The 57,671-nt window shown below is 61.6% G+C and carries 42 protein-coding genes, 3 tRNA genes, 2 pseudogenes and 1 riboswitch (1 of these 48 cut by a window edge); of the genes and pseudogenes, 21 read left to right on the forward strand and 26 right to left on the reverse strand.

Annotated elements, in window-relative coordinates:
• Positions 1 to 391 (reverse strand): annotated as a pseudogene (locus HMPREF1023_RS07715) (5-formyltetrahydrofolate cyclo-ligase); the annotation flags it as partial.
• A gap of 319 nt (positions 392 to 710) precedes the next feature.
• Here HMPREF1023_RS07715 and HMPREF1023_RS07720 point away from each other — a divergent pair.
• Positions 711 to 1,187 (forward strand): Rrf2 family transcriptional regulator, encoded by a 477-nt coding sequence (locus tag HMPREF1023_RS07720; RefSeq protein ID WP_009305645.1) that lies wholly within the window; start codon positions 711 to 713, stop codon positions 1,185 to 1,187.
• 53 nt (positions 1,188 to 1,240) lie between these two features.
• Here the strand turns inward: HMPREF1023_RS07720 and HMPREF1023_RS07725 are convergent, their stop codons facing one another.
• From HMPREF1023_RS07725 to HMPREF1023_RS07735, 3 genes are all read right to left on the reverse strand, one after another.
• Complete coding sequence (locus HMPREF1023_RS07725) at positions 1,241 to 2,557, reverse strand: Nramp family divalent metal transporter (RefSeq protein ID WP_009305646.1); 1,317 nt, start codon at positions 2,555 to 2,557, stop codon at positions 1,241 to 1,243.
• Between the two features lie 4 nt (positions 2,558 to 2,561).
• Complete coding sequence (locus HMPREF1023_RS07730) at positions 2,562 to 3,941, reverse strand: magnesium transporter MgtE N-terminal domain-containing protein (protein ID WP_114516727.1); 1,380 nt, start codon at positions 3,939 to 3,941, stop codon at positions 2,562 to 2,564.
• Positions 3,942 to 4,176: 235 nt separating this feature from the next.
• Positions 4,177 to 4,253: transfer RNA gene (locus tag HMPREF1023_RS07735), tRNA-Arg, on the reverse strand.
• 642 nt (positions 4,254 to 4,895) lie between these two features.
• Here HMPREF1023_RS07735 and HMPREF1023_RS07740 point away from each other — a divergent pair.
• A complete protein-coding gene (locus HMPREF1023_RS07740; RefSeq protein WP_009608990.1) occupies positions 4,896 to 5,525 on the forward strand; it encodes a protease inhibitor I42 family protein in 630 nt (209 codons plus the stop codon).
• A 52-nt stretch (positions 5,526 to 5,577) separates the two neighbouring features.
• The gene (locus HMPREF1023_RS07745; protein ID WP_009305649.1) at positions 5,578 to 6,006 is read left to right on the forward strand and encodes a protease inhibitor I42 family protein; all 429 of its coding nucleotides are present in this window, start codon (positions 5,578 to 5,580) and stop codon (positions 6,004 to 6,006) included.
• Positions 6,007 to 6,063: 57 nt separating this feature from the next.
• On the opposite strand, the gene HMPREF1023_RS07750 is transcribed toward HMPREF1023_RS07745, so the two are convergent.
• The 5 genes and pseudogenes from HMPREF1023_RS07750 to HMPREF1023_RS16180 all read right to left on the reverse strand — a co-directional run.
• Positions 6,064 to 6,861 carry an ABC transporter permease subunit gene (locus tag HMPREF1023_RS07750; protein ID WP_009305650.1) on the reverse strand — a complete coding sequence of 266 codons (798 nt, stop codon included), beginning with the start codon at positions 6,859 to 6,861 and terminating at the stop codon, positions 6,064 to 6,066.
• Positions 6,854 to 7,771: an ABC transporter ATP-binding protein gene (locus HMPREF1023_RS07755; protein WP_009305651.1), complete on the reverse strand. Its 918-nt coding sequence runs from the start codon at positions 7,769 to 7,771 to the stop codon at positions 6,854 to 6,856. Before HMPREF1023_RS07755 ends, HMPREF1023_RS07750 begins: the two co-directional genes overlap by 8 nt.
• A 52-nt stretch (positions 7,772 to 7,823) precedes the next feature.
• Complete coding sequence (locus tag HMPREF1023_RS07760; RefSeq protein WP_009305652.1) at positions 7,824 to 8,459, reverse strand: TetR/AcrR family transcriptional regulator; 636 nt, start codon at positions 8,457 to 8,459, stop codon at positions 7,824 to 7,826.
• Between the two features lie 150 nt (positions 8,460 to 8,609).
• On the reverse strand, positions 8,610 to 9,668 hold the full coding sequence (locus tag HMPREF1023_RS07765) for an IS3 family transposase (protein WP_232228700.1): 1,059 nt from the start codon (positions 9,666 to 9,668) through the stop codon (positions 8,610 to 8,612).
• A pseudogene (locus HMPREF1023_RS16180) lies at positions 9,617 to 9,979 on the reverse strand (helix-turn-helix domain-containing protein); the annotation flags it as partial. The gene HMPREF1023_RS07765 and the pseudogene HMPREF1023_RS16180, both read right to left, overlap by 52 nt.
• Positions 9,980 to 10,390: 411 nt before the next feature.
• Here HMPREF1023_RS16180 and HMPREF1023_RS07775 point away from each other — a divergent pair.
• Positions 10,391 to 11,404, forward strand: a complete 1,014-nt coding sequence (locus HMPREF1023_RS07775) for a DUF559 domain-containing protein (RefSeq protein ID WP_009305656.1) — start codon at positions 10,391 to 10,393, stop codon at positions 11,402 to 11,404.
• A 392-nt stretch (positions 11,405 to 11,796) separates the two neighbouring features.
• Here the strand turns inward: HMPREF1023_RS07775 and HMPREF1023_RS07780 are convergent, their stop codons facing one another.
• Positions 11,797 to 12,636 (reverse strand): ABC transporter ATP-binding protein, encoded by an 840-nt coding sequence (locus tag HMPREF1023_RS07780; protein WP_009305659.1) that lies wholly within the window; start codon positions 12,634 to 12,636, stop codon positions 11,797 to 11,799.
• Positions 12,637 to 12,742: 106 nt separating this feature from the next.
• Positions 12,743 to 14,329 carry a glycine betaine ABC transporter substrate-binding protein gene (locus HMPREF1023_RS07785; protein ID WP_009305661.1) on the reverse strand — a complete coding sequence of 529 codons (1,587 nt, stop codon included), beginning with the start codon at positions 14,327 to 14,329 and terminating at the stop codon, positions 12,743 to 12,745.
• Positions 14,330 to 14,692: 363 nt separating this feature from the next.
• On the opposite strand from HMPREF1023_RS07785, the gene HMPREF1023_RS07790 reads away from it, so the two are divergent.
• Positions 14,693 to 16,039: a citrate/2-methylcitrate synthase gene (locus HMPREF1023_RS07790; protein WP_009305662.1), complete on the forward strand. Its 1,347-nt coding sequence runs from the start codon at positions 14,693 to 14,695 to the stop codon at positions 16,037 to 16,039.
• Positions 16,040 to 16,723: 684 nt separating this feature from the next.
• Here the strand turns inward: HMPREF1023_RS07790 and HMPREF1023_RS07795 are convergent.
• Positions 16,724 to 16,811: transfer RNA gene (locus HMPREF1023_RS07795), tRNA-Ser, on the reverse strand.
• Positions 16,812 to 16,950: 139 nt separating this feature from the next.
• The gene (locus tag HMPREF1023_RS07800) at positions 16,951 to 18,297 is read right to left on the reverse strand and encodes an FAD-dependent oxidoreductase (RefSeq protein ID WP_231566066.1); all 1,347 of its coding nucleotides are present in this window, start codon (positions 18,295 to 18,297) and stop codon (positions 16,951 to 16,953) included.
• 512 nt (positions 18,298 to 18,809) lie between these two features.
• Between HMPREF1023_RS07800 and HMPREF1023_RS07805 the strand changes: the two genes are divergently transcribed.
• The 6 genes from HMPREF1023_RS07805 (at position 18,810) to HMPREF1023_RS07830 (ending at position 24,536) form a co-directional block, all read left to right on the forward strand.
• Positions 18,810 to 19,724, forward strand: coding sequence for a LysR family transcriptional regulator (locus tag HMPREF1023_RS07805; RefSeq protein ID WP_009607744.1), 915 nt, complete (start codon positions 18,810 to 18,812; stop codon positions 19,722 to 19,724).
• A gap of 8 nt (positions 19,725 to 19,732) precedes the next feature.
• On the forward strand, positions 19,733 to 20,236 hold the full coding sequence (locus HMPREF1023_RS07810; protein ID WP_009305665.1) for a nucleoside deaminase: 504 nt from the start codon (positions 19,733 to 19,735) through the stop codon (positions 20,234 to 20,236).
• The gene (gene ispE / locus HMPREF1023_RS07815) at positions 20,233 to 21,234 is read left to right on the forward strand and encodes a 4-(cytidine 5'-diphospho)-2-C-methyl-D-erythritol kinase (protein ID WP_009305667.1); all 1,002 of its coding nucleotides are present in this window, start codon (positions 20,233 to 20,235) and stop codon (positions 21,232 to 21,234) included. Before HMPREF1023_RS07810 ends, ispE begins: the two co-directional genes overlap by 4 nt.
• Before the next feature lie 125 nt (positions 21,235 to 21,359).
• Positions 21,360 to 21,914, forward strand: coding sequence for a LemA family protein (locus HMPREF1023_RS07820; protein ID WP_009305668.1), 555 nt, complete (start codon positions 21,360 to 21,362; stop codon positions 21,912 to 21,914).
• Between the two features lie 165 nt (positions 21,915 to 22,079).
• A complete protein-coding gene (locus tag HMPREF1023_RS07825) occupies positions 22,080 to 24,062 on the forward strand; it encodes a hybrid sensor histidine kinase/response regulator (RefSeq protein ID WP_015759811.1) in 1,983 nt (660 codons plus the stop codon).
• Between the two features lie 108 nt (positions 24,063 to 24,170).
• Entirely contained in the window at positions 24,171 to 24,536 is a 366-nt protein-coding gene (locus HMPREF1023_RS07830) for a hypothetical protein (RefSeq protein ID WP_009305672.1), read from the forward strand.
• A 31-nt stretch (positions 24,537 to 24,567) separates the two neighbouring features.
• On the opposite strand, the gene HMPREF1023_RS07835 is transcribed toward HMPREF1023_RS07830, so the two are convergent.
• Positions 24,568 to 24,658 (reverse strand) — tRNA-Ser (locus tag HMPREF1023_RS07835).
• 64 nt (positions 24,659 to 24,722) lie between these two features.
• On the opposite strand from HMPREF1023_RS07835, the gene HMPREF1023_RS07840 reads away from it, so the two are divergent.
• The 3 genes from HMPREF1023_RS07840 to HMPREF1023_RS07850 all read left to right on the forward strand — a co-directional run bounded on the left by HMPREF1023_RS07840 (position 24,723) and on the right by HMPREF1023_RS07850 (position 28,325).
• Complete coding sequence (locus tag HMPREF1023_RS07840; RefSeq protein WP_009305673.1) at positions 24,723 to 26,726, forward strand: DUF2207 domain-containing protein; 2,004 nt, start codon at positions 24,723 to 24,725, stop codon at positions 26,724 to 26,726.
• 585 nt (positions 26,727 to 27,311) lie between these two features.
• Positions 27,312 to 27,770, forward strand: a complete 459-nt coding sequence (locus tag HMPREF1023_RS07845; protein WP_009305675.1) for a DMT family transporter — start codon at positions 27,312 to 27,314, stop codon at positions 27,768 to 27,770.
• Between the two features lie 39 nt (positions 27,771 to 27,809).
• On the forward strand, positions 27,810 to 28,325 hold the full coding sequence (locus HMPREF1023_RS07850; protein ID WP_009305677.1) for a shikimate kinase: 516 nt from the start codon (positions 27,810 to 27,812) through the stop codon (positions 28,323 to 28,325).
• 181 nt (positions 28,326 to 28,506) lie between these two features.
• Here the strand turns inward: HMPREF1023_RS07850 and HMPREF1023_RS07855 are convergent, their stop codons facing one another.
• The 7 genes from HMPREF1023_RS07855 to HMPREF1023_RS07885 are packed head-to-tail and all read right to left on the reverse strand — an operon-like array spanning position 28,507 to position 33,499.
• Entirely contained in the window at positions 28,507 to 29,580 is a 1,074-nt protein-coding gene (locus tag HMPREF1023_RS07855; RefSeq protein ID WP_009305678.1) for a type IV pilus twitching motility protein PilT, read from the reverse strand.
• 10 nt (positions 29,581 to 29,590) lie between these two features.
• Entirely contained in the window at positions 29,591 to 30,055 is a 465-nt protein-coding gene (locus HMPREF1023_RS07860) for a hypothetical protein (protein WP_009305679.1), read from the reverse strand.
• Entirely contained in the window at positions 30,052 to 30,516 is a 465-nt protein-coding gene (locus tag HMPREF1023_RS07865) for a hypothetical protein (RefSeq protein WP_009305680.1), read from the reverse strand. Before HMPREF1023_RS07865 ends, HMPREF1023_RS07860 begins: the two co-directional genes overlap by 4 nt.
• Complete coding sequence (locus tag HMPREF1023_RS07870; protein ID WP_009305681.1) at positions 30,516 to 31,028, reverse strand: DUF4860 domain-containing protein; 513 nt, start codon at positions 31,026 to 31,028, stop codon at positions 30,516 to 30,518. The genes HMPREF1023_RS07865 and HMPREF1023_RS07870 overlap by 1 nt, the downstream gene beginning before the upstream one ends.
• 8 nt (positions 31,029 to 31,036) lie before the next feature.
• Positions 31,037 to 31,312, reverse strand: a complete 276-nt coding sequence (locus HMPREF1023_RS07875) for a hypothetical protein (protein ID WP_009607743.1) — start codon at positions 31,310 to 31,312, stop codon at positions 31,037 to 31,039.
• Between the two features lie 55 nt (positions 31,313 to 31,367).
• Positions 31,368 to 32,420 carry a type II secretion system F family protein gene (locus tag HMPREF1023_RS07880; RefSeq protein WP_009305683.1) on the reverse strand — a complete coding sequence of 351 codons (1,053 nt, stop codon included), beginning with the start codon at positions 32,418 to 32,420 and terminating at the stop codon, positions 31,368 to 31,370.
• Between the two features lie 47 nt (positions 32,421 to 32,467).
• Positions 32,468 to 33,499 (reverse strand): transglutaminase domain-containing protein, encoded by a 1,032-nt coding sequence (locus tag HMPREF1023_RS07885; RefSeq protein ID WP_009305684.1) that lies wholly within the window; start codon positions 33,497 to 33,499, stop codon positions 32,468 to 32,470.
• A gap of 438 nt (positions 33,500 to 33,937) precedes the next feature.
• Between HMPREF1023_RS07885 and HMPREF1023_RS07890 the strand changes: the two genes are divergently transcribed.
• Both HMPREF1023_RS07890 and HMPREF1023_RS07895 read left to right on the forward strand, forming a co-directional pair.
• The gene (locus HMPREF1023_RS07890) at positions 33,938 to 39,166 is read left to right on the forward strand and encodes an MBG domain-containing protein (RefSeq protein WP_009305685.1); all 5,229 of its coding nucleotides are present in this window, start codon (positions 33,938 to 33,940) and stop codon (positions 39,164 to 39,166) included.
• Between the two features lie 25 nt (positions 39,167 to 39,191).
• The gene (locus HMPREF1023_RS07895; RefSeq protein WP_232228701.1) at positions 39,192 to 39,752 is read left to right on the forward strand and encodes a hypothetical protein; all 561 of its coding nucleotides are present in this window, start codon (positions 39,192 to 39,194) and stop codon (positions 39,750 to 39,752) included.
• Positions 39,753 to 39,859: 107 nt separating this feature from the next.
• Here the strand turns inward: HMPREF1023_RS07895 and HMPREF1023_RS07900 are convergent, their stop codons facing one another.
• Together HMPREF1023_RS07900 and HMPREF1023_RS07905 are read right to left on the reverse strand one after the other, a co-directional pair.
• Positions 39,860 to 40,465, reverse strand: a complete 606-nt coding sequence (locus HMPREF1023_RS07900; RefSeq protein ID WP_009305687.1) for an AAA family ATPase — start codon at positions 40,463 to 40,465, stop codon at positions 39,860 to 39,862.
• Between the two features lie 142 nt (positions 40,466 to 40,607).
• Positions 40,608 to 42,425, reverse strand: a complete 1,818-nt coding sequence (locus HMPREF1023_RS07905) for a flavocytochrome c (protein ID WP_009305688.1) — start codon at positions 42,423 to 42,425, stop codon at positions 40,608 to 40,610.
• Positions 42,426 to 42,630: 205 nt separating this feature from the next.
• On the opposite strand from HMPREF1023_RS07905, the gene HMPREF1023_RS07910 reads away from it, so the two are divergent.
• On the forward strand, positions 42,631 to 44,112 hold the full coding sequence (locus HMPREF1023_RS07910) for a helix-turn-helix transcriptional regulator (protein ID WP_009305689.1): 1,482 nt from the start codon (positions 42,631 to 42,633) through the stop codon (positions 44,110 to 44,112).
• A gap of 94 nt (positions 44,113 to 44,206) precedes the next feature.
• On the opposite strand, the gene HMPREF1023_RS07915 is transcribed toward HMPREF1023_RS07910, so the two are convergent.
• On the reverse strand, positions 44,207 to 45,727 hold the full coding sequence (locus tag HMPREF1023_RS07915; protein ID WP_009305690.1) for a sodium:alanine symporter family protein: 1,521 nt from the start codon (positions 45,725 to 45,727) through the stop codon (positions 44,207 to 44,209).
• A gap of 113 nt (positions 45,728 to 45,840) precedes the next feature.
• Positions 45,841 to 45,952, reverse strand: a riboswitch (glycine riboswitch).
• Positions 45,953 to 46,197: 245 nt separating this feature from the next.
• Here HMPREF1023_RS07915 and HMPREF1023_RS16140 point away from each other — a divergent pair.
• Entirely contained in the window at positions 46,198 to 49,398 is a 3,201-nt protein-coding gene (locus HMPREF1023_RS16140; protein WP_009305691.1) for a collagen binding domain-containing protein, read from the forward strand.
• Here HMPREF1023_RS16140 and HMPREF1023_RS07925 read toward each other — a convergent pair.
• Positions 49,395 to 49,838 carry a MarR family winged helix-turn-helix transcriptional regulator gene (locus HMPREF1023_RS07925; protein ID WP_009305692.1) on the reverse strand — a complete coding sequence of 148 codons (444 nt, stop codon included), beginning with the start codon at positions 49,836 to 49,838 and terminating at the stop codon, positions 49,395 to 49,397. The genes HMPREF1023_RS16140 and HMPREF1023_RS07925 overlap by 4 nt on opposite strands.
• A 621-nt stretch (positions 49,839 to 50,459) precedes the next feature.
• Positions 50,460 to 51,920 carry a helix-turn-helix transcriptional regulator gene (locus HMPREF1023_RS07930; RefSeq protein WP_009305693.1) on the reverse strand — a complete coding sequence of 487 codons (1,461 nt, stop codon included), beginning with the start codon at positions 51,918 to 51,920 and terminating at the stop codon, positions 50,460 to 50,462.
• 209 nt (positions 51,921 to 52,129) lie between these two features.
• Here HMPREF1023_RS07930 and HMPREF1023_RS07935 point away from each other — a divergent pair, with 209 nt between their 5' ends.
• The 3 genes from HMPREF1023_RS07935 to HMPREF1023_RS07945 all read left to right on the forward strand — a co-directional run.
• Positions 52,130 to 53,872 carry an FAD-dependent oxidoreductase gene (locus tag HMPREF1023_RS07935; protein ID WP_009305694.1) on the forward strand — a complete coding sequence of 581 codons (1,743 nt, stop codon included), beginning with the start codon at positions 52,130 to 52,132 and terminating at the stop codon, positions 53,870 to 53,872.
• A gap of 810 nt (positions 53,873 to 54,682) precedes the next feature.
• Positions 54,683 to 57,598 (forward strand): molybdopterin-dependent oxidoreductase, encoded by a 2,916-nt coding sequence (locus tag HMPREF1023_RS07940; protein ID WP_009305695.1) that lies wholly within the window; start codon positions 54,683 to 54,685, stop codon positions 57,596 to 57,598.
• 1 nt (position 57,599) lies between these two features.
• On the forward strand, positions 57,600 to 57,671 hold the beginning of the coding sequence (locus HMPREF1023_RS07945; RefSeq protein ID WP_009305696.1) for a 4Fe-4S dicluster domain-containing protein. The gene runs 501 nt beyond the window's last position; only the first 72 of its 573 coding nucleotides appear in the window; the start codon lies at positions 57,600 to 57,602; its stop codon lies beyond the right edge, outside the window.

The raw sequence follows: 57,671 nt of genomic DNA on the forward strand, positions 1-57,671 counted from the left end.
TCGGCACCGGCGACCCGCCTGCTTCGTCCGCGCCCGCGCGACCCGCCGCCCGCGACCCGCCCGCTGCAGGCTCCTCGCGCACCATGCAGGGGAAGCACACGTCCCAACCGTGCGCGTACGCCGCCTCGACGAACGGCCGCGTGTCCACCTCACTGCGCATCGACGCGAACACGGCCACAGTGGGAACCGCGCTCCCGCCCGTCGCATCCGCGCGCGACGTCCCCTCGGCCGAAACCTGCGCCGTCCCCGCACCTTCCGCGCCCGCCAGCGCTTCCGCCAGCACCTGCTCCAACCGCGCGCATATCGCCGCGCTCTTGCGCGCACGCACCTCTTCCGGCAGCGCATCGCGACGTGCCAGCACGCGCGAGCGCAGTTGTTTTTTCGTCTCCATAGACCGCAGTATAGCATCGACGTAACGGCGCCGTTGCACGATAATGGCGGAGGTGTGGGGAGTTAGCGCAAACGTAACCGTTTCCATTCGATTTGACCTGCAAACCCATCATTGACCTTGCTATAATCGTTTTGCATTGGGTACACTCGGACCACCTTAGATAGCTCTCCCTCGCAGTCGCAAGGGGTGCACCACCTCAAACGACGCTGCGTATGCGTCGTTTGTTGTTTTCTAAGGAGAAATTGACTACCAAGCATATATAAGTAGGTCGCTCACCAGGCATCATGCATGCCGGGCGACATAGAGTAAGGAGACAGCAGTGCAACTCAAGGCATCCACCGATTACGGTATGCGCGCCATCTTGTACTTGGCTGCGCAAGGTACCACCTGCTCCTCGAAAGATATCGCGGAGGACATGTCCATTCCGCGCGACTACCTCATCCAGCTGGCGCAGCTGTTGCGCAACGCAGGCATCATCGAGGCCCGTCCGGGCAAGCACGGCGGCTATCGCCTGGCGAAGGATCCGGCCGACACGAACGTGCTGGAGATCATGGAAGCGCTCGACGACGATGCGAAGCAGTCCACGCGCGCGAAGCGCGATGCGCGCAAGGGCGGCGCGATGGTGCAGGAGATCAGGCAGGTCTACGATCTCATCGAAGAGAGCATGGACGCCTATCTGTCCAGCTTGACGGTGCAGATGCTGCTCGACTGCGCCCGCAACGGCGACAACAGCCGCACGTTTTTGGCCGAACGACTGCAGGAAGAAAGCCGCCGCCTGCTCGACGCCGTCAAGTAGCGTCGACGCAGCCCGGCGGCTGCGCTCTTTTCGCCGCGCCGCCGCCGAGGCGTCTAGATGCCCAGCACCTGCATCACCAGCAGCACGGCGGTGAGCACGGTGACGATGCCCACGGTGACCCAGATCAGCACGCGCGACACGATGCGCGAACGGTACGCGCCCATAACCCGCTTGTCCGCGGCGATGATGGCCATGAACACCAGCAGCACCGGCAGCACCAGGCCGTTCACGAACTGGGCGGTCAGCATCACGCCCATGAGGTCGATGTTCGGCACCAGCACCACCACGGCCGAGAACGCGATCACGAACGTGAAGATGCTCTTGAACAGCGGCGCCTCTTTCCACTTGAACGAAACGCCCGCCTCCCAGCCGAAGGCCTCGCAGATGACGAACGCCGTGGTCAACGGCAGCACGCAGGCCGCCAAGAACGACGCGGCGATCAGTCCGATGGCGAACAGCGCTTCGGCGTAGTGCCCGGCGAACGGTGCCAGCGCGCGCGCCGCGTCGGCGGCCGATTCGATCTCGATCCCCTGCGGGAACAGCACCGATCCCGTGGTCACGATGATGAACCAGGCCACGAGGCACGCGGCGATGGTGCCGGCGATCACGTCCACCTTCTGCGAGAACAGATCCTTCACCGACACGCCCTTTTCCACCACGTTGCTCTGGTTGAAGAACATCATCCACGGCGCGATGGTGGTGCCGATCATCGCGATGACCAGCGACACGAAGCTCTGGTCGTTCACGATGCGCGGCACGACGGTGCTGGTCAGAGCCTCTTCCCAGTTCGGTTCGGCCATGAACGCCGCCACGATGTAGGTGACGAACACCAGCGACAGGATGAGGAACACCTTCTCCACGCGCTTGTAGCTGCCGCCCACCACCAGAAGCCACACGGCCACGGCGGCCACGGGCACAGCCAGGTACTTCGACACGCCGAACATCTCCATGCCGCTGGCGATGCCGGCGAACTCGGAGAACGTGGTGGCCACGTTGCCGATGAGCAGCGCCAGCATGGCCAGCGCGGTCAGGCGGATGCCGAAGCGCTCGCGGATGAGCGCGGCGAAGCCCTTGCCGGTGACGGCGCCCATGCGCGCGGCCGTCATCTCCACCACGATCAGCAGCACGCACATGATGGGGATGACCCACAGCGTGGCGAAGCCGAACTTCGCGCCCACGGTGGAGTAGGTGGAGATGCCGCCCGCGTCGTTGCCGGCCATGGCCGTGACGATGCCAGGACCCAGCGCTGCCAGCAGCAGCCAGATCTTTTTGGGCTGCTTCTTCTCGGGAGCTTCGACGAGCTCGGTCGACTCGATCGCGTCGACGGCGACGTCGCGCACTTCGAGCTTCTCGTTCTTCTTCATCATCATGGCGCTACCTCCCGGCGTAGCCGATGATCTGCAGCAGCACCAGCGTGTACAGCGCCAGGAACAGGATGGACGCCACGAGGCCGCCCAGCACCTTGAGCAGGGTAGCCTTCGTCTTGTCGCCGCTCACGTCCTCTTCGATGGCGTCCCACGCGTCGTCGACCGTGACGATGCCCAGCAGCACGCCGTGCTCGTCCACCACGGGCATGGCGGGCAGCTCGTACTTGAAGATGTCGGCCGCCACGTCCTCCTCGGTCTCGTCCGGCGTCGCGGAGATCACGTCGTCGAACATCACGTCGCGCACGGGCCGCGCGTCGTCGGTGAGCACGAGGGTGCGCAAGCTCAGCACGCCCACGAACTCGTCGTAGTCGTTCAGCACGTACACGTAATGCACGGTGGGGTGGTCGTCGTCCAGCTCGCGCAGCACCTCGATGGTCTCGCCCACGGTGTTGTCGGCCTTCACGGCCACGAACTGCGTGGTCATCATGCCGCCGGCCGTGCCGTCCTTGTAGCCCAGCAGGCGGCGGATCTCGGTGGCGTCCTCCACGCCCATGAGGCGCAGCAGCGTCTCGGCCTTCTCGTACGACAGGTCGCGCACGATGTCGGCCGCGTCGTCCGGGTCCATGTCGCCCAAGAGGCCGGCGGCGCGGGCGTCGTCGAGGTCTTCGATGAAGTCGGCCTGGTACTCGTCGTCCATCTCGGAGATGGCCTCGGTGGCCTGCGCATCGTCCAGATGCTGGAACACGTTGGCGCGCTGCTGGGGGTCCAGTTGCTCCAGGATGTCGGCCACGTCGGCGGGGTGCAGCTCGTCCAGGCGCTTGTGCGTGACGGACAGCTGCACTTCGGACAGGTCGCGATCGAGCAGGTCCATGTAGTTCCAGGCGATGATCTGCTCGTCGATCTTCTTGCCGAACACCTTCGCCACGGCCACCACGGCGCGCTCCAGCCAGGAGGCCAGCCCGCGCAGGATGCCGCGCACGCCCACTTCGGCGCCCAGCAGGCGCAGCTGCGAGCCCGAAACGGACAGCTTGAGGTCGTTGACGCGCACCACTTTCAGGCCTTGCGTATCCACGATCTGACGGTTCAGCAGGTCGCGCGCCAGCAGAACTTCGTCAGGTTGCAGATAGCTGAAGCGGATGTCGTGCGCCTCGGCGTTGAGGGTGATTCCGTCCTCGTCGAACGTGTCGACGTACTTGCGCCACGAGATCATGAACGGAACCTTGCCGGGCCCCTGGAAGGCCAGGCTGGTGATGCGCGGGAACACTTCGCCGGTGGAGATGGCGAGGTCGGAGATGGTGCCGATCTTCTCGCCCTGGGTGTCCACGACGGGTTTCCCCATCATTTGAGAGAGGTAGAGCATGGTGGTATCCCTTACTGTCATGCCCATGGCCGTACACCTCATGATACCGTGTGCAAAGACGCGCGCGTCGCGCGCAATGCAAAATGTGTGTTAAGCCATGAGCCGCCGCAGTCGTTCCTTCGACTGCCGACGTAAGGGAAGACGAAGGAAGAACTACTTACTGTGAGGCTTCGATTTTCGAACCTTCAAGTACGTTCCTTTCCCTGACCAATAAAAAATCCGCACGTGCTGCTGCCAGTCGTTGCGGAATTAGAAGCTGAAATGGTGCGCCGTGAGGGATTCGAACCCCCGACGTACTGATTCGTAGTCAGTCCCTCTATCCAGCTGAGGTAACGGCGCACGTCGAAACAGCAAAAGTTATTATGCCGGTATTGCCCCATGCTGTCAACGACTTTTTCAGACTTTTTGGGAATAGTGCGCGAAATAGGTGTTTGAACTGCATAAATGGTTAGTTTGTCGAACGAACGCCGCATGTTCGTCGTGCACCGTATAAGGAGCTCGGCGCGCTTTCTGCGGAATCGGCCAGTCTTGAATTCTTCCGGGAACCGTAGGCGAAGCTGTTCCGCGACCAGCTGACTTGTCGGATCGCAGGCAGCGTCGTTTTTCGCAGCGGTTCTGCAAGTTTTTCGACTTCGTGGCAAGTTCGGATCGTTGCGATCAGGGGTTTCTTCCGCCTTAAGGAAAAGCCTGCGGAAAGCTTTCGAGCCTCTGGGTCAAAAGGCCTGGTGGGACGATCGGCCGCGAAAGTCATTCTGCCACAAAGTCGAAAAACTTGCAGAACCGCTGCGATTTGCTGCACAGCCTCTATCGGCAGGTCGTCTCTCCGTGTTCAACGGCATTCAGCCTCGTCGATGTTTCACGTGAAACATTCGCCCGCATTGCGGGGCGATTACAAGCGGGCATGCCCGGCCTCTTCGTGCGTGCGCGTGGCTAGGATGAGGCAGAACGCGTCTTGAATCCAACGAAGAAAGCGAGGCTGTTATGACGAAGACTGCGAAATGGTCGATGATCGGCGTGCTTGCCGCTCTGGTGCTGGCGCTGTTCGCCGTTGCCGGCTGCTCAAGCGACAACGCGGGCAACAACGACAACGGAGGCGACAACGCCAACCCTGCCACCGAGAACAACGACAATGGCAACGGTAACAACGGCGACAACAACAACGGCAACAACAATGCCGACAACAACAATAGCAACAACGGCAATAACAACAACGGCAACCAGATGGGCGACGGCAGCAGCATCGGCGAAGGCACCGTCCTCAAGGTTCCGAACGGCTGGGTCGCCTATTCCCAGAGCGACATGCTCGTGCTGCTGGACTCGAACGCCGACGTCCAGTACCAGTGGACGGCCGAGGTTAACGGCAACACCGTGCTGAAGGACACCGACGCCGACCTGCCGTCCTCCGGCTTCAACGATCAGAACTCCCAGGACGTCGTGGGCGCGGCCGGCATGCACGCGTTCGGGTTCCTGGCCGACGACCAGAACAACGGCGAGTCCACCATCACAATGAAACTGGCGAACACGTCGAATGCCAACGATGTGAAGACCACCATCGTAGTGAAGGCCACGGTGCAGAACGGCACGTTCACGGACGTGAGCGTGCAGGAGTAGCGCGCCCCCCGCTATACTGCGGGAAAGCGAAACCGCTCGGAAGGAGTGCGCGATGAAGGCTCGTCTGAAACTCGTGATAGCAGGAGCGTGCATGGCGGCTTTCATCGCGTTCGCCGTCGGGTGTTCGGCTGCGCCGGGATCCGAGGTCCAGATCGCCGAAGGGTCGGCGGAGTTCAGCCAGGGCGACCTCGTGGTCAAGCTGGACGCGAACCCCACGACGGGGTACGAGTGGACCTTCCAGATCGACGGCTCGGCCGTGCAGCCCGACGGCGACGAGTTCGTCCCCGCGAGCGACGGCGCCCAGCCCAAGACGGGCGAAGGCGGCGTGCACACGTTCAACTTCAAAGCCGACGGCTCGGGCGAGGCAACGCTGACGTTCACGTATGCGCGGTCGTGGGAGGCGTCGGACAGCGACAAGACCGTCGTGCTGCATGCGACGGTTGAAAACGGCGCGTTCACGCAGGTTGAAGAGCAGGCGTAAACATCAAAGGGCGGGAACGGCCGAGCGCCGTTCCCGTCCTTTCTCGTGCGGAATGCTCTAGATGCTGAGGTCGCGCCGATCGAAGGCCGCAACCGCCACGGCGAACAGCGCCACCGCGCCAACGGTCAGCGCGATCGCGCCGCCGACGGCTGACGCGTCGCCCGCGGCCAGGCCGTAGTAGTCGAACAGCGTCAGCGGGTTGACGTTCTTCAGGAACTCGAACTTGTCGCCCACCTGCGATACCATCTGCATGAGGAAGAACAGGATGTTCAGGCCGCCTCCCACCCACAGGGCGGCCGTCGCGTTCGAAAACAGACATGCGGACAGGAAGCACAACCCGGCCATCGCCAGCCATAGGGCCAACAATCCCGCATTCACCTGCATCAGCGCCTGCATATCCAGCTCGCCCGGGAACAGCGCTTCGGCGAAACCTGCTTCGAGCGACGTCACCACTGCCATGAGCGCCACCAGAATGGTCACCATCACGCCCACCATGGTCAGCGCGATGCGCGTGCGGCTGTTCGGCGTAGCCAGCAGATACGCCATGGCGCCGCGATCGAGGTAGCGCACCATCAGCTTGTTCGCCACGATCAGGATGAGCACGAGGATGAAGATGGTCAGCAAGAACCCGTACAGGTAGTTCAGCATGAAGTCGATGAGGGTGGTGGCCTGCACCGACATGCCGAACGCCGCAAACATCTCGGGCATGCTCTGCATCATGGCATCCAGGCTTTCTCCCAGCTCCGGATCGTACATGCTGACGATCACGCCGATGTACATAGCCAGCACCGCCGCGATGATGAGGCTGACGAACAGGTTCGCGCGCAGCTCTTTGGCGAACAACGTCCTATTCATGAGAGCCTCCTTTCTCCACCTGGTTCGTCGTGCCGTACAGGTGCATGAACAGCTCTTCCAGCGTTTGCTCGCGCGCGGCGAGGTCCACGATGTCGTAGGCGGCCAAGTCTTTCACGAACGCGTCGGGGTTGCCGGCCACGGCTGCCTCCACGCTAGCCGCGCCCTGTTTCCGTGCGTCGGGATGCGCCTGCGCGTAGCGGTCGCGCGTGGTCTCGTCGGCGAACGTCACCGCGAACACGCGCTTGCGGCTCTTCCTCACGTCGTTCATGCGCTCGACGGCGGCCAGCCTGCCCGCACGGATGAATGCGACGCGGTCGCACGTGCGCTCCACCTCGTCGAACAGGTGCGATGAAAGCAGGATAGTGGCGCCGCGACGCTTCTCCTCAAGCACGAGGTCGATGAAGCGGCTTTGCATGAGGGGGTCGAGGCCGCTGGTGGGCTCGTCCAGCAAAACGATGTCGGGCGAGGTCATGAACGCGCACACCAGGCCCACCTTCTGCTTCGTGCCCTTCGACATCTTGCGGATGCGCCGCGCGGGGTCCAGCTCGAAGTACTCGACCAGCTGGTTCATGCGCGTGCGGTCGCGCAGCTTCTTCATGCGCGCCATGAATTCCAGGAAGGCCGCGCCGGTCATCTCGTCCATGCAGGCGATCTCGCCCGGCAGGTAGCCCAGGCGCTCCTGGATGCGGCTGCGCTGGCTGAAGCAGTTCAGGCCGTCGATGCTCACGGTGCCCTCATCGGGGCGAATGAAGCCCATGAGGTTGCGCATGGTCACGGTTTTCCCAGCGCCGTTCGGCCCCAGGAAGCCGAACACCTCGCCGCGTTCCACGGAGAACGACACGTCGAACACGCCGCGGCCGTTGCCGTAGTCTTTCTTGAGCCCCTTGAGTTCGATCACGGGGTCGCTCATCGGTATTCCTCCTTAATGAGACAAAGGGAGACAAAGGGATGGGGTTGCTATCTCATCGCCTCCGGTACTCTTCTTTGTACGAATAGGCTTTCAGCATGTCGCACCAGCGGTACATCTCGTCCATCATGGCGTCTAAATCGATGCGTTGATGCAGCGCTTGCTGTTGGTGCAGATAGCCGTCGGCCAGCCAAATCAGCATGTTGAGCACGTACTTCGGATCGATGTCGTCGCGGAACCGGTCAAACCGCACGTTCTTGAAGTACGTCGTGAACATAAAGTCGAGTTGTCGCTGCGTCCAGCTGTCCATCGTATCCTTTATGTCCTTGTGCTCCGGGTAGAAGGCCCGGATGGAGAACTCCAGCAGGTAGGGGAACTTGCTCAGCACCTTGGATTTGGTTTCCGCCGCGTAGACGAGCAGCTCGAAGAAGTCGTCGATCTCCCAATACCCATCGTCCAGCACCAGGTTGGACACCTTTTCCATCAGATGCTCCATGAGGTACAGGTACAGCTCCTTCTTGTTCTTGAAGTAGAAGAACAGAAGGCCCTTCGAGATGCCTGCCCTGCGCGCGATCGTCTCGGTCGAGGCGTTCTTGTAATCGTTCTTGCCGAACGTTTCCACGGCGGCGCTGACGATGGCCTCGCGCCGCTCTTCGGGAAGGCTCTCGAATTTCGAGCGTCGGTCGTCCACTGCCGCCTCCTTTCCTGCCGCCGTTGACCGGCCGGTCAACGGATCGAAGACCATGCTACCCCGTTGACTATTTTTTAGAAGGGGGCGCGAGGAAGAATTTTTGCCAGGTTGAACTGCGTCCCGGTTCTTGGACAAGGAAAATAAAGGTGGCTATGCTGCTAAGGACTGGTTCCGGAATTCCTCCGGGGTCAGTCCTTTCAGTTTAACCTGCCTTCGCCTCGTGTTCCAGTGGACGATGTACGCCTCGAGCCTCTCCTTGAACTCCTCGAAGCTCTCGAAGCTCTGCCCGCGGAAGAACTCGTCCTTGATATGGCCGAAGACCTGCTCGGTCGCGCCGTTGTCGATGCAGTTGCCCTTTCTCGACACGCTCTGGACGATGCCCGCCTCCTCGAGCGTCTTGCAATAACCGTCGTGCTGGTACTGCCATCCCATGTCGGAGTGCATGACCGGGCTCGCGGCCTCCGGCATCTTCGCCAGCAGGCCTTCCAGCATCTCCTTTTGCTGCGCCATGTTCGCAGACCGCGATATGCTCCAGGACACGATCTCCTTGCTGCCGAAGTCGTACGCTGGGGCAAAGTAGGCCCTGCCCCACGGGGCCTTGAACTCGGTGACGTCCGTGCCGAGCTTCTGCCAGGGTTCGTCGGCTGAGAAGTCCCTGTCCAGGACGTTGTCGAACGCCCTGCCGACAACGCCTTTGAACGAGTTGTACCTGTGGTAGTCGCTCTCGCGCCGGATGCCGCAGCTGATGCCCATCTCGTGCATGATCTTCAGTGCGGTCTTGTCGGCTATCGCCACGTCCTCCTCGGCGCGCAGGGCCATGGCGACCTGCCTGTGTCCGCAGCCGTTGGCCGTGCGGGAGAACACCTCCGCCACCTTCTCCCATAGCTCCGGCCTCGTCGGCCTCGGCGGGTGCGAGCGGGCGCGGTAGTAAGTCGATCTCGGGAGCCCGGCGGCTGCCAACAGGTCGGAAAGAGCGTGGCCTTGCCCTGAAAGCATCTCGATCACTTGGGACTTCTCCCAGCTCGAGACTTCTCCGCCTCCAGGGCGCGGACTTTTTTTAAGTAGGCGTTCTCGGCTTCGAGCCTGCGCACGCGCGCCTCGAGCTCTTGCTCGCGCGTCTTGGGCGCGCTTTGAGCCGCAGATCCCTTCGGCCTGCCCTTGGGCTTGGGCCTGAGAGCGTCGGCCCCGCCTTCGCGGTAGAGCCGGCACCAGGAGTCGAGCGGGGTCCTCGACGCGATGCCGAAGGCGGCCATGGCCTCGGGCTTGCCCATCCCCTCGTCCACGACGGCCCGAGCTGCGGCGACCTTCGTCTCCCAAGCGTATCTCGTTTTCCGGCTACCCATGCAGAGCAGCACCTCGCTTCCGACCGACCTGTACGTCAGAAGCCATTTTTCCACGATGCTGGCCGACATGCAAAGCCTCGCGGCGACGATGTCCCTGCCGTACCCCTCGTCGAACAGCTCGACCGCTAGTTCGCGCATCTTCCTGTCATGCTTCGGCGGCATAAAGAAGCCTCCCATCTCTCGAACTTTACTTTCTTGTCCAAGAAATGGGAGGCAGTTCAGGTCGACCCCCCCCTTTTTTTTTCTGTCCTTGCAAGTCGGAATTGTCTTTTTGGCAAATAGTGTGCGAATTCGGAAGCCTGCACGTTCGCGATCGCCCCTGCGCTTTCGGCAAGCGCCCAAGGCGCAGCAAAAACCCCAGCTCGCGAAAACTGCCGGCTCTTTCCCGGTTTTTTCTTTTTCCGAATTCGACCAACTATTGCCACGGCTGCTGCCATGAACTGCCCGATCATGATAGAATCAGCCTCACTACAGAGCCAGTGCAGGCGCTCTCCATCGTTCGAGTAGCCCATTGCTGGAAGCGATGCCCTCGTCTTCCCCTACCACGTCTGCAAGATCCTCTCCGCCCAGGGCAAATAAGGGGGTCTTGTGCAGAAGATCGCACGTGCCTCGCAATCACGCATTGTTTTCGGATACATCACGGCCTTGCAGATGCTGCGCATGGCCCAACCCTGCGAGCTAGCTTCGGTGAGGAGCGGAAAACCAAGCATCCCCGAGCGCGCCCCGCGCACCAAAGAGCTCAGCTCGGCGCTTGAGCGCATAGAAGGGGATCATCCGGGTCTGAGGTTCGAAAGGCCTAGTCACGTGTTGGTGAGCACGCCGAACGGTCGGGCGGGGGAGCTTTGCGTTCCTCATGTGTGCACGAGGGGCTTCTCGCGTTCCTCGTTCTTTCGATTGGGCGATGACGTGTTCTTCAGCAAACCCGAGCTTGCATTCATTCAAATGGCAACGCGGATCCGCAACGAGGTTTCGCTGCTTGAGTTGGGGTGGGAGTTGTGCGGGTCGTATCAGACGAGGCGTACTGGCGTTTCGGTTGGATACGATGTCGAGCCGCTGACAAGCGTTCGGGCTTTGCGCGACTACGTAGCGTGCAACAGCTCGCTCGGCGGTGCGCAGAAGGTCGCGCGCATCCTTCCATTTCTCGTGGACGGGTCCGCATCGTCGCGCGAGACGAAATTCGCGCTTGTCCTGGGATTCAGTCCTTTCCGCGGAGGTTACGGCATGGGCTTTCCCCGCATGAACTACGAGGTGATCGCAAGTCCGGCGGCGCGCGCGATTTCCGGGAAGAAAAGCTTTCGCTGCGATCTCTGCTGGCCAGAAGCGAGGCTCGACGTGGAGTATCAAAGCAAGGAGAATCACGAAGGCGAACTCAGCCGCATCCGGGATTCGAGAAGGGCTAACGCGTTGGCGGCCATGGGCTGGACGGTGCTCGGCGTCACCAATGACGAGCTGAACAGCCTTGCGGCTACCGATGCGGTGGCTGAAGCGATTCGTCGTCACCTCGGCAAGCGCCTGCGAACGAACGTCTCCGACTGGCATGCCCGCAAGCTGCGCCTGAGAAGGCGGCTCGGGCTGCCCGTGGGATACGAGGAGGCGATCTGATCGGGTGGCGAATTGCGATGCCGGCGGTGCGCTTCTGGTCGGGTGCGGCTGTGCAGCGAGCCACCTTGAGCTGAGTGCGGGGGTACGGCGGTGCAGCGAACCCCGGTGCTTTTGGCAAAAAGTGGCCGAATTCGGAAACCACAAAACGGATTGATCGAAGGCTACGAAGCGTGGCGTTTTCAGTACCTTGTCGACCAGGCGTTTTACGACACGGTCGTCCCTGTCTTTCAAGACGGTTGCCTTCGCCTCCCTTGAGACTTCCGAATTCGATGGTATTTTGCCATCGAGGGCCCTTCCGGCGTGCAAGGACCGGCTCGGGATAGTGGTGGGAGGGGCGGCTCCCTCGACTCGGGACGGCTTTCTCGCTGAGGGCGGCTATCTGGGGCGGCGCGCTATCGCGCGTACACGGTGCGCTTGCGCGTAACCAGGCGGTCGACGAACTCGGTGGCGGGGTTGCGCAGGATGTCGCACGGCTCGGCGAACTGCACGGCACGGCCGGCCTCCATCACCAGCACCTTGTCGCCCAGGTCGAGTGCCTCGTCGATGTCGTGCGTCACGAACAGCACGGTGATGCCCGTCTGCCTATGGATGCGCTTGATCTCGTCCTGCAGGCTGCCGCGGGTGATGGCGTCCACGGCGCTGAACGGCTCGTCGGCCAGCAGGATGTCGGGGCTGGCCGCCAACGCGCGGGCGATGCCGACGCGCTGCGCCTGTCCGCCCGACAGCTCGGCGGGATAGCGATCCATGATGTCGTGCGGCAGCCCGATGATGTCCATCCATTTCGCGACGGCCTCCTCGGTGCGACCCTCGTCGCCGCTGTTCAGCAGCGAGGGCACGTACGCGATGTTCTGCTCCACGGTGAGGTGGGGAAACAGCACGCTGCCTTGGATGGCGTAGCCGATGTTTCGGCGCAGCTCGATGGGGTCGACGCCGCTCGTGTCCTTCCCGTGCACCAGCACGCGTCCATCGTCGGGCATCGCCAGCGCGTTCACCATTTTCAACAGCGTGGTCTTGCCGCAGCCCGAGCTGCCGATGATGGTGACGAACGCGCCTTCGTCGATGTCGAGGTTCGCGTCGTCCACGGCGACGGCATCGCCGAATCGCTTGCTGACGTGCTCGAACGCGACGGCGGGTGTGGAGCCTTCTTCTGCTGGCGCCGCACGGGATCCTTCGACTTCGCGCTGCGCGCTCCGCTCAGGATGACAAATCGCGAAACCCTCGGAACGTCCCACCCTGTCATCCCGAGCGCAGGCGACGGAGTCGCCGGAGTTGCGACGCGAAGCTAGTCCTTTAGGGAAGGATTCCGCGCTGTGCGTCTGCGGGAATGCATGCTCCATGCTACATCAGCCCCTTCTCGGCCAGGAACGCGTCGGCCACTGCTTTCGGCTCCTGCCCTTGCGTCTCCACTTCGTTGTTCATGCGCGCCATGTCGGCATCGGTGATGGCCCCTTGCAGCTTCAGCAGCTCGCCGCGCAGCTCGGGGTGCTTTTCCAGCGCGTCCTGTCGCACGACGTTGCCGCAAAGATACGACGGATAGAAGTGCCGGTCGTCCTCCAGCACCACGAGGCGCTCGTCGGCCACCTGCCCGTCGGTGGTGGACACGACGATGGCATCCACCTGGCCCTCGAACAGCGCCTGGTACTTCAAGCTGATGTCCATGTCTCTCGTGGTGCCGAAGTCCATGCCGTAGGCTTGCTGCAATCCGGGGTAGCCGTCCTGCCGGTCGAAGAAGTCGGGCTCGGCACCCAGCGTCAGGCCGCCCGCTGCGCCCGCCAGGTCGGAATACGTGCGCAGGTTGTAGCGCTCGGCCGCGTCGCGGCTCACAGCGAGGCCGTACGTGTTGTTGAACCCGTACATGCCCACCCAGGTGAGGCCTAGCTGCGATTCGTATTCCTGCTGCATCGTGTCGAACATCGACTCGTCGTAGGTGTCGTCGTGCTTGAGGACGGCGTTCCATCCCGTTCCCGTGTACTCGGGGTAGAGGTCGAAGTCGCCCTTCTCCATGCCGGGCTCGATGTTCGACGTGCCGCCGCCCACGCCCTGCGTGAGCTCCACCTTGAGGTCGGTATCGTGCTCGATCAGCGTGTTCAGCATCTCGCCGAGGATGTACTGCTCGGTCATGGGCTTCGTGGCGATGTTCACCACGTTCTCTCCGCCGCCGCGGTTCGCGAACGCGAACGCCCCGCCCGCTATCAGCACCACGGCCGCGCCCGCCGCGACGGCCGGGGCCAGCTTGCGACGCGAAGTCCGACGCGCACCCGAACGCTTCTGCCGCCGTGCGCTCGAAGGCTCCAGGTGGCGTCGCGTGGACTTCTCGGCTAAGCCCAGCAGCAGGTCCACCGCGATGGCTAGCAGCGCGATCAGCACGCTGCCTGCCAAGGTCAAGGCCATGGTGTTCGTGGTGATGCCGCGGAAGATGGCCACGCCCAAGCCGCCTGCGCCGATGAACGTGGCGATGCCGGCCAGCGCGATGGTCATGGTGGCCATGTTGCGGATGCCGCTCATGATGACGGGGGCGGCCAGCGGCAGCTCGATGCGGTACAGCAGCTGGCGGTCGGTGGAGCCCATGCCGCGTGCCGCTTCGATGATGGCGGGATCGATGGTGGTGAGGCCGGTGTAGGTGTTGCGTACCATCGGCAGCAGCGCGTACACGGTGAGCGCCACGATGGCGGTAGGGTCGCCGATGCCCGTTATGGGGATAAGGAAGCCGAAAAGCGCAATGGATGGGATGGTGTACACGAAGTTGACCAGCGCAAGCACGGGCTTCGCCCCTCGCCTCCATGTGGCGATGGCGATTCCCAGCGACAGTCCGATGAGCGCCGCCAGCGCAATGGATATGAGCGAGATGCCGATATGCTGCAGAAGGAGCTCGAAAAACCAATCGCGTTTTTCAACGAGCAAGGCCAGGGTTTCGGTCAGAATCAAGAGGAATCCTCGCTTTCGCACGTGGTGACGGACGCTACGTCGAGGGTTGAGATGCGGACTGCATGGTTAAATCCTACAGACTTCGTCAACATTGTAATCAAGTGTCGGTGCTTGGGCGCGGCAAGGCGGTCGTGTTACCTAATCGCCACGAGACGGTGGATTCCCGGGTACTGCCTGTGGTTTTCGCCGGGTGACTGGCATGCATTGATTGCGCAGTGGGTCGCTGCGCTTTATCATAATAAAGAGAGACGTATTTTCCCATTCGCCATATCCACCAGAGACCGCGTGTTTCAAGGGCGGTCATCGCGTGCAGCATGGTATTTCGGAAGAGGGGCCGCGCTCGCGCGGCAGGAAGGATGCGCCATGGCAACTGAAAGCCAGATCGCTCTGTACGAGAACTTCAAGGCGATCAACACCATCGAAACCGCGAGCTACGACCAGTTCGACGTGAAGCGCGGCCTGCGCAACGCCGACGGCACGGGCGTCATCGCGGGTCTTACGAACATCGCCAACGTTCACGGCTACGTGGTCTCAGACGGCGAGAAGGTAGCCGACGAGGGTATGCTGCGCTATCGCGGCTACGACGTGTACGACCTGCTGGACACCAGCGTGGCCGATCGCCGCTTCAACTTCGAGGAGGTGGCGTACCTGCTGCTCATGGGCGAGCTGCCCACACAGGAGCAGCTCGACCGCTTCATCGCCGCGCTCGATGCCGAACGCGAACTGCCCGACGGCTTCACCGCCTCCATGATCATGCGCGACACCCCGCCCGACATCATGAACATGCTGCAGCGCACCATCCTGCTGCTGTACGCCTACGACGCGGACGCCGAGGATCGCTCGGCTCATCACGAGATCCACACCGCCATCTCGCTGATCTCGCGTCTGCCGCGCATCATGGTGCTGACCTACTACGCGAAGCAGGCTCGATACAACAACGGCTCCATGATCATGCATCGCTTCATTCCCGGTCAGTCCACGGCCGAGACCATCCTGTCCATGCTGCGTCCCGATCGCCAGTTCACGGCTGAGGAAGCGCGCATGCTGGACATCATGCTGTGCCTGCATGCCGAGCATGGCGGCGGCAACAACTCCACGTTTGCCACGCGCGTGCTGACCTCGTCCGACACCGATCCGTACTCCACGTACGCCGGCGCTATCGGTTCGCTCAAGGGGTCGAAGCATGGTGGCGCGAACCATCAGGTGCTAGCTATGCAGCAGGAGATCAAGCAGAACGTGGCCGACTGGTCCGACGAGGGCCAGGTGGCCGACTACCTGGCGAAGATCGTCAACAAGGAGGCTTTCGACAAGACGGGTCTCGTGTACGGCATGGGGCATGCGGTGTACACGAAGTCCGACCCGCGCGCCATCATCTGCAAGCAGTTCGCCGAGAAGCTGGCCGTGGGCACGGAGTTCGAGGCCGAGTATCGTCTGCTGGAAAGCATCGAGCGCCTGGCGCCCGAGGTGATTCTGCGCGAGAAGGGCACCAGCAAGGACATGTGTGCGAACATCGACATGTATTCGGGCTTCGTGTACTCGATGATGGGCATTCCCGAGGATCTGTTCACGCCGCTGTTCGCGTGCGCGCGCATGTCCGGCTGGGCTGCGCACCGCTTCGAGGAGATCGTCTCCGGCAAGCGCATCATCCGTCCTGCGTACAAGTCCATTCGCAGCGGCAAGCGCGATTACGTTCCCATGAGCGAACGCTAGGGGCGGGGCGGCCGTCGACTCGGGTCGCCTGTTCGCGCGGCGCTTGTGCGGCCGCGCGCCGGATCGTTCGACATTGCGCCGCGAACGGATGTTTCACGTGAAACATCCGCGACCGAACGCACTCCAATGAACAACGTGCTCCTTTCCCAACGGGCGAGGAGCGCGTTTCTTTTTGCGAAGGATTCGCCCGCTTCGCTGCAGTGCCCGAGTTCTTCGCTGTCTCCTGAGATCGCTCCGCCACGAAGGCGCCCAAGCCCCTCGCTGCGTTTCGTCCGCTCCGCCACGAAAGGGCCTGGTCCCTTACCGTGCTCCGTCCGGTTCGCCGGCGCTCGCGGCTCATGGACGTTTTTTGCGCAGCCTTCTGCAGCAAAATCGAGTTTTTGGCAGTCTTTTCCTGGTTTCAGCGCGGTTTGAGGACGCTCGGCGCCAAACTTGTTGGTAAAACGCCAGGTCGCGTGTTTCCCTCTATGGACGGAGAAGGGCTCGGTCTGCCAAACCGGCGATTTTGCTGCGCATGAGCTGCCCAATCATGCGCAGCCGAAGCCGGCTCCATGCGCGCGAAGCGGCCGCCTCTCGAATGTTTCACGTGAAACATTCGCTCGTGAGCAGGGAGTTCAAGCCGGAAGGCAGGACCGAACAAAGAAAAGCGCCCGGAACCAGCTGGTTCCGGGCGCGCTGCGTTTCTGGCGGAGGCGGTAGGATTTGAACCCACGAAGCCTTGCGGCTTAACAGTTTTCAAGACTGCCGCCTTCAACCACTCGGCCACGCCTCCGCATGGGGTTTGCGCGTGTGCGCAGCGTTTAGGATATCATGCAGTCAATCGCAATGCGACAAGAAATTGACCGCGCGTCGCACGAAGCCGCATCGCTCGTCCGTGTCGGCTGCTCGTAAGCGTCCTTTGCGCTTTCGGCTCATTCCACGATGGTTGCGCTCTCGGGGCTTTCAGTTGCGGCGGCGGCTCCGGCTATCTTGCCGAAGACGAGTGCCTGAATGAGGCCGTTGCCGCTCATGTAGGCTGCACCTCCGCGTGAGGAGAATCCTTCGGTGCAGCCGCCAGCTGCATATAATCCCTTGATCAGGCTCTTGTCTGCGCGCAGCACGTGACCTGCTAGATCGGTTGCCATGCCGCCCTGCGTATGGCGAATCTCGCCTGTAACCTTCACTGCGTAATACGGGCCATCGAAGCTTTCCGGCAGATGGGATCGGTTGAATTTATCCTCGCCCTTTTCGATGGCGGCCTGATACTCTGTGATCGTCTTTTCCAGCGTCGCGGCGTCCGTCCCGATGGCGGCGGCCAGCTCGGCACTGGATGCACCTTTCATTACGATGCCCTCCGCTTCCCACTCAGCGTATTTCGCGCTCTTCGCTACCTGCGCGTCGGTGAAGCATAGGTAGGCGATGTTGTCGGATTGCGCTATGACATGAGGGGACAGTTCGGAATAGCCGGTGTATTCGTTGGCGAAGCGGTTGCCTTCTTGGTTCACCATGATGCCGCCGTTGTTCGCAATGCCTTGTTCAAGCGTTTTGCCGTTGTCTACTCCGTGAAACGCATGGCCTTGGTAAGCGCCCATGTTCTGGAGGTTCGCGCCCAGCTCTTGCGCCCAGAGGATGCCTTCGCCGGTAGCTCCTGGCGCCACCATTTTGAAAGCATCAACGGCCTCGGGGCAGTATTGCGCCAGCATGTCGGGGTTGTTGGCGAACCCGCTCGATGCAAGGACGGTGTTCTTTGCCAGGATGGCCAGCTCGTCCTTGCCCATTTTGCCGTAAGCGCCTACGACGTCGTCGCTATCGTCCGCGAGCACCAGTCCCTGCATTTCGCATGACAGCATCTGCGTGATTGCGTCGTTGGCGCTCATGCTTGCGACGAGCGCATCGGTCAGTCCCTTGCCGGCATCGGCGGTGGTATGCATGCGGTGCGCAGTCTGACCGTAATACAGCGCTTGGTCGATGGTCCACACCGCGCCGTGCTTCTCGGTCCACTCGACGATGTCTTTTGATTGTTCGGTCACGGTGCGCACTAGGTCGGGTCGAACGCTGTAGTTGTTCGGACGCATGATGTCCATAACGCATGCGTCCACGCTGTCGTTTTCGCCCATGTCCATTTGCTGCTGAGTGCCTACGGCGGGAATCTTGCCGCTTGAAAGCATGGTGGCTCCGCCCAGAACGCTTGTCTTCTCGCACAATGTCACTTGCGCGCCTTGCTCGGCAGCGCTGAGCGCGGCGCACAGGCCCGCTCCGCCTCCGCCGATGACCAGCACGTCGGTTTCGGTTTGCGTCATGCCGGCGATGTCGCTCTTGCGCTTAGCGAATTGATAGCTGCTACCTTGCGACGAGGTTTTTGCTGCGCCCCCGGTCTCGTTCTCGTTGGGCGAGCAAGCGGCGAGCGCGCCTCCCGAGGCAAGCACGACCGATCCCAACCCCAAGCCCTTCAAAAGGTCCCTGCGTGTCAGATTTCCCATGACAATCCCCTTCCTGTAACGGTGCGGGCATCCCGGCCCGCTCTTGGAGCACTATACGTTTGACCGTGCGGGTGCGAAAAGAAACTCTTATATGCCATGAAGCGTCAACTAGAAGTCGACGTATATCGGTAATACCAGGTCAAAAGGGTGTACGTCATGCGCATCGACTTATCTTGCGATGAGGAGCGCAACTTTGTAGGCTTCAAGCGCAGTCGTTTTGTCTATACTGAGAAAAGGGGGATCCGACCGCGTCGTCACTTGTCGGGAGCGGTCGAGGGGACGCGCGAAGGCCATAGGCGAGGGGAACAACCATGGCAAAGTTTCGTATGGATGTCGATCAGAAAAGGTATTTTTGCACGCTGTGCTCGGAGGGCAGCATCACTCGAGCCGCGCAGTCGCTTTACCTTTCGCGGCAAGGTTTGTCGAAGAGCATGAAGAGCCTCGAAAGCCAACTAGGCGCGCAGCTTTTCGTCCGTGGCAAGAAGGGCGTCGAGCTGACGGCGGCGGGCAGGATCCTTCTCCGTTATCTGCACGAAGAGGGTCGGCTGTGGGATGCGTGCGTTGCCGATATCCGTTCGGTTAGCCAAACGGATTCCGAGCTGGTGCGCGTGGGTTTGCTCAGCATGTACGTGGGGTACAGCCAGAAGCGAGGGTTGCTGGCGAGCTTCCAAGATGATCCGCGCGTAAAGATCGAAGTGGTCGACGGCGACCATGATGCATTCTGGAAAGCTATAGCGGAAGGGGAGCTGGAGCTTGCGTTTTCCATAAAGCCTCCTGATGATTTGGGATTGCCCTCAATAAAGCTATGCGACGACGGTTTGTCGGTCTTGCTGTCGGCCAGCGACCCGTTGTCGCGCAAGAGGTTCATCGACTTCGAGACTGATTTGAGGGGGAAGACGGTCATCCAGACGAGCCCTTGCAAAGGCAGGCTGTACGAGGCGACGTTTCGAAAATACGGCATCAACATGACGTTGCTTATGCATGACAAGAACCTTATGTTGGCTCAGGTTTCAATCAGCAAAGGCTGCTTTATTATTCAAACCGAGTACGCAAAAATGCTGGTCACCGATCAGGTTTGCATGAGACCGCTGATCAATGCGCCCATCGAGATGGACTCTATGCTGGTGTTCGCCCCTGCGCTACGCCCTATGGCGCGTGCGGTGGCGCGTCATCTGCTAGCGCCGTACGGCAAGGAAAGCGAACTCGATGCGTATTTTGGCATATAATAAGCGACATGACCGATGAAGACTACATGCGCATGGCAATCGAGGAAGCGCGCCGCGCCGAAGAACTGGACGAAGTCCCCATCGGGGCCGTTGTCGTATACGAGCCCATCGATCCTGGAACGCGCCGCCCCTTGGCCGAGCCGCAGGTGATCGCGCGCGCGTGCAACCTGCGCGAGACTACGCAGGATCCGGCGGGGCATGCCGAGTTCATCGCGCTCAAGCAGGCGGCCGAGCGTTTGGGCGTGTGGCGGTTAACCGGCTGCACGGTGTACGTGACGCTGGAGCCGTGTGTGATGTGCGCGGGCCTTATGCATCAAGCGCGCGTCGACCGCTGCGTGTACGGCGCGGCCGACCCGAAGGCGGGCGCTCTCGGCACGCTGTACGCGGTCAACGCAGACGAGCGCCTCAACCACACCTTCGAAGCTGTCTCTGGCGTTCTGGGCGATGAATGCGCCGAGCTGCTGCGCAGCTTCTTCGCGCGCAAGCGCAAGAAACGAATGGAATCGAAATGACGCAACCGAGCAAGAACGGCGAAAACGCCGTAGACATGCTGGCCGTGGCTCGCATCGCGCAGGGCGTGGACATCGCGGGCTTCGCCGGCCCCGATGCCGTCAAGCTGGTGGCACCGGCGAAAGTGAATCTGTTCCTCGACATCGGCGCGAAGCGCGCGGACGGCTATCACGAGGCCGTCAGCATCATGCATGCGCTCATGCTGCACGACGTTTTACGCATGAAGCTGGCGCCGGGACGCGGAGAAGGTCTATCCGTCGATCTCTCGTGCGTTGCGCGCGAAGGGCTCGCGATGCTCGATGTGCCCGTGGAGAGCAACATCGTGGCGAAGGCCGTGCGCTTGCTGGCTGAAAAATTGGGACGCACGGCTGACGAGACGGTGGTCGCCTGCCTCGAGAAGCACATCCCCGCCGAGGCCGGTTTGGGCGGCGGCTCCTCCGACGCCGCCGCGGCGCTGCTGGGCGCTGCGCACTTGTGGGGCGTGCCTGCCGACGATCCGCGTATCGAGGAAGCAGCACGAAGCCTGGGTGCCGACGTGGCGTTCTTCCTGCATGGCGGCTGCGCTTGCTTCACGGGCGTGGGCGATGCGTTCGACCATGCCCTTGCGCCCATGAACGGCAACGTCGTGCTCGTGAAGCCCGAGGGCGGCGTGTCCACGGCTGCCGCGTACCGCGCGTTCGACGAGCATCCCACGGCCATTTCCGAGGCCGATCGCGAAGCAGCCCTCGAAGCCCAGCGCGCCGCCGACGTGCCGCTGCGCAACAACCTCGTGCCCGTTTCCGAGCACCTGCTTCCGGCGCTCGTGGACATCCGCTTGTGGGCTAGCGAGCGCGCCGACGTGCAGCGCGTGCTCATGTCGGGCAGCGGGTCGGCCGTGTTCATGCAGTGCGCCACGTTCGCCGATGCAGGTCGCGTGGCCGCCGAGGCGCGCATGCGCGGCTGGTGGGCGCGTGCTACCATGTTTGGCTCGGCGCGTGCGGCCGTGGTGCCGAACCGCTGAAATTTCGGCAGCCCGATGCATTCGCGAAATCTAAGTGTTACGATTCGGTTTACCAATCGGTAGCGGATTTCCTGAATGGCATGCACGATGGTAGAATGCTAGCCACGTAACAGCAAAGGAGAGCTATGAGCATCCCATTGATCATCATCCTCGTCATCGTCGTCGTGCTGGTTGTGGCCGTGATCGGGCTATACAACAACCTCGTCAAGCTCCGCAACATGGTGGATAACGCCTGGGCGCAGATCGACGTGCAGTTGCAGCGCCGTCTCGACCTCATCCCGAACCTCGTCGAGACCGTCAAAGGCTATGCTGCCCACGAAAGCGGCACTCTCGAGGAGGTTACCAAGGCTCGCACCGCCGTCATGAACGCGCCTACGCCCGAAGGCAAGATGCAGGCCGACGGCTTCCTCACCGGTGCGCTGAAGAACCTGTTTGCCGTCGCGGAGGCCTACCCCGACCTCAAGGCGAACACGAACTTCCAGCAGCTTCAAGCAGAGCTGTCCAACACTGAAGACAAGATCAGCTACATGCGCCAAAGCTTCAACGACACCGTCATGAAGTACAACACTGCGATCCAGACGTTCCCTGCAGTGCTCATCGCGGGCATGATGGGCTTCAAGCAGCGCGATAGCTTCGACGCGACGGCGGGCGCGGAAGTCGCTCCCAAGGTGCAGTTCTAGCCAAGTTCAACGAGCGTCGCGTCTCTGCGCGGCGCTCGTCGAAAACTATTTTGCGTAGGGTTCGCTGCGCTATCTTGGCGCCTCGTGCTGGCGGCCGTGCGCGCTAGCTTCGCTGAGAGGCGTCTTGCCGCCGTGGATCCTGCGCCCGTCTATCGGAGCGGCTTCATGAAGAAGGTTTCATCGCGGAAGCACGATCGATTCGGTCGCGTGCTCGATTCCGACCCGGTCTATCTTATCGCGGCGCTTGCGCTCATGGCGCTGCTCGTGTCGTTCTACGCGGTTCTGTTGGTGAATATGAACGCCATCGATACGAAAACCGAGGATCTCAAGGAACATCCCTACGCGGTCACCGTTGCGGCAGGTCGAGCCGAAACGCTGCTCATGCAAGTGCGAACGCTGGACAACCGCTTAGCGTTCGCGCGCACGCCGGAGACCGTCGCAAGCGTTAAAACGGAGTTCGCCTCCATCGACGAAAACCTGCGCACAGCGTTCAGGGTGGTTGAACAGCGCCATCACGGCAATCCCGAGAAAGTAAAGGACCTGGTAAGCAACTACGAGGAGTTCAGCGAGTTGCAGGATCGGCTTATCGCCCTCAGCTTGAGCGACGCAGACGACGAGGCGGTTGCCGCTTTTCTGGCGAGTGAAATCGACCCGCGCATCGATCGGATGCTGGAAGACAACCAGGCCATCATATCCGCCGCCGCCCGTTCTTTCGACCAGTTGTACAAGGCGGTCGGCAAAACCCGCCAGGATACCATGTTCACGGCGTCGGTGCTTATGACGGCCGTGATGGTGGCGCTGGTGCTGTTCCTCGCGGTGATCAAGCGCAAGAACCGGCAAGAGCGCGAGCTGCAGGAAAGCCTGCGGTGCGCGATGGAGAAGGCGCAGGATGCCAGCGAAGCGAAGTCGCGCTTCCTGTCGAACGTGTCGCACGACATCCGGACGCCTCTCACGGCCATCATGGGACTCGTCGATATAGCCGTCGAGCATATCGACGAGCGCGATCGCGTGAAGGAATGCTTCGACAAAGTGCAGCTGTCGTCGCATCACCTGCTCAATCTCGTGAACGACGTGCTGGATATGAGCAAAATCGAAAGCGGTCAAATCAACCTGTGCTGCAAGCCGTTCGACCTGCATGTCGTCGTGGAAACGCTCGGGTCCATCGTGCGTCCGCAAGCCGATTCGAAGCATCTGACGTTCTCGGTGTTGCGCGTCGACGTCGAAGAGGGGCTTGTGCTGGGTGACGAGATGCACGTGAACCAGGTGCTCATCAACCTGCTTGGCAACGCCGTCAAGTACACCGAGCCGAGCGGGACGGTAAGCCTTGCCGTCGAGGAGCTGAGGGGCGACGAGCGCGTGGAATATGCCGCCCAGCACGGTCTTTCGCTTGAGCCGACCAGCCATGACGGCTTCGATATGTGTATTCGCCTGATCCGCTTCATCGTGGAAGATGACGGCATAGGCATGTCGAAAGAGTTCATGTCGCGTTTGTTCGACCCGTTCGAGCGCGAGGAGGTGCCTACGCGCTTATCGGTGGAGGGGACTGGTCTGGGCTTGTCCATCGTTAAGAACCTCGCCGACCTCATGGGCGGTACCGTACAGGTGCAAAGCGAGCGAGGGCGCGGATCGCGTTTCACGTTGGTGCTGCCGTTCGAAGCTTGCGAAGGGGATGCGTGCAAACTGCAGTTGGAGGAGTCCATCGAGGCCGAGCGCTCGGATGCTGCGGTTTCGGCGGTGTCATGCTCCTGGCAGCATGTGCACGTGCTGCTTGCGGAAGACAACGAGATCATCGGCGAGATAGCGGAGGAGATCATCGCTTCGACGGGCGCCACGGTCGAGCGCGCCTGGAACGGCCTGGATGTGCTCGATCTGCTTGAAGGCGCGCCCGAAGGGCGCTTCGACCTCGTGTTCATGGATATCCAGATGCCCGGCATGGACGGCCTCGAGGCGGCGCGACTCGTTGTCGAACGCTACCGGGAAGCAGGTCGCGCACGGCCGCCTATCATCGCCACCACGGCGAACGCCTACGAGGAGGATCGCCGCCGCGCGCTCGACGCCGGGATGGACGGATTCGCCGTGAAGCCCATCGGGAAAAGCGAGGTGTGCCACCTGTTTGCGACGTTCGTCGACGCTAAGATCGACGAATAGATGGCTCTTCTCGATGATATGAGAGCAACGCGCGCCGGTCTGGTATGATGCGGACAACGCAAGCTGCCGGATGCCCGTGCATCCCGACCTGGGAAAGGAGCACTTTCCGTGTTCGCTCGACTGTTGCGCATCGTCCCGATGCTTATCGTGTTGGCCGTGGTGGCGGCAATCGTATACATCGTGGCCGCATGGCGCTATTCCCCGAACCGAGCGAAAGAGCTGCTCATCAGGATATTCACGGCTATCACGGGCGCCGTTTCGGCGTTCTTCCTGCTGGTGTGCGCCTACGCGTGGCTCGAGCGCAACGGAGCCGTGTTCGATCTGTCGTTCAGCTTTTTGTTGACGGCTCTTATCGGGCTTGCGGCGACGCGGATATGCCGCGCGGTGTTTTTGCGCCACAACCCCGCGTACCGCATCAAGGCCGCGAAGACGACGACTCCGGGTTCCCGTGTCAGGCGTTGGCGGAAGAAATAGGAAAACCCTCTTACGAGGGTTTGAAATGCGGTGGCGGAGAGCTGGGGATTCGAACCCCAGACACCCTTTTGGGGTGTACTCGCTTAGCAGGCGAGCACCTTCGGCCTCTCGGTCAGCTCTCCGCGGTATAATAGGTGCGGTTTGCTATGATACCGTGACCACCTCCAAGTTGCAAGGAGCATGATCATGCAAAACATGAGCGGTTCGCAACTCCGCGAATCCTTCGCTTTTTCCCGACGAAACGCCGTGCTGTTTTGCGCGGCGCTCCTGGCGCTCGCATGCGCGCTTGTGGCGCTGGCTCCCGGGCAGGCTCACGCGAAATCGTACACCATGCCGAAGGTGGATATCCAGGCCCAGGTGGAAACCGACGGCGCGTTGCAAGTGACCGAGCAGCGCACGTTCGATTTCGACGGCGATTTCTCCGCGGTGTGGTGGGCCTTCGACGGGCTTCCGCAGAACGCTTCCCTCAAGATCAACGGCGTGCGTATGGCGAACGTCGATGCCGATGGCACGGTGGTGGGCGATTGGACGACGTTGCCGAGCGAGGCGTTCGTGCTCGGCTGGCGCGAATCGGGCGGGCCTGGGAAAGATTCCTACTCGTTCGACGCGCCGAAGAACAGCGTGTACGTGTTCTTCAACGCCTCCGACGACCGTCGCATCATCGAGCTCGATTATACGGTGGTCAACGGGGCGCAGGCGTATTCCGACATAGGCGAGGTGTATTGGAAATACGTGGGCTCCCAATGGAAAGAGGCTTCCGACAACGTCACCATGACGTTGGCGCTGCCCGTACCGCAGGGTACCGAGGTCGTGCCGGGAGAGAACGTGCGCGCATGGGGTCATGGACCGCTCGACGGCAAGGTGACCGTGAACGCCGACGGAACCGTGACGTATGCCGTGCCGCATGTTGCGGCAGGTCAATTCGCCGAAGCGCGCGTGGCGTTTCCGGTGAAGTGGTTAACGAACCTGTCGCCCGAAAGCGCGGCGCTGCATCAAGGGGAAAACCGTTTGGACACGGTGCTGAAAGAAGAAAAGGACTGGAGCGACCAGGCGAACCGCACTCGCGTTCTTTCGTTGGCGTTCGTCATCGGCTGCGGTGTTGTCTGCGTGCTGCTGCTCGCCTGGGCGCTGCGCGCCTACTTCAAGTACGGACGCGAATACCAGCCCCGGTTTACCGACGAGTATTGGCGCGACGTGCCTGACCCCTCCATCCATCCGGCGGCTATCGGACGCCTGTGGCGCTGGGATCGCGAGAGCCAAGACGATTTCACGGCTACGCTCATGCATCTTGCGCACGTCGGCGCCATCCGCATCGACGCGGGCAGTTACGAGGAACCCGGCGCGTTCGGGCGCATGAAGACCGTGGACGACTATTACATCACAAGGTTGCCTGCTGCCGACAACGTGACCGATCCCATCGATCGTCAGGCGTTGGATTTGCTGTTCGGCACGTTGGCCGGGGGAGCCGACTCGCTGTGGTTCGGCACTATCAAGAAGTACGGCGAAGATCATCCGCAGGAGTTTGTCGACGCGATGCAGGGCTGGCAGGGCGCGCTTTCGGCGGCGACGAACCGCGAGGATTTCTTCGAGGCGAAAGGCAAGCGATACCAGGGCTACCTCATCGCGCTTGCCGTGGTGGTCGCTTTGTCCGGTGTCGCCATTTGGATACTCATGTCGAACTTCATCCCTCTGATATTCATGATTCCCACCGCCATCGCGTTGGGCGTGATCGGGAACTACATGCCGCGTCGCAGTGTGAAGGGCAACGAGCTGACGGCCAAGAGCAAGGCGCTGCGCAACTGGCTGACCGACTTCTCGTCTCTTGACGAGCGTCCGCCCACCGACGTGAAGGTATGGGGCGAGTTCATGGTGTACGCCTACCTGTTCGGCGTGGCCGACCAGGCCATCAAGCAGCTGCAAACCACCATGCCGCAGCTGTTCGAGTACGACGGATCTATGGGCATGACGTACATGCCTTGGTGGTTCTGGTACACGGGAGGCCATACGGCTGCCGGCTCAGCGATGCCTTCGGTTAGCGACATGCTGCAAACGTCGATGACGAACACGATGTCAACGGCTCAGGCGGCGCTTTCGGGCGCTAGCGGGAACTTCTCCAGCGGCGGTGGATTCGGCGGCGGCTTCTCAGGCGGCGGCGGAGGCGGCTTCGGCGGCGGAGGCGGCGCCCGGTAAACCAGGCAGGAACGAACGCGGCCCCGGCAAGGGGTCGCGTTTTTTGTGCGCGTATCCGCGAACGAGGTTCCACGTTGCCATCCGATGGGCGAGCGGAGCGCACCTGGCGTCCGGAGCGAAGGCGCGAAGCGCCGGAGCATGAACAAGCACGGGCTGGCCGTGTGCGCCACCGCTGTCATCCTTCGACTCCGGCCCGCGGCCTCCGCTCAGGATGACAGGGCCTGCTAGTCAGAATGAACATGACTTAAAACATCATGGACAAAAGCATGACTTTTCGGTAGTTTTCCAAGGGAAAACCAGCAGAGTGGAAAAGGAGCCTGGAAGAAACCCCAGGTAAACGGAACGCCTCTTGTCGCGCGCCAAAGCAAAACTACGGAAAAGTGCCTGTTTTTGTCCATGACTCTTTAAGTAATATATAGAAGCGCACGAAACCAGGGCGTACGGAAGAGAAACTCGGCCGGCTTTTCGGACGCAGGAAGCATCGGCTTTTGAGCGCCCTTCGCCGCGGCGTTCCTGCGAAACATCCCGGCTTTCGAGCTTCTTCCTGCCGGAATACTCTCCGATTGACGATACGCCAAGCCGCTGGTGTCGGCGCTGCTGTTCGCGGTGCACATCGTGTACGTGTCGAAGTTCTCGGGGACGAACGACGTGCTGGTGCTCACGGTGATGCAGTTCTTCATCGGCGGCGCGTGCGGCGTGGCGTGCGGCGCCTGCTTCGAGACGCTCTCTCCCGCGTGGGCCCTCACGCCCGAGTTCTTCTGGAACATGGCCTACCTGGTCATCTTCGCGTCGTGCGTGGCGCTGGTCATCCAGAACGTGGCGCTGGCGCATGTGCCGCCCGCGCAGGCGTCGCTGTTCCTCCGTCTGGAATCGGTGTTCGGCGTGCTGTTCAGCGTGCTTCTGTACGGTGAGCAGGTGGGGCTCAAGCTGATCGTGGGATTCGTGCTGATCTTCGGCGCCATCCTGGTCAGCGAGATGTTCCCCCTGAAACGCAAGGACGTTGCAACCAATCAACTGGAAGCGGTGCCGGTCGAGCTGCCATGATACAATTGCTCCCAATGTGTGCAGTAAGGGAGGAACCTCATGGCAGAAAAAGACAACATCGTGCTCATCGGCATGCCCGGCGCCGGCAAATCTACCCTCGGCATCGTGCTGGCGAAGATCTTGAACTACGACTTCATCGACGCCGACCTCGTCATCCAGAACAGCTGCGACAAGACGCTGCAGAAGCTCATCGACGCGTGCGGTCCCGAGGGCTTCATCCAGGTGGAGAACGAGATTCTGCGCGAGCTGAACGCGTCGAAGTCCATCATCGCCACGGGCGGCTCGGCCGTGTACTCCGACGAGGCCATGAAGCATCTCGCCGAGATCGGGACCATCGTGTATCTGAAGATCACGTACGACCAGCTGGTCAGCCGTCTGAGCGACCTGCAGGAGCGCGGCGTGGTGCTGAAGGGAGGCATCGGCATGAGCCTGCGCGAGCTGTACGACGAGCGTCTGCCGCTGTACGAGCAGTACGCCGAAGTCACCGTCGACGTGAACGACCTGTCCATCACCGCCGCCGCCCGCAAAGTGGCCGACGCCCTGAAGCAAGCGTAATCGAAAATGAGACAAAGGGAATGAGACAAAGGAACGGAGATGCCGTCTCGTGTCGATCTCGTGTGAGACACCAACCCCGTCCCTAGTGTCTCACCCGGCGTCTCGTCCAAGCAAGAAAACGCCCCGCAGCTCGTTACAAGCTGCGGGGCGTTGTCGTTGCTGGTCGAAGCGCGATGCGGCTCTACAGGCCTTCTGTTTCGAAGCGCTTCTCAAGCGCCTCTTGATGGATGCTGTACTGCAGCGCCATCTCTTTTGCTACGCGTCCGCTCTTCACGAGATCGAACAAGCTCTGATCCATCGTGCGCATGCCCTCGGCACCGCCCGAGGCGATGGCGCTGTCCAGCTGATGCGTCTTCTCCTCGCGAATAAGGTTGCGGATTGCCGTGTTCGTGATCATGATCTCGAAGGCCGGCGCCGTGCCGCCGTCGACGGTGGGCACAAGCTGCTGCGACACGATTGCCTGCAGCACCATGGACAGCTGAATGCGGATTTGGCGCTGCTGCGAAGCGGGGAAGGCGTCGATGATGCGATCCACCGTGCCCGCGGCGCCCGTAGTGTGCAGCGTAGAGAACAGCAGCTGCGCCATCTCGGCCGCAGTCACCGCAGTGCCGATGGTGTCCTGGTCGCGCATCTCGCCCAGCAGGATGACGTCAGGGCTCTCGCGCATGGCCGAGCGCAGGGCCTCGCTGTACGTTGCCACGTCGGTGGGCACTTCGCGCTGCGTGACGATGCAGGTGCCGTGCTTGTGCACGTACTCGATGGGGTCTTCCATCGTGATGATGTGGCCGGAACGTTCATGGTTCAAGCGGTCGATGATGCATGCCAGCGTCGTGGACTTGCCGGCGCCCGCCGGGCCGGTGACCAGCACGAGCCCCTTCTGGAACTTGGCCAGGCGCAGCACCTCGTCGGGGATGTGGAATTCCGCCGGATCGGGCAGGCCGAAGGGGATGACGCGGATGACCGCTCCGTACGAACCGCGCTGACGGAAGACGTTCGCGCGGAAGCGCCCGATGCCGGGCAGGGCGAACGAGAAGTCGTCGTCGTGATTGCCGTTCTGCATGAAGGTGTCCATGTTGCGGCCAGATGCCTCGTAGATGGCTCCGACGAAGGCCTCGGTGTCGGCCGGCTTGAACGGTGCCGAATCCAGTCGAACCTGGCGGCCGCTCACGCTGTACGCCAAAGGAAGTCCTGCGATAATGAAGACGTCGGATGCCTTCGCGTCCACCATCTCTTGCAAGAGCTGCTCCAGTTTCATCGTGCTTCTCCTATCGTGTTTGCGCGGCGCCCGACCAGAGCGTGGCACCCGGGCCGTCGTTCGTCCACTGCGTTGTCGCTTTCCATTGGCTGATCTCGTATGTTGCGTTCGCGGTGATGGTTAATTCCACGTCAAGCGTGCGCCCGCTGGAGGAGGCGAACGTCATGAGCACTCTCGACCCGTCGCGCTGCGCGTCGGCCGGCAGCGCCTCGTCCACGGCGGCAAGCGCTTCGTCCAGACCGCCTCCGGAGGCTCGCACGTCTTCCAGAGCCGCGTCGATGACGGCCACCGCGCTTTGAGCGGCTTGCTCGTTCTGGTAAGTATCGTTGGTGAACAGGGCCTGTTTCTCGGCGGCGGAATACGTCGCTTGCGCGGTGGTAGCCGAAAGCACGGCCATCACGGCCAGGCACAAGATGATGACCAACGTGAACAGGCTGATGGGGCCGATACGAACGCTGCCGTTGGTGCTGTTCATCGCTGCACCCCCTCGTTCGACACGTAGCGAGCCGTGTCTATCTGGTAGGTTGCTTCTCCGCCGCAAGATACGTAGATGTGGGCGGTGTAAAGCGTGCCACCCGGTTGGCTCTGGGCTTCCACGATGCGCGTCAAGTCGTACACGCTCTTGTCGAGGACGTCGATCGGCCCCTCGGGTTGTACCAGCTGGCCGTCGACGAGGACGTACTCTCCTCCCGTGTTGCCGCTGGTCGGATCGGCCGCGAACGCTTCGGCGTCGTTCGATGCGAGGATGATGGCGTTCGACAGGCGGTCGGCTTCGATGCTTCGTTCGTGCGCTCCGGCGATCACCTGCATGATCACGGCAAGCGACGCAATGAGAAACACCAGGAGCACAAGCGCCTCCACGATGAAAGCCGCGCCGTGCCAGGGTCGACGGTCGTGATCGTTGCCGCGGCGCAGGCGGGAAAGGTCGATGCCCATCAGGCACCTCCTCTTACGCTGCGCAGGGCAACCGAGGTGGAGCCTTGGTCGGTGTGCACGGTCAGCAGGCCGTCGGTGTAGGTGAAGTCGAAGGTGGAAGACCTCACGATCTCCCGAGCCTTCTCGGGCGTGAACGCCGTTCCGGCGCGCGTGTACTCTTCCACGATTGCCCCCTGGTAGGCGTACAAACGCGTCTCGTAGTCGCCGTTGCCCAGGTGTTCGGTCAGCACGAGCGCCAGCCCTTCGGGACCGTCGGCCACGCCTACGGCGTCGGTCCCGTCGGTGGCTCGGATGGAGTTCGCGATCAACGACAGCCCCAGTCGGGTATTGTCAGAGGAAGAGCGCACATCGTTCGCTGCGCGGTAGGCGCTCGTGCCCACCAGAAGCGCCAGCAGCAGGAACAGCGCGATGACGGCGAACAGCAGCGTGATGAACGCCCGTCCGCGCGCCTTTCCATCGCGGGCTTCGGAGCTGCGGTTGGACCCTGTCGCCTGGATCAGCGTTTGCACCATATCGCCCCTCATTTCGCCAACACCACGACGTTCGGCATGACGTTGTCGGCGAACACCTCGTACGTGATCGCGTAGTCGGAGCGATTCACGACCAACCCGTAGTTCTCCTCGAGATAGGCGAGCGACGAGGGGTATGCGCCCTCGATGGCGCAGCACTGCTTCGCGCTGTTCAAGATGGCGTTGCGCACCGACAGCTCGCCTTGCTCGCGCAGCGATGCTCCGATGGCGTTCGAGGAAAGCCAGACGAGCATGACGACCAGCACGATGGCGAGCAATCCGGCCATGCGCTTACGGGTGCGCCTCCTGATTTCCTGTTTGGTCAGCTCGTGGTACATGGGACTAGCCGATCGATCCCATGATGCCGATGAGCGGGAGCATGACCGCGATGAGCGTAGCCCCCACGCCCACGGTGAGGAACGCGGCCAGCGTGGGCTCGACGCTGTCGATAAGACCGTCGAGGCGCACGATAGAGTCGTCGAAGAACGTGTCAGACAGGCTTGCCAGCACGGTTTCCAAGCTGCCAGAGCGCGTGCCCACGACCAGCATGCGGGCGTAGATGGGCTCGAAGACGTTGTTGTCGAAGATGGCTTGCGCGAGGCTCTTGGCCTGGGCGGGATCCGTCATCTGCATCCGCACCGCTTCCAGCTGGGATTTCAAGTTCCCATGGTCCACCATGGCCACGGCCTTCTCCATAGCGGTATCGGTGTCCACGCCGGCAGCTACGAACGTGGCGAGCGCCGCGGTGAACCGACTAACGGCCATCTGGCGCATAGGTCCGCGCGTGAGGGGCGCCTTTTCGAACAGGCGCAGCAAGCGCTGGCGCCCTGCCGCCGAGCGGCCGGCCAGCACGCCCAGCACTACGAGCACGGTGCACAGCAGCGTAACGCCCAGAGCGATCCAGCCTATGATGATGGAAGCGTTCACGTATCCGAAGGAGCCGGCCGTCAAGTTGCCGGTGAGGCCATGGTACACATCCACGAACACGGGTAGAATCACGATGACGGTGAACAGCAGGATTGCCGACATGACGCACAGCAGCGCAGCCGGGTAGGCGATCGCGTTCTTTATCTTGGCGTACAGGCGATCTTCCTCGTCGTAGTATCTCGCCAAGCTCCACAGCACGTTCTCTAAGCGGCCCGCGTGCTCGCCTGCGCCCACCATGTCGACGACGTGGGAGGGGAGGCATCCTGAATCGTCCATAGCGAGCGCCAGGGGCTTGCCGACGATGAGTTCTTTGTATACGTCGTCGCACGCGCGTTTGAACGCGGCGTCTTCCATGTTCTCGCCCAGCAGAAAGACGGCTTCGTCCATCTGGATGCCGGCGGAGTGCATGACGGCGACGCTTTCGCAGAAGGCGGAAACAGCGCTGCTCTCAAGCATCTTCGTGGCCATGTCCTACGCGCTCCTTTTGTCTCGTGCTGCTACGTGTATCGTCATAATCAGTACGTGTAGAGGTCGGTGTACGCGATTCCGTCTCCCACGTAGCTCGACCCGCTTCCGGCCGCGAACGTCGTATCGATACGCGTCCACGTGTTCTGCTTGATATCGATATGGGCATCGACCCATGTGCCGTCAATATACACCATGTTCCAAGCGTGGTATATATTATCGGGCGATACGTACCCGGTGATTATCTTGCAGGGGATCCCTTGGCTGCGCAGCATGGCGGCCGCCAACGATGCGTAGTCGAAGCAGATGCCCGCGCCGTCGGCGATGCACGAATCGGGGTTGGGAAGGTAGCCCGTCGCATCGGCAAGCCGAGCGGCTTTGTCCTCGTCGTATGCGATATTTTCAACGATCCAGTCGTAGATCCCGCGCACCACGTCGCCCTCGTTCTGGGCGTCGGCGGACAGGTCGTTCGCCAGCTGCGTGCTTTTGCTGGATGCGTCGTAGTCGCAGTAGACGCTCGGTCGGATGAACGGTTGGAATTCGTCAGCCAGCGTCACAGGCTGGTCGGCGAGCGAGTACAGCTCCGAATACCGTTGTCCGGTAGTGTTTTCCCAGACGGTGAACGTGTACGCGCCGCTGCCTTGAACGAGAGGGCACGAGATGGGCGTGCCGTCGCTGGGCAGATCGAAATAATACTGCGTTTCCGAACCTTCAAACGAAATTTGAAATTTGAGCCGGGTTGATGCAGTTGCCGAGACGGCCACGTAACCTTTCGCCAGGTTCGAAGCGTCGATGCTCACGCCGTTTTCGCCGCCGGCCGCCGCTTGGTCGAACGGGGAGAGCGCAAGCTCCGGCCGCTCGTAGGCCGGGCCGCTCGTCTGGCTCTGGCTGCCTGAGGGGTTCACGGTTTTGCCGACCGCGCCGTTTTCGCTGCATCCTCCCAGCGCGACGAGCGTCGTCGCCAGAACAGCTGCGCACGCGCTGCGGACAATCGCACGCAGCGCGCGGGCGCGCCGATGTTGCGGCGTGCAAGCTCCGTCGCGTTGTTTCCGTCCAGCGGCTGTGATGCCGAGCAGGTGCATGCGCCCTCTCTACGATTCATTGTCTCGGAGGGCATTATACCCCTCCTTGCGCACATACCGGATACTGTTGATTTTGGCACGAAAAAGCGATTCCCGCTACGTTAGATGCAGATGCTTGTTTCTTAAATGGCCAGATAAAATGCGGATTTGGTTAACGCGTTGCCCAATTGGTGTTTTAATGCGGTCGCTTCAAGAGCATTTAGGGGCGCAACGTGGTAGAATATAGATTGGGTTATAGGCTATACCCTTGTTCTGTATTACAGAACGTGGTATGTCGGGTCTGTCACCTACCATAAGATAGACGAGTTTTCAGCATATTCGACAACGTATGAGCTCATCGACAAGCGCAGTGCGTCTACGTGCTTGGATCGGGACTGCGAAGCGGTTCGCGACGAACAGCCGATCCTTCCGTAGCTGGCAAAAGTCTGGGTGATAGGTATGTTGGAGAAAATGCTAGATCTTAAAAACACGTTCGAAGGCAAGTTCCTTGCCGTCCTCATGTCTGTGGTGTTGGTCATGTCGATGACGAACATCCTGGCGTTCGCAGGCAACGAAGGTCAGAAGGACGGTTCGAAAACCGAGTCCGTTCCCACCGATCAGGTGGTCGGCGAGTCCGACAAGGAAGCGGTCGACGAGGCCGTGCAGCATGGCGAGAGCGCTGCGGCCAAGGATGCCGATGCGTCCAAGACGACGCCTTCCCAGCCTCTTGTTTCGACGACGGTCGACGAAGCCGTGGTAACGTTCGAAACTCAGAACGCGTTCGTGTCCGTGAAGAATCAGCTGCTCTCCGGCACGATGCTGACCACCGAACTGCACAAAGAGCTGAGGTTTACAGCAAGCGCCGACACCGGCTTCGAGCTGGGAGCCATCACCGCGAAGAACGCCGCGAACGCCGACGTGCCCGTCACCACCCAGGACGGCGTGTCTAGCATCGCGGCCGAGTACGTCGACAGCACCTTGGTCGTGTCCGTTGTCGCCGCTGCGGTTGTCTCCGATGAGCCCGAAGTTGAAACCACGCCTATCACCAGCGATACCAAGATCGAGCCGGGCGAGGCGGACGAAAAGGGCGAACCCGAGGAGCCGAAATCGGAAGAGCCCGAGACCGATGAGCCTGAAGCCCCCGTTGCCGACGAAGACGTCGTCGAGGTCGAAGCCGACGTGAGCAACCCGGCGTTCGAGGGCTATGCCCAAGCCGGCAACGTGCTGGTGAAAGTGACCGCCGCCGAAGGCGTGCTGCCCGAAGGTGCGACCGTGCAGGCGACGCGGATCGAGCGTCAGGACGTTGTGGACGCCGTGGCCGAGAGAGTGGAGAGCCAGGGCAAGGTGCTCGAGGATGCGATCGCCATTGATGTGACGCTGCTCGACAAAGACGGCAACGAGATCCAGCCCAATGGCGCCCTGAACGTCTGCTTCTTCGACGCGAACGTCGAGGGCGAAGAGGTGGGCGTGTACCGCGTGTCCGACGATGCGTCTCAAGTCGAGACCATCGGCGCCCGCCAAGCCGACCCCGCCGTCCAAAGCTTCGACGTGGATCACTTTACTATTTATGTGGCCACGGGAAGCAATTATGCCAGTACGGGCATCAAGTTGGATTCTTCTTCAATAGAGGTAGGGGAGAAGATTCAAGCTCGTGGAGAATGGAAGACGGTCTGGAGGGACTTCACTTGGACTAGCTCTGACACGTCGGTGGCGAAAGTTTCTGCCGTGAATGGCCATCCTAATTGGGCGGACATCACTGGTGTGAACCCGGGCACTGCCACGATTACCTATAGCTACAAAAAGGTAAACGGCCAAAAGATTACCGACATCGCCGAAGTGCACGTCGTTCCGTCGGTCGTCAAGCACACGGTATCGTGGTACGTCAATGGCGATGTTTCCAAAAGCACGAAGGTGCGAGACGGGGAGGTACCCAGCTATGGAGGGACTCCTAATCGTGCAGGCGATTGGCAGCACAAGCAGTTTGTTGGTTGGGCAACAGCTCCCAACTCGAAAAATTATTTGACCGAGGGCGAGCTGCCTGCCGTAACCGAAGATGTGTCGTACTACGCTGTATTCACTTCTCAAGCCTATTTCTATTTCGTTCTTGAGGGGCGTTCGAACACCAGCACGGTTGCCAAGGACTATATGTATGCCGGCGAAGGAACCATGATCATTCCCGATGGGTTTAATAGTGGCGACCGCTGGTATGATGGGTCAAGTTTCAGCATTGCTGATTATATCGTCTCCACTCCTTCCGACGAGGCCATCCGAAATGGTATCAGGGCAGCTTACGCAGATTACTCCCCTGATTGGACGTATACCATAGACTGGACTACGCTGAGCGTTGCGGGCTCGTCGGTCGATTACTGGTATAACACCTTTGATTATGGCAAGTCGATGCATACCGACGGTGCGTTGAGCATTAATAAGGATACGACCATCGGCGTGACATACCTCACGCAAAAACCCGATGGAAGCGTGGTCACCAACTCCACCTCCCATGACAAAAATGTTGCGTTCGGGCTCAATAGCACAGTTAATACGGATGCCCTCTCTTTTGAGACCGATGGGTATACGTACGATTCTCGTGTCCGCTATAATGGAGCCAGCTATGTGTTCGACGGCTGGTATCTCGATCAAAGCTATACCACTAAAGCTCCTGACAGCGTTTCCCTGTCATCGTCAGCCTCGTTCTATGCGCGTTATATCGCCAACACGAAGATATTGACGTATCAAGCCAACGGTGGCGCTTTTTCGGATGGTACTACCCAGGACAAAACGGCCGTTCAACAAGTAGACGCCCGCGTCTCCTTCATTTCGAATCCCTCGCGAGATGGGTATGTCTTTACGGGATGGAAAGATAAAGATACGGGAGATGTTTATTCTGCCGGTGTTTCCGGCATGACTATGCCGGATCGCGACGTTACGCTTGTCGCGCAATGGCAGGGCGTCATCCCCATCAAGCTTCTCGGCGATGAAGTGAAGAAAACCTACAGTGGAACGAAACAGAGCCATACTGGGTTTACTGTTTCCGGACTTGACATGGGTAGTTATACGGTTTTTGGCGTACAAGCGCTTGCACAGGGCACCGACGTGGGGACGTATAAGGGCACCATAGACTATTCTGGGATGCGCATTGTTGAGAAATCGTCTGGCTCCGACGTTACAAATCAATTCGAAGTGGTTGAAGCTAGCGAGCCTACTTTGATTGTAGAAAAAGCCCCGATTTCGATTGTTACGCCCAATGATTCTAAGCTCTATGATGGCGCTCCGCTGATTGCTACAGAAGGCGCTGAGCTTTCGGGTTTGGTCAATGATGAGACCGCCACCCTTATTGTTGCCGGAAGTCGTACCGATGCCGGAGTTTCCGATAATGCATATCGAATCGATTGGAGTGGCTCGGCTAAAGAGTCGAATTACTTCATTGATGAGGAGACTATCGGCGCGCTCGAGATCCTGCCGCGCCCCATCACCGTGACCGCCAACGGCGGCGAGAAGCAGTACGACGGCAAGCCGCTGACCGCCGCCGAGACCGGCTACGCCATCGGCGGAGAGGGCCTGGTCGAGGGCCACGAGGCCGACGTGGCGCTCTCCGGCAGCCGCACCGCCCCGGGCACCGCCGACGCCACGGTCGCGTCCGTGGCCGTCAAGGACGGCACCGCCGACGTGACCAGTAACTACGACGTCACCACCGCCAACGGCACCCTCACGGTGACCAGCCGCGACGCCAAGTACGAGGTGACCCTCAAGGCCAACTCCTCGACCGGCAACGTCTACGACGGCGCCGAGAAGTCCGCCAAGGGCGTCGAGGCCGACCGCTTCGTCATCGACGGCGTCGAGTACGCGGTCTCCGGCTACCTGACCCAGGACCCCGCCGAGACCGCCGCGGGCACCTACACCAACAACGTGACCGGCGACTTCAAGGTCGAAGACCCCGCCGGCAACAACGTGACCAGCGAGTTCGCGGTCCACACCGAGGACGGCGCGCTCGAGATCCTGCCGCGCGAAGTTACGCTCGCGTCTGGAAGCGCCACCAAGATTTACGACGGAACGGCACTGGAGCTTCCCGATGTGACAGTGGGCGGAGACGGTTTCGTCGGTACTGAGGCGAGCGTTCGGGCAACAGGTTCTATTACCGATATCGGTGGTCCGATCGATAACACTATTGTTGTCGAACCTGGCGAAGGGTTTATCGCCGCTAACTACAACGTTGTCTATACGGTTGGCAAGCTGACCGTTACTTCCGCCTCCATCGATCCGGATGATCCGAGCTATACGGGCATCCAGATCAACAATCCGTACGACGTGCAGTACAACGGGCAAGAACAGAAGTGGGTTCCTTCGGTGTTCGATAGGAACAACCATAAGCTTGTTGCGGGTGCCGATTACACGGTTTCCTACAGCCAAGACGTCAGGAACGTCGGCGTTGTGACCGTTACCATCACGGGCGTCGGCAACTACGTGGGCACGGTGGAGCGTGCGTATAACATTACCCCTGCACCTGCCGTTATCAGGGTGAACGACTCCTCGAAGGCTTACGGCGAAACCGATCCGGCCTTTACGGGAGCGGTCGAGGGCCTGTTTGGCGATGATTTGCTGGGCGACATAGCCTACAGCCGTACGAACGCCGATGAAGAGGTTGGCAATTACAGCGACGTGCTGACTGCGACGGTCGGCAACCTGAACGGCAACTACACGTACACTGTCGAGCCGGGCAACTTCTCTATCGTGCCTGCCGGTGGAAACGTCGTTACCATTGACGCGACAGGTTTGACCAAGACCTACGACGGGCAGCCTGTCTCGGTTGTCGCCGAGGCCAGCGTCGACGGCTCCGCGTTGCTATACTCTGTCGACGGTTCCACGTGGTCGGATGTCAATCCCGAGTTCACAAATGCCGGCACATATACGGTGTATGTAAAGGCGACGCATGATGGTTATGAGGAAAGCGCGCCCGTAAGTGCCACTGTTGTCATCAACCCTGCTCCCGTGACCATCGCTGTTGCCGATGCTTCCAAGGTTGCCGGCGTTGACGATCCTGCCTTCAGCGGCACGGTCGAAGGCCTTGTGGCCGAGGGGGATCTGGGCGATATCAACTACGTGCGTCCTGGTAGCGAGGAAGCCGCAGGCGTGTATGTTGGCGCCCTGACGGCGCTCTACACGCAGAACGGGAACTACGAGGTCACCGTGCTCAACGGCACCTTCACCATCACGGCTGCTCCCGTGACCCCGCCGACGCCTCCTACACCTCCGACCTCGCCGACTCCGACGCCGCTGCCCACGCCGGGCACCGTTCCGCCGGACAGCCCGATAGCGCCCGTCGTCACGCCGATCGTCGATGCGCTGCAGGGTGCGGCCGAGGCGGTCATCGGCGACAACGAGACGCCGCTGGCTGAGCCTCGCGAAACCGAGATCGGCGACAACGATACGCCGCTTGCGAGCCATGACCATGCGTCCTGCTGGGTGCATTGGTACATCATCCTCGGCATCATCGTGACGGCCTTGTACGGAGCTTGCGTGGCGCTGCGTCGCGGGTTGTTCTCGCGCAAGCTGAAGAAGTACGAAGACGGATTGACCGGGGGAGGCGATCCCGCTCCCGGCGCTCCCTCGATCAGCGACGACGCTTCGGCGCCGATAGCGCCGAAGGGCGCTCCTGCGGGTGCGACGTTGGCTGCCGGATTGGGCGAATAGGGGTTTCATCATGAAGAAAAGCAACGTGATAGTATTCGTCCTGCTGGCCTTGGCCTCGGCGTTCTTCCTGTGGCTCTGGTACTTCCTGGGGCTCAACCGGGTGGACGAGCCGCTCGATCTGGTTTTGTCCATCGTGTGGTGGCTGGTCATCGTGGTGGCCATCGCCGTCATCGTGAAGATGGAGCGCACGCGTCGTCAGCGGGTTCGCACCGTGTACGTGGGCGACTGTGCCACGTTCAACAGCGAGCAGGGCTTGGCGACTATCGAAGGCTCTCAGCCGATGTCCGAGGTGATCGCGGGCATCCTGCAGAGCTTGAAGTACGATTTCTCGCGTGCGGATTTTCCCGATAAGGATCGCTTCGTCGTGAAGTATTTCGTACGCACGAAGCAGTTCGAGGCCGAGGAGAAGCAGGGTTCCGATACGGTCGTAGACTCTGAGCAGGCGTCTGCCGGAGCGGCGAAGCCGCAGATCCAGCAGAAAACGTGGACGGGAGAGGTGTTCATCGTGGAGACGAAGGAAGAGCGTCCCTTCGGATCGCCCGAAGAATTGGCCCGCATCCTGGCCTCGCTCGAGCAAGCAGCGTAAAGAAGCGGCCCCGGTGACGGGGCCGCTTTCGTCGTTGCAGCTTGTGCTCCACGCCGCTTCTGCGCTGTGCTCTGCGGATGCAGCGATTCGGGACGCGCTCTGGTGCGCTAGCTCTGCCGCGCTTCCACGAACGTTTTGATCACGGAGACCGCTCCCAGCGCGTCCAAGTTGCCGGAGTTGATGCACAAGTCGTAGTTGCGCGCTTGCCCCCAGTTCTCGTCGGTGAAGTAGCGGTAGTAGCTGGCGCGGTTCTTGTCCACGCGTGCGATGCGGCTGCGTGCGTCGCTCTCGGACAGGTTGTTGCGCCGCATGACGCGCGCGACGCGCGCTTCCATGGGCGCGCTGACGAACAGGCTGACCAGACCCGGGTGGCCTTCCAATACGTAGTCGGCGCAGCGCCCGACGATGACGCACGGCCCCTCGTTGGCGATGGACCTGAGGATGTCCACCTCGGTTTTGTAGATGCGCGAGGCCACCGGGTGCTCGATGTCGGTGCCGCAGAAGAAGCTGTTGGGGTTCAGCAGCAGCGGCCGCATGGGCTTTTCGTCGAAGTCTTCCACCACGTCGCCGCTGAGGCCGCTCTCCTCCGCGATGCGCTTGAGCAGGAGCTTATCGTAGTACGCAATGCCCAGCTCGCTGGCAAGGCGCTCGCCGATCTCGCGGCCGCCGCTTCCATACTCCCTGCTGATGGCGAAAACGAGATGCTGGTCCATGCTGGCCCCTTCCGTGTTCCTGCGAACTCGACGCGATTTCGTTGAGGATATTGTACCTGAAAAAAGGCCGCGCCCGGAGAGAGGGCGCGGCCAGGGAGGGAAGGACCCGAGCGCGATGCGCAAGGTCGCAGGGGTTGGTACGCTATGCCGAGAACGCTGCGGCGTTCTTGCCGGCGATGCGTCCGAACGTGTAGATGTCGGACATCGAGCAGGAGCCCAGGCGGTTCGTGCCCATCTTGTGGCCGGCCACCTCGCCGGCGGCGTACAGGCCGGGAATGGGGGCGTCGGCGTCGTCGAGGACCTGCGCGTCGGTGTTGATATGCAGACCGCCCATGGTGTAGTGCACGGCCGGCTTGTAGGCCATCAGGTAGTAGGGACCGCCCTCGATGGCGTTGAAGTCGCCGCGGAAGTTGAAGTCGGGGTCGTTGCCGTCCTTGCAGTACTGGTTCCACTTCTCCACGGTCTTCGCCAGTTCGGCGGCGTCCACGCCAAAGGGCTCGCACACGGCTTCAAGCGTGTCGCCCTTTACGATGACCTTGCGCGCCTCAAGGTTCTCGTACTCGTCCTCGTGCGTGACCAGCAAACCGGTCTCGTCGGCGTTCGCCTGGTTGAACAGCATGTACGCCTTGCCGTCAGTCTGCTCGACGATGGCGTTGGACAGCACGTCGCGACGATCCAGCTCCTCGACGAAGCGGTCGCCTTCCTTGTTCACCATGATGGCACGGCTTTCGAGGCGCACGTCTCCCACGTACAAGAGCGAACCGGTTTCGGGGTCGCACACGGGGTACGTCTGGATGTACTGCATGTCGATGAGATTCGCGCCCGCAGCCTCGCCCATGGTGATGCCGTCGCCCGTGGCTCCCACCGAGTCGGTGGACAGGATGGAGTCGTCCATGGCCGGGTTGTACTTCACGCGCATGTCGATGTTCGAGCCGAAGCCGCCGCTTGCCAGCACCACGGCCTTGCACGCGATGGTGGACTCCTCGCCGGTCACCGTGTTCTTCACCTTCACGCCGGTGATGGCGTCGCCGCTTTTCACCAATTCGACGGCGGGGGAGTTCTTCGCCAGCGTCAGCGTGTCGATCTCTCCGGCGCGCTTCGTCAGCTTCGTGGTCATCTCGCTGCCGCTGTGCGTGATGGGGATGATGGAGCGCTTCGTGTTGTGGCCGCCGAACTGCATGAGGTCGTGCTTCCACGAGATGCCGCCTTCGAAGGTGAGCCACTGCGAGCTGTCCAGCGCACCTTCGGCGATGATCTGCACGAGGGCGGGATCGCCTGCGTTGTCGCCGCCTTCCAGCATGTCCTTCGCCAGCGCGTCGGGGCTGTCGGCGATGCCTTCCTGCACCTGGATCCAGTTGCCCGGCGCGGCCATCTCGCCGCCTGACAGCGCGGTGTCGCCGCCGAACACGCCCATCTTCTCCAGCAGCACGACGCTCTTGCCTGCGTTCGCCGCCGTGATGGCCGCCGCGAAGCCGGCACCGCCGCCGCCCACCACCACGACATCGGCCGATGCGGGAAGCTCGGTCTGCGCGGGCGTGGCCTTGTCGCGCTTCCTCCAATCGCTCGACTTCTGGCCGGCCTGGTCGAGCGCGTCGCTTACGGCGCCGATGAATGCCATGCTGGAAAGCGTGGCTCCCGACACGGTGTCCACGTTCAGCGTCTGGTTGTCCACGATCAACTGCGTGAGCTCTTCCATGGCCACATCGCCCATGCCCGGCGTCTCGCGCGAGTTGAGGACGGTGATGCGATCCAGGTTGCCGTCGGTGACCATGACCTCCACGTCGAACTGCCCGTGCTTGCCCATGCCCGATCCGATGCCGGCGGAGCTGCCCGATCCTGCGCCGTTCGAGCCTTTTGCATTCGACGAGCCGCTGGGTGCGCATCCCGCCAATGCGAGCGTGCCGCCCAAAGCGGCCACGGCGCCGCCGGTGATGAACTGCCTACGAGAAAAACGTTCCATGATGCTTCCTCCCTTACGTTGCCGACATCGCGCACCGACGTCGGGTATCCCAGGCGCTTACTCCCTGATCAAGCGCTGTTCCCAGACTATCGTTCTGCGGTCGAGCGACAATTGTCCGTCGGGGTTAAATGCATAACCCGCGGTATAACCCTCTTGCAAGCTGGACTTTCTTGGGTATTATGGGAGGGCGATTGAGGGGAGAAGCGTGACCGAGAAGGCGCAACAAGGGTTCGTCGATCGATGGAAAGCCGTGCTGCTTCGGGTGGCGGCTATTCCCTTCGTGTTTTTCGGCGTGGGGTTCTACCGCGCTTGGCTTGCAACGTTCTTTCGCTACGATGCGTTTCCCACCATCTCGGTGTTCGACTACTTTCTGTTCGAGGGCGCCATCGGTATCGTCTCGTTGGCGTTGGCCTTCGCGGCGCGCCGTGTGACGCCGCTATGGGCGAACCGCAAAGCGGTGCTGGCCACGGGCGCGTGCATGGTGGGCGGATCGGCCCTCATCGTGTTGGCATGCTTCGCGGTGCCGTCCCCGGCGTTGAAGGTTGCGGGGCTGCTTGCGGCGGGCGGTGGCCTGGGGTCGCTCATCCTCATGTGGGCCGAATTCTACGGCTCGCTCAACCCCATGCGGGTGGCGCTGTACCACGCCATGGCCATCTTCGTGGGCGAAGTGGTGAAGTGGCTGTTCATGGGCATGTCGGTGCCGTATCTCGCGTTCTTCTCCATCGTGTTGCCCATCGTGTGCCTGGCGTGCGTGCGTTCGAGTATGACGCGTCTGCCGGAGCGCGATCTGCCTCCTGCCATGAAGGAAGGCGACCCGAAGACCATCCCGTGGAAGCCTATCCTGCTGATGGCGGTATGCACGTTCGCGGGCGGCTTCGGGGCCCTGCCGACGCAGCTGCTGGTGCCGGGCAACGTGCTGGGCGCGATGTTCGTCACGGCGCTCGTGTTCTTCGGCGTGCTGTCCGCATCGCGCTGGTTCAACTTCGACACCATCTACCAGCTGGCTTTTCCGCTGTTCATTGTCGGATTCCTGTTCGTTATGCCCACCTTCGGGTCGAACGCGCAAATCATGGCGCTGTGCTACGATGCGGGCTACACCATGCTTTCCATGTACATCATGATCGTCATGAGCAACATCACGTACCGGTTCGGCGTGAACGCGGTGTGGATCAACGGCATCGAGCGCGGCATCCGCTACGTGGTCGAGCTGGTAGGGTGGCTCGCGTTCGCCGGTGCGTCGGCGCATTTGGGAGAAGAAGCCACGTCTATCCTGTACGGCGGCGTGGCGGTTGCCGTGGTGCTGACGTTCGTCGTGATCTTCTTCACCGAGCGCGGGCTGTCGGCGAAATGGGGCGTGGTGCTGAAGGACGATCCGATGGGCGGCGCGTCGGCTGAAGGGCGGATGGCCATTCGCGTGTCCGACCTGTCGCGCGCGTACAACCTCAGCCCGCGCGAGGAAGAGGTGCTGCAGCTCATCGCCCAAGGCGACACGGTGGCCGAGATCGAAGAGGTTCTGTACGTGTCGCAGGGCACGGTGAAGGCGCACATCAACCATATTTACCGCAAGTTCAACATCCACAGCAAAAGCGAGCTGTTCGAACTGCTCAACGATGTGGAGAAGCCTGTGCGCAAGGGTCGTCGGTCTTCTTCGTCCGCTTGGGAGGACGAGGAGCGGCAAGCAGGATAGGGGCGGAACCGGTTGCGCATGCAAGAACGGCTCCTCGGCGAGGGTTTGCCGAGGAGCCGTTCTCTGCTGTTGCGCGCTTGACGCGCGGAGTAGGTTAGTTGGCCGCGCCCAGGCGGTCGTCCAGCGGGTCGATGGGCGGGATGTCCCAGTTGTCGCCGGGCAGGTGCGGCGCCATCTCGTCTTCGTTGCCGGCAGCGGCCAGGCGGGCGAAGTAGTCCTTCGTCTCCTTCACCACCACGCCGGACAGCGCGATGAGGGCGATCATGTTCGGCAGCGCCATCAGGCCGTTGAAGATGTCGGCGATGGTCCACACGGCGGCCACGGTCATGTAGGGGCCGATGAACACGGCGGCGATGTACAGCCAGCGGTACGTCTTCACGGCTTTCATCGAGCCGTTGCTGAAGTACTCAAGGCAGCGCTCGCCGTAGTAGTCCCAGCCCAGGATAGTGGTGAATCCGAACAGCACCAGACATGCCATCAGCACGAATGATACCACTTCGCCGGGGATGAAGGGTAGTCCTGCCTGGAACGCGGCGGTGGTGACGGCCGCGCCTTCGAGTCCGGGGATCTGGTACGCGCCCGTCATGACCAGCGCCAGGCCGGTCATCGAGCACACCACGATGGTGTCGAGGAACGTGCCGGTCATGGACACGAGACCCTGGCGCACCGGCTCCTTCGTCTGAGCGGCGGCAGCGGCGATGGGAGCGGAGCCCAGGCCGGCCTCGTTCGAGAAGATGCCGCGCGCGATGCCCTTCTGCATGGCGATGATGATGGCGCCCAGCATGCCGCCCGCAGCCGCCTGCAGGCCGAACGCGCTTTCGAAGATGGTGACGAACGCGCCGGGGATCTTGTCGAGGTTCGTGACGATGAGCAGCACCGAGAGACCCACGTACAGAACCACCATCGCAGGGATCACGCGCTCGGACACCTTCGCGATGCGCTTCAAGCCGCCGATGACCACAAGGCCCACCAGCACGGCCAGCACGATGGAGCCGATGACGGTGAAGATGGAGTAGTCCATGCCAAGGATGCTCACCGTGGCGTTCTTCTCGGGGTCGAAGAACCCGGTGATGGCGCTGGAGATAGAGTTGACCTGCGTGAACGTTCCGATGCCGAACAGGCCCACGCACATGCCGAAGAACGCGAACAGCTTCGCCAGCCAGCGCCACTTCATGCCCATGCCGCGCTCGATGTAGTAGAACGGGCCGCCCAGCACGTGGCCGGTCTTCTTGTCGACGCTGCGGTACTTCACGGCAAGCAGGCCCTCGGAGAATTTCGTCGCCATGCCGAACAGCGCTGCCAGCCACATCCAGAACATCGCGCCGGGGCCGCCGGCGACGATGGCCGTGGCCACGCCGACGATGTTGCCGGTGCCGATGGTGGCTGACAGGGCCGTGCACAGCGCGCCGAAGCTGGTGACTTCGCCTTCGCCGCCGGTTTCGTTCTTGATCATATAGCGCAGCGCGCGCGGCAGCTGCCGGAACTGCACGCCCCGCAGGCGCACGGTGAGCAAAATACCGCCGAACAAGATCAGCACCATAAGCGGCACGCCCCAGATGAAGTCGTCTATAGCGACGAGCCCATCGTTGATCACACTAAAAAAGCCTTCCACCACGATCCTCCTTCAACCAACTTCGTTCGGGCAACTTCTGCGAAACCCGTGTACGACGTGGCTGTTCTGGAGGATGCGAAGGAAAGCATAGGATCATGCTGACGCGACAAGCTAGGTAGCTTTGCTCTGTCCTTTTGCCTGAGAGTTTCAGCGGCATCGCGTTTGCGGCGATGAGCCTTGCCCCTTCGGCACCCGATCCGACGATCGGGATTCTCCAGAGGCCCCTTCCGCGCCCTGTCTCGCAAGATCCAGGACGTATCAACGGGGTGACGCTATGAAATTGTGCAGCTGATTGTAACAAGGAATGCAACCGTTGGTAACCCGTTATTTGACTTTTTCGTGCTAAAGGGATTGTTGCGGGACGGTGTCGATGCCGCTACGAGTGGAACACCGTTCGCGTGCCTCAGCTGCGGACGGCGACGGTCTCCTTACTGTTGCTGCTATTGCAACATTTTCACACGAGGAGGTCTTCTATGGCTCCCCAGCCAACTGTTCCTACCTGTTCGGTTTCGCGCGCGGGTCGCTTGCGCGCGTTCTTCGTTCTGATAGGGCTGGTCGCCCTCTGTCTTCTGGCGTTCCGCTCGCCGGCGCTCGCCGAGGAGGCGCAGACTGACCCGGCTGCCGACGCGCCTACGCCGCGTGCGGCGATGGACGTGACCGACAAGGTGTCCGTCGGCGGCGTCAAGCTGCAGAAGAAATCGGGCGACAGCTGGCTGGACATTCCCGCTGGCACCACGCTGACCAGCGGCGCGTACGTGCGCATCTATATCGACTGGAGCATTCCCGATATGACGGACGTGCATGCGGGCGACACGTTCACGTTCACCGTCAACGGGGATGATCACTTCCTGGCCAGCGATTTCGGCCCGGTGAACCTCGTCGATCCCACGACCCAGAAGGTGATCGGCTCGTACGTGGTCAACGGCAACCGCGATGCGAACGGCAGCATGATCCCCGGTCAGGACATCACTATCGTGACCACGCTTTCCGACGATGGGGCGCAGTTCCCCTCGCTGCACAATGGCTTCTTCTCGCTTGAGGGCTACGTGACGGGCCAAGGCAACGATATCGTGTTCACGGTTAACGGCCAAGCGCTTCCGTCTATCGGCGTCGAACCGCCTACGACGGGCCCGCTGCCCGATACGCCGCTGATGAAGTACGGCTCGCAGGTAGCCGGCCAGAACCAGATCGTGTGGAGCATCGGCGTGAACCTGGACAACATCGTGGACGCGTACGCGAACTATGCCGTGGGCGGTTCCGACCCGTCGCCGCAGCAGCGCAACCTGTTGCTGACCGACGACTTGCAGGGCGGGCAGGCCATCACGTCGGGCGGCGTGACGGTGTACATGCCCGTGGTGGCCACCACCGACGCGGGCGAGGCGCAGACCGAGCAGTACGCGGCCTATCCCATCACCGACCTGTTCGCGCTGACCGACAAGTCGGCGGCCGACGGCATGACGCAGGACGAGTTCGCGAGCAGCGTGCGCATGGCAGCCGTGCCCACCATCGGCGTGTGGGAGAACCGCGTGGTGTACATCGGGTTCGGCAACGTGCCCACGGGCAATGGGTCGAGCCCGCTCAATATCGGAAACATCCTGGACGGCCAGGGCGAGGCGGGACTTTCCTGGCTGCTGGAAGAAAAAGGCGCCACGCCTGCTCAGAAAGCCATCATCATGAAGTACTTCAGCGCCTCGGGGCCGAACAAGGGCGACTTCACGTCGTTCATCGTAGAGCTGCGCAGCGACGCGTCCGAAACCGGGCAGTACGAGAACAACGCCACGCTCACCTATGGCGACAGCGGGTCGGAAGCGGCGCCCGGAAGCGCGCATTTCACCGTGATCTCGGGCGGCGTGGAGGTGAAGGACGGCAAGGCCGTTCTGAAGAAGGTGGACGCGGGCAATCCGGACGCCACGCTGCCGGGCGCCGTGTTCAGGTTGGAGAAGATGCAGCCTGACAACACCTGGGCGACGGTTGCGGGTTCCGAGCAGCTGACTACGGATGGAAGCGGGCTGATCACGGTGACGGGGTTGCTGTTGGGCCAGTACCGTTTCGTGGAGATCGTGCCGCCGGTCGGGTATGAGATGACGAGCGAGTCGGTTGAATTCGCCATCACGTCGACCACGCCGAACCATACCGCGAACGTTACGGCCGAGAACAGAAGGGCCCCCGTGCTGGGCAAGGTCGTGCTGACGAAGGTGGACGCGGACGCGCCGGGTACGGTGCTGCCCGGCGCCGTGTTCAAGCTGGAAGAGCAGGCGGCGGACGGGTCGTGGGTCGAAGTGCCGGGATACGAGTCGCTTGTCACCGATGGCAGCGGCTTGATCGAGGTGGAACGTCTCGCGATGGGCGCGTACCGCTTCGTGGAGCTTTCGGCTCCCGAGGGTTACGAGCTGGAGACGGTGCCGGTGGAGTTCGCGCTGGCCGAGGACGCGCCCGGGTTGGAGGTGGCCGTGACGGCCACGAACACCAAGAGCCCGGTGTTCGGGAAGGCGGTGCTGCAGAAGGTTGACGCCGAGGATCCCGATGCCGTGCTGCCGGGCGCGACGTTCAAGCTGGAGCAGCGGCTCGCCGACGATTCCTGGGAGATCGTGCCGGGCCACGATGCGCTTGTCACCGACGCCGGCGGCCTGATCGAGGTGACCGACTTGGCGGTGGGCAGCTACCGCTTCGTGGAAACCGCGGCCCCCGAAGGCTACGTGCTGGACGACACGCCTCGCGAGTTCGCCATCGACGCCGCCGCGTCGGCGCCCATCGTCGTGAATCTCACGGCTGCGAACGCCAAGGAGCCGCCCGCGCCGCTGGGCAAGGTCGTGCTGACGAAGGTGGATGCCGATTCGCCGACGACGGTGCTCCCGGGCGCCGTGTTCAAGCTGGAGGCGCAGACGGCCGACGGAAGCTGGGAGCCCGTGCCGGGTTCCGAACGCCTGACCACGGATGCCGACGGCCTGATCGAGGTAGCCGATCTGCCGATGGGCGCGTACCGCTTCGTGGAGGTTTCGGCTCCCGAGGGCTACGAGCTGGGGACGGTGCCGGTGGAGTTCACGCTGGCCGAGGACGCGCCCGGGTTGGAGGTAGCCGTGACGGCTACGAACGTGAAGACTCCTGTGCTGGGCGGCGCGCTGCTCACGAAGGTGGATGCCGACGATGCGACGACGGTGCTTGCCGGAGCGGTGTTCAAGTTGGAGCAGCATCTGTCCGACGGGACGTGGGCCGTGGTCGACGGCTTCGACGCGCTTGCCACGAACGATGAGGGAATCATCGAGGTGCATGATTTGCCGGTGGGAAGCTACCGCTTCGTGGAGACGGCCGCCCCCGAAGGCTACGTGTTGGACGAGACGCCGGTTGAGTTCGGAGTGGAAGTGGGCCAGCCCGAGCAGGTCGAACTCACTATGGAGAACGCTCCGGTGCCGCCCGACCCGGTTGACCCGGTGGATCCCAACGATCCCACCGACCCGACCGACCCGGCGAAACCCGTCGACCCTGCCGCGCCGGGCACTCCGTCGACCTCGCAACCGTCGACTCCGAATGCCCCGGGCAAGACGTTCTCTGCATCGTCGATCGCCCGCACCGGCGACGCTGTTCCGCTCGCCGTTCTGGGCGCGCTGGGCTCGGTTGCGATAGGTGCGCTCGCCACGGCGCTTTTGGTTGCGCGGCGGCGCGCGGGTCGTCGCTAGCCGTTGTTGGAGTAGTTGTCGGCGTTCTCCTTGAGCTTCGCCAGCACCGCGACGAACGTGTCGAGATCCGCCTGGTCGATGCCCTCGATCAGGCGGTCCGCCGCGTCGACGGTAACCGGCTGAGCGGTTGCGACCAGCTCGTGCGCCTTCTCCGTCACCGAGATCGCATGCGCGCGGCGGTCGGACTTGTGCTGGTTGCGCACCACGAGACCCTTGCGCTCGAGCGTGTCGAGGTAGCGGGTGATGGTGGCCTGCTCCTTGCGCGTGCGTTCCGCCAGTTGCTTCTGCGAGAGTTCGCCCGCGCTGTCCAGCTGGTTGATGAGGTTCCATTGGCCCGGCGTGATCTCGTAGGGCTTGAGCGCGGTTTCCAGCGACTTGGCGATGGCGCGCTGCGCGTCGTACACGAGGAATCCGATGAGGCTGTTATGCTGGTTGATCATGCTTGACCTGCTTCTGGAATGCCGCGCGAAGGTGGGGAGGGGCGTGCGGGCGGTCCGCACGCTGCGTTGGCCACGCTGAACGGCGATAGGGACTATAAAGTACCTGCTCAATTAATCACAATTGACCGGAACCCGTCAACTTCTTTGCGTCTCGCGCGTCCAAAAACCACGCCGCCGGTATCTAAGACCGCACTCGCGCTGCCTCTGCTGGTGCTGCTCGCGTCTGCATGTCGTTGACGCCGTCATTGACGCCTGCGATCAACGGCGATGGTTGCGCGCAAGCAATCTCGCACGCTGCAGGGCCGTTTTGCACAAAAAGCCGCGACGTGCGACACCTTGTCGGTTGCCGCATTTCGCGCAGTTTTGGTTGCTTTGGAAAACGCCTGATCGATATTGTAGCGATCTGAGGAGTATTGAAGGCTTCGTCGGCAGGACGGTTGGAAAGCTCTTTTCGAGGCTTCCAGGCGTCGCACGTCGCGGCTTTTTGTGCAGAAACGGCCGGATCGCGTGCATCGGCTCAAATCGGGCGATCCTTATAGCCCAAAGTCCTGCTCGACTGCTGCCGAATTCGACAACAGGCCTCTGACCGTTACGCTACGCACGTGGTTTTGTTGCGAACGGCTAAGCATCGTAAGATGCGTTGGATAGCTCGATGATCTCCTGCTTGCTGTGAACTTCAAGGGTGGCGTAGATTTTCTTCGCGTGGGTGCGCACGGTGTTTTCAGAAACGTACAGCTTCTTGGCGATAGTGGGGATGTCGTAACCGTGCGCAAGAAGCGCGAACACCTCTGCCTGCCGCTTGGACAAGCCATGCGTTTCGGCAATTCTCCGGCAGTTCTCATCGATGAGGTCTATCGGAGTCGAAACTTCGACGGGAGTTTCGGTCGCAATTGCTTCCTGCGGCGCGCAAGTCTTGTCGGCATTGCTGGAAGAGGCTTCTCGCGGCGCCCGTGTGACGAAGAACATAACGATGGAGCATCCGTACAGCAGCGCAACGACCGCTATCGTAACCGTTGCCTCCTGCAGCAGCCCTTGTTCGCGGACGGCTTCCATGGCGAAGTTGCCCAGCCAGTTCGCGCAGTAAAACAGACCCGCGAACAGGCCGTACACGCTGGTTAATCCCAAATTTTGCTTCGAGCTCACTTCGATGCTATCAATCATCACTATCATCGAGAACACGACGAATGCGATCCCGCTGACGTATGGGACGATGATGCGCAGCGGCGGTTCCAGCACAAGGAACAGCAGCAGCGCCGTCGCTATGATGGGAAACAGCACCGAGAACGTTTTGGTAGGGGTCGTTTCTCGCCTTGCTCCTAACCACGCGATGCCCAGAACGAGCGCGGCGATGATATTCTCGGAATGCACCATAAGCGATTGCTGTACGAATGTCATGCTCGCGGTAGAGTCGTGCGAGATGACGACGATGGCCGGGGCCGCCAGTCCAATCATGGCGATGCACAGCAGCGGTTTCCAGAGGGTGGCCAGCAGTGTGCCGAATGGGACGGTGCGCTGAGGAATATGGGAACGGTTTTCGCGATTGGCAAGTCTTTGGTGGGAGAACAGCGCCGCAACATTACATGCGGCGAGCACGGCGATAGTCACTGCTATGGCCGATGGTTCTAGCGTGAAAAAGGCGAGATAGGGAACCGCCGACAGGACGGATCCCAGTACTAGCTCGATCTTTGCCAAATCGGAGCCGTCCGCGAACAAAGCACGTGCCCAGCAGAAGAAGCAGCATGTTGTGCCGATGCCCATGCACGTGCTGGCTGAGATGAGAACTGCGGGATTTTGGGTGAGCGTGGACAGGCCCATCAGCGTGACGGCGGCGGTCAGCAGCGCGGCGGCGGCGGGTAGCGGGCTGCGATTGAACAGCGTCGGAGCGCAGTATGCCCCTATGACGAACACGAAGAACGTTAGCATGTTGCTCAGCGAGAGAGGCGCGCTCCACAGCAGCTGAGCATTTTCGCCGAGCGCTGTCTCAGGCAAGAGAGCGAAACCCCAGAGGGAAAACGAATTGAGCGCGAGGAAACATGCGAAGCCCGTGGCCGCGAGCAAGATATTCGCGATGGTTTTCTGCATGCATTCCCCTCCTGCGGGCATTGTACCCGATAAGTTCGTTTGGGACATGCTGATTCGATCGTCGAAGAGAGGTCGATCTGCCCATTTTCCAAGAATTCACCCGATCCATGTGAACGCCGGGATGCGAAACGCTCGCTGTGGGTGAACGTTTCGGCGAACGCGGCGTGCTAGATTCAAGCAGTTGTTTCAATCGGATCAAGGAGGGAATCATGGAACTGAATCGTCGTGACTTTTTGAAGGGCGCGGGTGCGATCGGCGCGCTGGGGGCGATGGGGACGCTGGCCGCTTGCTCGCCTGCGGCGCCGAAAAGCGAAGGGGCGAACGGTGGCGCATCTTCGGACGGAGCGCTGACTGCGCAGTCGGCTACCCAGAAATGGAGCTTCGAAATCCCGCCGGAGCCTATCGCCGACGCCGATATTGCTGAAACGTTCAATGCAGACGTCGTCGTGGTCGGCGCAGGCATGGCGGGCACGTGCTGCGCCGTTTCGGCGGCCGAAGGCGGGCTGAGCGTTATATTGATCGATGCGGGCACCAAGGCTATTTCGCGTGGCGGATCGAACCAGGCCATCGGCACGAAGTACCAGAAGGAAATGGGTATCGACTACACGCCGAAGGATGCCTTGGAGCATGTGAAGATCGAGCAGCTTGCCGGTTTCTACAGCATGGATAAGATGAAATGGTCGCGTTGGCTCCAATACAGCGGCGAATCCATGGACTGGATGATCGACAAGATGACCGCCAAAGGCCTGAAGGTCAATCTCGAGCCTCCGTACGCCGATCCTGATGGTACGCTGGCCGCGCCGGCGTCGGTGCACAACTTCTGGAATGACGAGAATCCGTTGGGCGTGTTCCAGGGTGCGCCGTTGTGCGCTCAGGCGTACGCCGACACGCTTACGCAGGATCTGGGGCAGCAGATCCACTTTCAGACCCGCGGTGTGCAGCTGATCCGCGAGGACGATAACACCGGTCGTGTGAGCGCCGTTATCGCGAAGCGCGCTGACGGCACGTATGCCAAGTACGAGGCTACGAAGGCCGTGGTGTTGGCCACTGGCGACTTCTCAAAAGACGAGGACATGATGGCCAAATACGCGCCGGATATTTACAACTCGCTGAAAGATCAGCTCACGTTCGGCGAGGATGCGGTAGATTTCGATGCCGGCATGAACTACTCCGGCCTCATGCCGGGAGACGGCCATAAAATGGGATTGTGGGTCGGTGCCGGTTGGCAGAAGGTGTTCCCGAATCCCTGCGCTGTCAACGGAGGGGTTCCCGGGCCCAGCCACTGCGTCATCGATAACTTCTGGGGCATCAACCTCAACATCAACGGCAAGCGCTTCCAGAACGAGAACACGAACTTTGCGTTCGGCGCTCGCTCGCTGCTGACGCAGCCTCAAACCACCGGGTTCGGCATCTGGGATACTGCGTACGCTCAGACGCAGGAAGAATGGGAGACGCTTGGTTGCTCGGTGAACAACGTCACGCCGCAGAAGCCGCTTACTCCCGAGCAAATGGTGGCCATGTGGGATGCAAACGTGGAGAAGGGCACCTACTTCAAAGCGGACACGCTAGAGGAGCTTCTCGACCAGCTTGAGGGCATCGACAAAAAAGAGGCCCTTGCTTCCATCGAGCGCTACAATACCTATGCGGAACAGGGTTACGACGAAGAGTACCAGGTGAATCCCAGTATCCTGTTCCCTATCAGCACGCCTCCGTTCTACGGTGCGAAAACCACGGGCGTTACCTTCCTCACGGTCATGGGCGGTTTGCGAACGGATGCGAACTTGCAGATTTGCGAGGATGACGATACTCCCATCGAAGGCCTGTACTGCGTAGGCACCATGATCGGTGATTTCTTCGCTGGCACGTACAACTTTGGATTGCCCGGCCAGAACCTGGGCGCCTGCTGCTGTACGCTCCCGTACGTGCTTGGCCGCGATTTGGCCAAGCTGTAAAACTCGCGCAGCAAACTGTGCTGGAGCCCGTGCGCGACGACCTCTCCCTCCCTAGGCGTCGCGTGCGGGCATAATCGCCGCCGACTTGCGCGGCGCGTGCGGCGGGACGCGCGGGGCCTCTGCCGAGGCGGCTCCGTTTCGCATCCGTCTTTCCTTGGGCGACGTTTGTTTAACGCGTCCCGGCTTTCTTCTTTGCGGGTGGACCAACGTTCGGATCGGTTTCTCCTTGCGTTTGTATCTAGGCCCGGGAGTCCGAATGTTTCACGTGAAACATTTGTCCGGCGCAGCTTCCTTTTGCTTCCTTGCGTGCAGTTGCCCCTTTAGCGCACAAGAACTTTGACGTTCGATGTTCGGAGGCGTCGAGCAGGATCCGCTGATGCCGGTTCGGCGCAGCGAATGCCTTCGAGCGTGGCAGGAAACAGCCGAAAATGATCATCTGGAGCCGCGAAACGAGCCCTCGCGGTGCCGCCGTTTTCGGAGCTTAGGCACCTTCCCAGGTGAGAGGGCCGCTGTGCTTGCCGTCACGTAGAGCAGCTCTGAACTGAGGATCATATTCAATGTTTCACGTGAAACATGCGTACGTTTTTACCTGTTCGCCACGTATAACTCTCGTGGTCGCGACTATTCTTTATAAAGATAGCTTAAAGTCGTTGCACTAATAATATCAGGTAATATAATTAGCACTGCAAGTAAAAGGGGAACGAGAACGGGGAACTTGCAGTCCGGGGCGCTTTGAAGGGGGATTCTTCGACGCGCGCACCCCTCCGCATCTCCGACCCCTCCATGCAGAGTGAGGCAAAAGGAGGAGAGATGTCACTAAAGATGAGCCGCCGAGGCTTCGTGAAGGCTTCGGCCGTCGCGACCGCTTCGACGCTGCTGCTCGGCGCGTCGGCCACCGCCGCCGCGGCCGACGAGGCAGCGGCCACCAGCACCTCGTCCGACGACGTGAAGATCATCCCCAGCGCGTGCCGCCAGTGCTACGGCCGCTGCGCGTTGTTCGGGCACGTCAAGGACGGGCGCCTCGTGAAGATCGAGGGCAACCCCGACCTGTTCAGCGAGGGCACGCTGTGCGGGCGCTGCTTCGCCATCCCGCAGGAGCTGTACAACCCGCTGCGCGTGCGCTACCCGCAGAAGCGCGTGGGCGAGAAGGGCTCCGGCCAGTGGAAGCGCATCACGTGGGAAGAGGCCTACGAGGAAGCGCGCGACCGCTTCACCAAGATCGGCGAGGAACACGGCTGGCACACCATCGCGCACCAGTACGGCACGGGCCGCGACATGCTGCAGTTCCAGGCCATCAACAAGCTGTGGCTTGAGCTGGGCTCCACGGCCACGTTCGGCGTGGGCAACCTGTGCTGGGTGGGTTCGTACTTCTCCAGCCAGCGTTTGTACGGCGACGAGACGCAGTACACCGGCTGGGACGGCAACAACACCGACTGCATCCTCATCTGGTGCCGCCAGGAGCGCAGCCGCGGCTACTACGACTGGCTCACCGTCAAGCGCGCGCAGGAGCGCGGCGCGAAGGTCATCTGCGTCGACCCCCGCTTCACCTGCACGGCTTCCAAGGCCGACATCTGGCTGCCCATTCGCCCCGGCTCCGACATGGCGCTGGTGCTGGCTTTCATCAACGAGATCGTCCACTCTGACAAGTGCGCAACCGAATTCGCGCGCATGTACACGAACGCCCCGTTCTTCATCGACGAGAAGGACGCCGACGGCAACGGCACGGGCTACCAGCTGCGCGAGTCGTACCTCAAGGAGGACGGCAACGAAGAGCTGTACGCCGCGTGGGACGAGAACAGCGACCAGCTGATCTTCTGGTCCGGCGACTGGCAGAACGCGAAGGGCGTGGGCGGCCCGAAGGCCTTCCAGTGGCTCGACGCCGAGGGCAACATCGTGGCCGACGCGAAGCCCGCGCTGTCCGGCAGCCATGAGATCAACGGCAAGACGTACCGTACCAGCTGGGACATCCTGGTGGAGCACGTCACCCCGTGGACCATCCAGCGCGCCGCCGAGTTCTGCGAGCTTCCCGAGGGCAAGATCAAGGAAGCCATCGACGCCTACATCGACGCCAGCCCGCACGCGTGCTTCACGCGCGGCCAGAAGGTGGAGTTCTCCATCAACACGTCCGGCATCTCGCAGGCGTTCACCATCATGATGGCGCTGGCCGGCAACTTCGACTCGAAGGGCGGCCAGAACATCGGCCGCGAGCCCGCCACCGGCTACGACTCCTTCATGTTCGACGTCGTGCCGAACAAGGAAGGCCGCATGGGGCAGCGCCGCAAGGAAACGGCCATGAACATCAAGAAGCTTTCCGTGTGCCAGAACACCGGCTACCAGGACATCCTCGTGGCCGACGACGCCACCGGCGAGTTGAAGACCACGAAGCAGAACTCCGGCGGCCAGGTCATCTACGGCCAGCAGGGCGGCTTCGGCGCGGCCACGACGAAGGCCATGGCGAAGGGCGATCCGTTCCAGATCTACGGTTACTGGCAGCAGACGTCCGAGCCCATCCTCTCCATCGAGGGCGGCCATGAGATCGTCGAAGGCTTCAAGAACCTGGACTTCTTCGTGAACGTGGACCTGTACATGACGCCGTCGGGCGAGCTGGCCGACATCATCCTGCCGGCCGCGCATCCCAACGAAGTGGACCGCGTCGAGTGGGCGCACTCCGGCCACGGCTATCCGACCAGCCACACGTACCTTATCCGCCAGCCGTTCCACGAGCCGCTGGGCGAGTGCCGCGACGACATGGACATCTGCTTCGAGTTCGCCGAATACATGGGCGTGGACATGTACTGGAAGGACAAGTACGAGTTCTTCGACTACATGGTGAAGGGTCCCGAGACGCTTCCGCCGCAGCTGAGCTGCGCGAACTTCGAAGAGTTCCGCGAGCGCATCAGCGTGACCGGCGTGGAGATGGCCACCGTGAAGAACGCGCCGAAATACGAGACGGGCTTCATGCGCAAGACCAGCGACTTCCGCCCCGGCTTCAACACCATGTACCGCGGCAACAAAATGGGGACGGTCTACCGCTTCCCCGGCGCGAAGACGCCGGACGGCAAGGAGATCCCGCCGCATCCGCAGTCCGACAACGGCAAGATGGAGCTGTGGAGCGAAGACCTGCTGCTGTACGGAAACGGCGCTCTGCCCATGTACATCGAGCCCCCGATCACGAAGCTGTCGCGTCCCGATTTGCTGGACGAGTACCCGTACACGCTGATCACGGGCGGCCGCAGCCACGCGTTCTTCCACACCGAGTACCGCAACAGCCCGTGGATGCGCGAGGTGCACATGTTCCCGACGATGGACATCAACCCCGCCACCGCCGCCGAGCACGGCATCGAGCAGGACGACTGGGTGTACATCGAGACGTACGTCGACCGCATCAAGCAGCGCGCGAACCTCACCGAGGCCATCAAGCCGGGCATGATCCATGTCGAGCACGACTGGTGGTTCCCCGAGCGCGAGGCCACCGACGACCTGCACGGCGCGTTCGACAGCAACTGCAACGTGCTGTTCGAGAACAACGGCCCGTACGATCCCGCCGTGGGCACCGACAACTACGGCGGCCTGTGCAAGGTGTACAAGGCCGACGACGGCGCGCCGAAGAACATCTGCATGAACTCGGAAGACCTCAAGATATTCCTGCCGCTGACCGCCGACCAGCTGGCCGCCGACGACCAGCAGAACGGCGTCACGCAGGTGACGAAGGGGGGTGCGAAGTAACATGACCCGCAACATTATCGACATCGATCTGGACAGCTGCATCGGCTGCCACTCCTGCGCCGTCGTGTGCAAG

The organism is Eggerthella sp. 1_3_56FAA (genome assembly GCF_000185625.1).
GTDB lineage: Bacteria > Actinomycetota > Coriobacteriia > Coriobacteriales > Eggerthellaceae > Eggerthella > Eggerthella lenta.

What these genes read in the sequence shown, in the direction of transcription:
- HMPREF1023_RS07925 (WP_009305692.1), bottom strand. Translation starts at nt 49,838, where the DNA reads ATGATCAACCAGCATAACAGCCTCATCGGATTCCTCGTGTACGACGCG.
- HMPREF1023_RS07745 (WP_009305649.1), top strand. Translation starts at nt 5,578, where the DNA reads ATGAAGGCTCGTCTGAAACTCGTGATAGCAGGAGCGTGCATGGCGGCT.
- HMPREF1023_RS07820 (WP_009305668.1), top strand. Translation starts at nt 21,360, where the DNA reads ATGAGCATCCCATTGATCATCATCCTCGTCATCGTCGTCGTGCTGGTT.
- HMPREF1023_RS07855 (WP_009305678.1), bottom strand. Translation starts at nt 29,580, where the DNA reads ATGAAACTGGAGCAGCTCTTGCAAGAGATGGTGGACGCGAAGGCATCC.
- HMPREF1023_RS07900 (WP_009305687.1), bottom strand. Translation starts at nt 40,465, where the DNA reads ATGGACCAGCATCTCGTTTTCGCCATCAGCAGGGAGTATGGAAGCGGC.
- HMPREF1023_RS07805 (WP_009607744.1), top strand. Translation starts at nt 18,810, where the DNA reads ATGGCAAAGTTTCGTATGGATGTCGATCAGAAAAGGTATTTTTGCACG.
- ispE (WP_009305667.1), top strand. Translation starts at nt 20,233, where the DNA reads ATGACGCAACCGAGCAAGAACGGCGAAAACGCCGTAGACATGCTGGCC.
- HMPREF1023_RS07850 (WP_009305677.1), top strand. Translation starts at nt 27,810, where the DNA reads ATGGCAGAAAAAGACAACATCGTGCTCATCGGCATGCCCGGCGCCGGC.
- HMPREF1023_RS07725 (WP_009305646.1), bottom strand. Translation starts at nt 2,557, where the DNA reads ATGATGATGAAGAAGAACGAGAAGCTCGAAGTGCGCGACGTCGCCGTC.
- HMPREF1023_RS07930 (WP_009305693.1), bottom strand. Translation starts at nt 51,920, where the DNA reads ATGCAGAAAACCATCGCGAATATCTTGCTCGCGGCCACGGGCTTCGCA.
- HMPREF1023_RS07740 (WP_009608990.1), top strand. Translation starts at nt 4,896, where the DNA reads ATGACGAAGACTGCGAAATGGTCGATGATCGGCGTGCTTGCCGCTCTG.
- HMPREF1023_RS07885 (WP_009305684.1), bottom strand. Translation starts at nt 33,499, where the DNA reads ATGCACCTGCTCGGCATCACAGCCGCTGGACGGAAACAACGCGACGGA.
- HMPREF1023_RS07880 (WP_009305683.1), bottom strand. Translation starts at nt 32,420, where the DNA reads ATGGCCACGAAGATGCTTGAGAGCAGCGCTGTTTCCGCCTTCTGCGAA.
- HMPREF1023_RS16140 (WP_009305691.1), top strand. Translation starts at nt 46,198, where the DNA reads ATGGCTCCCCAGCCAACTGTTCCTACCTGTTCGGTTTCGCGCGCGGGT.
- HMPREF1023_RS07860 (WP_009305679.1), bottom strand. Translation starts at nt 30,055, where the DNA reads ATGAACAGCACCAACGGCAGCGTTCGTATCGGCCCCATCAGCCTGTTC.
- HMPREF1023_RS07810 (WP_009305665.1), top strand. Translation starts at nt 19,733, where the DNA reads ATGACCGATGAAGACTACATGCGCATGGCAATCGAGGAAGCGCGCCGC.
- HMPREF1023_RS07870 (WP_009305681.1), bottom strand. Translation starts at nt 31,028, where the DNA reads ATGGTGCAAACGCTGATCCAGGCGACAGGGTCCAACCGCAGCTCCGAA.
- HMPREF1023_RS07790 (WP_009305662.1), top strand. Translation starts at nt 14,693, where the DNA reads ATGGCAACTGAAAGCCAGATCGCTCTGTACGAGAACTTCAAGGCGATC.
- HMPREF1023_RS07905 (WP_009305688.1), bottom strand. Translation starts at nt 42,425, where the DNA reads ATGGAACGTTTTTCTCGTAGGCAGTTCATCACCGGCGGCGCCGTGGCC.
- HMPREF1023_RS07865 (WP_009305680.1), bottom strand. Translation starts at nt 30,516, where the DNA reads ATGGGCATCGACCTTTCCCGCCTGCGCCGCGGCAACGATCACGACCGT.
- HMPREF1023_RS07940 (WP_009305695.1), top strand. Translation starts at nt 54,683, where the DNA reads ATGTCACTAAAGATGAGCCGCCGAGGCTTCGTGAAGGCTTCGGCCGTC.
- HMPREF1023_RS07750 (WP_009305650.1), bottom strand. Translation starts at nt 6,861, where the DNA reads ATGAATAGGACGTTGTTCGCCAAAGAGCTGCGCGCGAACCTGTTCGTC.
- HMPREF1023_RS07890 (WP_009305685.1), top strand. Translation starts at nt 33,938, where the DNA reads ATGTTGGAGAAAATGCTAGATCTTAAAAACACGTTCGAAGGCAAGTTC.
- HMPREF1023_RS07730 (WP_114516727.1), bottom strand. Translation starts at nt 3,941, where the DNA reads ATGGGCATGACAGTAAGGGATACCACCATGCTCTACCTCTCTCAAATG.
- HMPREF1023_RS07875 (WP_009607743.1), bottom strand. Translation starts at nt 31,312, where the DNA reads ATGGCCGGATTGCTCGCCATCGTGCTGGTCGTCATGCTCGTCTGGCTT.
- HMPREF1023_RS07840 (WP_009305673.1), top strand. Translation starts at nt 24,723, where the DNA reads ATGCAAAACATGAGCGGTTCGCAACTCCGCGAATCCTTCGCTTTTTCC.
- HMPREF1023_RS07755 (WP_009305651.1), bottom strand. Translation starts at nt 7,771, where the DNA reads ATGAGCGACCCCGTGATCGAACTCAAGGGGCTCAAGAAAGACTACGGC.
- HMPREF1023_RS07935 (WP_009305694.1), top strand. Translation starts at nt 52,130, where the DNA reads ATGGAACTGAATCGTCGTGACTTTTTGAAGGGCGCGGGTGCGATCGGC.
- HMPREF1023_RS07825 (WP_015759811.1), top strand. Translation starts at nt 22,080, where the DNA reads ATGAAGAAGGTTTCATCGCGGAAGCACGATCGATTCGGTCGCGTGCTC.